Origin of the sequence: Lactobacillus equicursoris DSM 19284 = JCM 14600 = CIP 110162, assembly GCF_001434815.1 — a bacterium.
GTDB classification, from domain to species: Bacteria; Bacillota; Bacilli; order Lactobacillales; family Lactobacillaceae; genus Lactobacillus; species Lactobacillus equicursoris.
Map to the genome: position 1 here is coordinate 1 of NZ_AZDU01000012.1, position 43,436 is coordinate 43,436.

General features: G+C 47.5%; 40 protein-coding genes, 2 pseudogenes and 1 other annotated feature. Of the genes and pseudogenes, 35 read left to right on the forward strand and 7 right to left on the reverse strand.

The genetic code is table 11. The annotated features are described in order from the left end of the window. Positions 1 to 674: 674 nt before the first annotated feature. The 3 genes from FC20_RS03580 to pyrF all read right to left on the reverse strand — a co-directional run bounded on the left by FC20_RS03580 (position 675) and on the right by pyrF (position 3,084). The gene (locus FC20_RS03580; RefSeq protein ID WP_008459548.1) at positions 675 to 1,613 is read right to left on the reverse strand and encodes a peptidylprolyl isomerase; all 939 of its coding nucleotides are present in this window, start codon (positions 1,611 to 1,613) and stop codon (positions 675 to 677) included. A gap of 137 nt (positions 1,614 to 1,750) precedes the next feature. Continuing rightward, the gene (gene pyrE, locus FC20_RS03585) at positions 1,751 to 2,374 is read right to left on the reverse strand and encodes an orotate phosphoribosyltransferase (protein ID WP_008459547.1); all 624 of its coding nucleotides are present in this window, start codon (positions 2,372 to 2,374) and stop codon (positions 1,751 to 1,753) included. Continuing rightward, positions 2,374 to 3,084 (reverse strand): orotidine-5'-phosphate decarboxylase, encoded by a 711-nt coding sequence (gene pyrF, locus FC20_RS03590; RefSeq protein WP_008459546.1) that lies wholly within the window; start codon positions 3,082 to 3,084, stop codon positions 2,374 to 2,376. The genes pyrE and pyrF overlap by 1 nt, the downstream gene beginning before the upstream one ends. Before the next feature lie 245 nt (positions 3,085 to 3,329). Between pyrF and FC20_RS03595 the strand changes: the two genes are divergently transcribed. After that, positions 3,330 to 4,259 carry a dihydroorotate dehydrogenase gene (locus tag FC20_RS03595; RefSeq protein ID WP_008459545.1) on the forward strand — a complete coding sequence of 310 codons (930 nt, stop codon included), beginning with the start codon at positions 3,330 to 3,332 and terminating at the stop codon, positions 4,257 to 4,259. A gap of 48 nt (positions 4,260 to 4,307) precedes the next feature. Here FC20_RS03595 and FC20_RS03600 read toward each other — a convergent pair whose 3' ends face one another. Together FC20_RS03600 and FC20_RS03605 are read right to left on the reverse strand one after the other, a co-directional pair. Continuing rightward, positions 4,308 to 4,655 carry a YtxH domain-containing protein gene (locus FC20_RS03600; protein ID WP_008459544.1) on the reverse strand — a complete coding sequence of 116 codons (348 nt, stop codon included), beginning with the start codon at positions 4,653 to 4,655 and terminating at the stop codon, positions 4,308 to 4,310. Positions 4,656 to 4,666: 11 nt separating this feature from the next. After that, positions 4,667 to 5,104 carry an HIT family protein gene (locus FC20_RS03605; RefSeq protein ID WP_008459543.1) on the reverse strand — a complete coding sequence of 146 codons (438 nt, stop codon included), beginning with the start codon at positions 5,102 to 5,104 and terminating at the stop codon, positions 4,667 to 4,669. Positions 5,105 to 5,214: 110 nt separating this feature from the next. Here FC20_RS03605 and FC20_RS03610 point away from each other — a divergent pair, with 110 nt between their 5' ends. From FC20_RS03610 to FC20_RS03635, 6 genes are all read left to right on the forward strand, one after another. Next, the gene (locus tag FC20_RS03610) at positions 5,215 to 5,961 is read left to right on the forward strand and encodes an ABC transporter ATP-binding protein (protein ID WP_008459542.1); all 747 of its coding nucleotides are present in this window, start codon (positions 5,215 to 5,217) and stop codon (positions 5,959 to 5,961) included. Continuing rightward, positions 5,954 to 7,195 (forward strand): ABC transporter permease, encoded by a 1,242-nt coding sequence (locus tag FC20_RS03615; RefSeq protein WP_008459541.1) that lies wholly within the window; start codon positions 5,954 to 5,956, stop codon positions 7,193 to 7,195. Before FC20_RS03610 ends, FC20_RS03615 begins: the two co-directional genes overlap by 8 nt. Positions 7,196 to 7,243: 48 nt before the next feature. Next, complete coding sequence (gene trmB / locus FC20_RS03620) at positions 7,244 to 7,903, forward strand: tRNA (guanosine(46)-N7)-methyltransferase TrmB (RefSeq protein WP_008459539.1); 660 nt, start codon at positions 7,244 to 7,246, stop codon at positions 7,901 to 7,903. A gap of 87 nt (positions 7,904 to 7,990) precedes the next feature. Further along, positions 7,991 to 8,311, forward strand: coding sequence for a thioredoxin family protein (locus tag FC20_RS03625; protein ID WP_008459538.1), 321 nt, complete (start codon positions 7,991 to 7,993; stop codon positions 8,309 to 8,311). Between the two features lie 22 nt (positions 8,312 to 8,333). Continuing rightward, positions 8,334 to 8,981, forward strand: a complete 648-nt coding sequence (gene ytpR / locus FC20_RS03630; protein ID WP_008459536.1) for a YtpR family tRNA-binding protein — start codon at positions 8,334 to 8,336, stop codon at positions 8,979 to 8,981. Between the two features lie 286 nt (positions 8,982 to 9,267). Then, positions 9,268 to 9,522 carry a hypothetical protein gene (locus FC20_RS03635; protein WP_008459531.1) on the forward strand — a complete coding sequence of 85 codons (255 nt, stop codon included), beginning with the start codon at positions 9,268 to 9,270 and terminating at the stop codon, positions 9,520 to 9,522. Between the two features lie 101 nt (positions 9,523 to 9,623). Here the strand turns inward: FC20_RS03635 and FC20_RS03640 are convergent. Continuing rightward, positions 9,624 to 10,125 (reverse strand): annotated as a pseudogene (locus FC20_RS03640) (IS4 family transposase); the annotation flags it as partial. A gap of 587 nt (positions 10,126 to 10,712) precedes the next feature. Here FC20_RS03640 and FC20_RS03645 point away from each other — a divergent pair. The 12 genes and pseudogenes from FC20_RS03645 (at position 10,713) to thrS (ending at position 30,989) form a co-directional block, all read left to right on the forward strand. Next, positions 10,713 to 16,502, forward strand: coding sequence for a S8 family serine peptidase (locus tag FC20_RS03645; protein WP_008459526.1), 5,790 nt, complete (start codon positions 10,713 to 10,715; stop codon positions 16,500 to 16,502). 94 nt (positions 16,503 to 16,596) lie between these two features. Continuing rightward, positions 16,597 to 17,765 (forward strand): annotated as a pseudogene (locus FC20_RS03650) (MalY/PatB family protein). Positions 17,766 to 18,248: 483 nt separating this feature from the next. Further along, positions 18,249 to 19,568 (forward strand): UDP-N-acetylmuramate--L-alanine ligase, encoded by a 1,320-nt coding sequence (gene murC, locus FC20_RS03655; RefSeq protein WP_008459520.1) that lies wholly within the window; start codon positions 18,249 to 18,251, stop codon positions 19,566 to 19,568. A 476-nt stretch (positions 19,569 to 20,044) separates the two neighbouring features. Next, positions 20,045 to 20,464, forward strand: a complete 420-nt coding sequence (locus tag FC20_RS03660; RefSeq protein ID WP_008459518.1) for a MarR family transcriptional regulator — start codon at positions 20,045 to 20,047, stop codon at positions 20,462 to 20,464. 1 nt (position 20,465) lies between these two features. Then, on the forward strand, positions 20,466 to 21,851 hold the full coding sequence (locus FC20_RS03665; RefSeq protein WP_008459516.1) for an MDR family MFS transporter: 1,386 nt from the start codon (positions 20,466 to 20,468) through the stop codon (positions 21,849 to 21,851). 79 nt (positions 21,852 to 21,930) lie between these two features. Next, positions 21,931 to 24,594 carry a DNA polymerase I gene (gene polA, locus FC20_RS03670; protein WP_008459514.1) on the forward strand — a complete coding sequence of 888 codons (2,664 nt, stop codon included), beginning with the start codon at positions 21,931 to 21,933 and terminating at the stop codon, positions 24,592 to 24,594. A gap of 31 nt (positions 24,595 to 24,625) precedes the next feature. After that, positions 24,626 to 25,453 carry a DNA-formamidopyrimidine glycosylase gene (gene mutM, locus FC20_RS03675; protein WP_008459513.1) on the forward strand — a complete coding sequence of 276 codons (828 nt, stop codon included), beginning with the start codon at positions 24,626 to 24,628 and terminating at the stop codon, positions 25,451 to 25,453. Then, positions 25,450 to 26,034, forward strand: coding sequence for a dephospho-CoA kinase (coaE, locus tag FC20_RS03680; RefSeq protein WP_039942964.1), 585 nt, complete (start codon positions 25,450 to 25,452; stop codon positions 26,032 to 26,034). The genes mutM and coaE overlap by 4 nt, the downstream gene beginning before the upstream one ends. Before the next feature lie 13 nt (positions 26,035 to 26,047). Next, positions 26,048 to 26,512 (forward strand): transcriptional regulator NrdR, encoded by a 465-nt coding sequence (gene nrdR, locus FC20_RS03685; RefSeq protein ID WP_008459508.1) that lies wholly within the window; start codon positions 26,048 to 26,050, stop codon positions 26,510 to 26,512. Positions 26,513 to 26,516: 4 nt separating this feature from the next. Further along, complete coding sequence (locus tag FC20_RS03690) at positions 26,517 to 27,842, forward strand: DnaD domain protein (RefSeq protein WP_008459506.1); 1,326 nt, start codon at positions 26,517 to 26,519, stop codon at positions 27,840 to 27,842. 4 nt (positions 27,843 to 27,846) lie between these two features. Then, positions 27,847 to 28,773, forward strand: coding sequence for a primosomal protein DnaI (dnaI, locus tag FC20_RS03695; protein ID WP_008459504.1), 927 nt, complete (start codon positions 27,847 to 27,849; stop codon positions 28,771 to 28,773). Positions 28,774 to 29,057: 284 nt separating this feature from the next. After that, the gene (thrS, locus tag FC20_RS03700; protein WP_008459501.1) at positions 29,058 to 30,989 is read left to right on the forward strand and encodes a threonine--tRNA ligase; all 1,932 of its coding nucleotides are present in this window, start codon (positions 29,058 to 29,060) and stop codon (positions 30,987 to 30,989) included. Between the two features lie 100 nt (positions 30,990 to 31,089). On the opposite strand, the gene FC20_RS03705 is transcribed toward thrS, so the two are convergent. Continuing rightward, on the reverse strand, positions 31,090 to 32,490 hold the full coding sequence (locus FC20_RS03705) for an ATP-binding protein (RefSeq protein ID WP_008459498.1): 1,401 nt from the start codon (positions 32,488 to 32,490) through the stop codon (positions 31,090 to 31,092). A 252-nt stretch (positions 32,491 to 32,742) separates the two neighbouring features. Here FC20_RS03705 and FC20_RS03710 point away from each other — a divergent pair, with 252 nt between their 5' ends. From FC20_RS03710 to FC20_RS03785, 16 genes are all read left to right on the forward strand, one after another. Then, complete coding sequence (locus tag FC20_RS03710) at positions 32,743 to 32,997, forward strand: hypothetical protein (RefSeq protein WP_008459496.1); 255 nt, start codon at positions 32,743 to 32,745, stop codon at positions 32,995 to 32,997. A gap of 174 nt (positions 32,998 to 33,171) precedes the next feature. Beyond that, positions 33,172 to 33,465, forward strand: a complete 294-nt coding sequence (locus tag FC20_RS03715) for a lactococcin 972 family bacteriocin (protein WP_008459495.1) — start codon at positions 33,172 to 33,174, stop codon at positions 33,463 to 33,465. A 58-nt stretch (positions 33,466 to 33,523) separates the two neighbouring features. Continuing rightward, positions 33,524 to 35,500, forward strand: a complete 1,977-nt coding sequence (locus tag FC20_RS03720; RefSeq protein ID WP_008459493.1) for a bacteriocin-associated integral membrane protein — start codon at positions 33,524 to 33,526, stop codon at positions 35,498 to 35,500. 9 nt (positions 35,501 to 35,509) lie between these two features. Continuing rightward, a complete protein-coding gene (locus tag FC20_RS03725) occupies positions 35,510 to 36,160 on the forward strand; it encodes an ATP-binding cassette domain-containing protein (protein ID WP_008459491.1) in 651 nt (216 codons plus the stop codon). Positions 36,161 to 36,174: 14 nt separating this feature from the next. Further along, on the forward strand, positions 36,175 to 36,465 hold the full coding sequence (locus FC20_RS03730) for a YxeA family protein (protein ID WP_008459489.1): 291 nt from the start codon (positions 36,175 to 36,177) through the stop codon (positions 36,463 to 36,465). Between the two features lie 113 nt (positions 36,466 to 36,578). Beyond that, entirely contained in the window at positions 36,579 to 37,064 is a 486-nt protein-coding gene (locus tag FC20_RS03735; protein ID WP_008459487.1) for a hypothetical protein, read from the forward strand. Between the two features lie 19 nt (positions 37,065 to 37,083). Next, complete coding sequence (locus FC20_RS03740; protein WP_054667823.1) at positions 37,084 to 37,380, forward strand: hypothetical protein; 297 nt, start codon at positions 37,084 to 37,086, stop codon at positions 37,378 to 37,380. Positions 37,381 to 37,447: 67 nt separating this feature from the next. Continuing rightward, positions 37,448 to 37,559, forward strand: a sequence feature (ribosomal protein L20 leader region). A gap of 47 nt (positions 37,560 to 37,606) precedes the next feature. Next, positions 37,607 to 38,128, forward strand: a complete 522-nt coding sequence (gene infC, locus FC20_RS03745) for a translation initiation factor IF-3 (RefSeq protein ID WP_008459484.1) — start codon at positions 37,607 to 37,609, stop codon at positions 38,126 to 38,128. 20 nt (positions 38,129 to 38,148) lie between these two features. Then, positions 38,149 to 38,349 carry a 50S ribosomal protein L35 gene (gene rpmI, locus FC20_RS03750; RefSeq protein ID WP_002879235.1) on the forward strand — a complete coding sequence of 67 codons (201 nt, stop codon included), beginning with the start codon at positions 38,149 to 38,151 and terminating at the stop codon, positions 38,347 to 38,349. 44 nt (positions 38,350 to 38,393) lie between these two features. Further along, positions 38,394 to 38,750: a 50S ribosomal protein L20 gene (gene rplT, locus FC20_RS03755; protein ID WP_002879237.1), complete on the forward strand. Its 357-nt coding sequence runs from the start codon at positions 38,394 to 38,396 to the stop codon at positions 38,748 to 38,750. 107 nt (positions 38,751 to 38,857) lie between these two features. Then, a complete protein-coding gene (yqeH, locus tag FC20_RS03760; RefSeq protein WP_008459459.1) occupies positions 38,858 to 39,967 on the forward strand; it encodes a ribosome biogenesis GTPase YqeH in 1,110 nt (369 codons plus the stop codon). Between the two features lie 10 nt (positions 39,968 to 39,977). Continuing rightward, positions 39,978 to 40,616, forward strand: a complete 639-nt coding sequence (locus FC20_RS03765; RefSeq protein WP_008459458.1) for a nicotinate-nucleotide adenylyltransferase — start codon at positions 39,978 to 39,980, stop codon at positions 40,614 to 40,616. After that, positions 40,609 to 41,202 carry a bis(5'-nucleosyl)-tetraphosphatase (symmetrical) YqeK gene (gene yqeK / locus FC20_RS03770; RefSeq protein ID WP_008459457.1) on the forward strand — a complete coding sequence of 198 codons (594 nt, stop codon included), beginning with the start codon at positions 40,609 to 40,611 and terminating at the stop codon, positions 41,200 to 41,202. Before FC20_RS03765 ends, yqeK begins: the two co-directional genes overlap by 8 nt. A gap of 51 nt (positions 41,203 to 41,253) precedes the next feature. Continuing rightward, a complete protein-coding gene (rsfS, locus tag FC20_RS03775) occupies positions 41,254 to 41,601 on the forward strand; it encodes a ribosome silencing factor (RefSeq protein ID WP_008459456.1) in 348 nt (115 codons plus the stop codon). Next, on the forward strand, positions 41,601 to 42,755 hold the full coding sequence (locus FC20_RS03780) for a nucleotidyltransferase (RefSeq protein WP_008459455.1): 1,155 nt from the start codon (positions 41,601 to 41,603) through the stop codon (positions 42,753 to 42,755). The genes rsfS and FC20_RS03780 overlap by 1 nt, the downstream gene beginning before the upstream one ends. Further along, the gene (locus FC20_RS03785; RefSeq protein WP_008459454.1) at positions 42,755 to 43,330 is read left to right on the forward strand and encodes a DUF177 domain-containing protein; all 576 of its coding nucleotides are present in this window, start codon (positions 42,755 to 42,757) and stop codon (positions 43,328 to 43,330) included. The genes FC20_RS03780 and FC20_RS03785 overlap by 1 nt, the downstream gene beginning before the upstream one ends. Positions 43,331 to 43,436: the final 106 nt, after the last annotated feature.

The window sequence follows — 43,436 nt, forward strand, 5'->3', positions numbered from 1 at the left end:
ATATTTAGAAAAAGTGGTCCGGTTGAGTCAAGTTGGGGGCGAAAAATAGGAAAAAGGAGGTCGGTTGAGTCAACTTGGGGGCAAAAAATGGGAAAAATTAGCTCGGTTGAGTCAACTTGGGGGCAAAAAATGGGGAAATTTAGTCTGGTTGAGTCAACTCGGGGGCAAATATTTAGAAAAAGTGGTCCGGTTGAGTCAAATCGGGGGCGAAAAAGCGGGAAAAAGGAGTCGGTTGAGTCAAGTCGGGGGCAAAAAAACGTGAAAATTTAACCCGATTGAGTAGGATGCCCAAAACAATGCCAACAAAAATGACTAGTAGCCCAAAATGATCTCAGATTGCACAATAATTTACTCAACTGGGGCCTATTTGTTAAAAAAGCTTCACAGAAACATACTCAAGTAAGAGAAGTGGCGGCCCAAAAATTACTTAACTGCCGGTGCATTTTGCCCAGTTGAGTAAGTTAATGAGCAGTATTTCCCGTACTTGAGTAAGATCGTGTGCAGCATTTCCCGTACTTGAGTAAGATCGTGTGCAGCGTTTTGCCTAGTTGAGTAAGTTAATGAGCAGCATTTCCCGGATCGTGTGCAACACCCATCCCAGCCAAAACGCCCCAAAAACAAACAAAAACAGCTTTCCGCCCAGATGGCGAAAAGCTGTTTTAATACCTAACCTATTAGTTTGAGCTTGAAGTTGCAGTTGAGCTTGCAGTTGAGCTTGATGGGTTCAGGTAGCTTGAAAGCAGGTTCTTGCTCTTCAAGTCCTTGTCCTTGATGTTCACGTCAGCCTTCTTCAAGACCTTACCGATGATCTTAGTCATCACAGTTGAGTTTGAAGCCCACTTAGTGTAAAGCTGGTTGTCGATGAACTTCTTGTTAGCCTTAGTGTTGTAGGCACCCTTCTCAGTAGTCTTCAAGACCTTGATGACTTCGTAGCCAGATGAAGTCTTAACAGGAGTGGTGGTGTATTCACCTTCCTTAAGCTTCCAAACGGCGCTCTTGAAGGTGCTGCTCAAGCTGGTGTCAGTTGAGTCAAAAGCTGCAAGCTTACCAGCCTTCTTCTTAGTGGCCGTGTCAGTTGAGTACTTCTTAGCCAAAGTGGCGAAGCTAGTGCCGCTCTTCAGCTTGCTGATGACGGTTTGAGCAGTAGACTTCTTAGCTACAACGATGTGTTGTACAGTCGTCTTCGTGTGGTAGCTTGCCCACCAGTTCTTTTCTTGCTTGGCAGTTGGCTTCTTCAAGTCCTTCAAGGCAGCGATTGAGTAAAGGTTAGTTGCCAAGTTTTGCTTGAAGCTCTTAGTAGTCAAGCCGCTGTAGCTCAACACAGTTGAGAAGCTTGAACCGTATTGCTTCTTGTACTTGTTGTATTGGGCATCGATCTTCTTTGAAGATACCTTGTCGCCGTATTGTTGCTTCAAAGTGCGGTAGATGATCAAGCTGACCAAGGTTTGTTGACCAGATGAAGTGTCCTTCATGGCTTCGTAGTAGTCATCTTGGGTGATTTTGCCGCCCTTATAGTTAACAACAGTTGCTGAGCTGCTTGAGCAGGCTGCGGTTGACAGACCAATAGCAGCTGCACCAGCTAAAATAGCGATTTTCTTCAAACTTTTTTTCATAAAAAAATTCTCCACATCCTTCATACGTACTGGTATCTAATATAACATATTTTTGCGGAATTAGATTGCAATAGTTCGAAAGTTCATGAAAAATATCTATTTTCTTAGGAAATTCTTTAGATCGTAAATGCGAAAAATTACCGCTTCCAGTTCCATGGATCTTGGTGCCATGCCAAAAGTTCTTCGTATTGTTCCTTAGTAACCGTCTTAGAAATTTCTTGTTCGATCAGTTCCCGGTAGTTCAAAAGCGGTGCAAACTTAGTATCAGCTTTCTTAAAGTTTGCGTCTGCATCTGGCAAAAGGTAGGTGAAGATGGAGCTGACGCCGTCAACGTGGGCGCCGGTGTCCTTAACCGCTTGAACCGCAGCCAAAACGCTGCCGCCAGTTGAAATCAAGTCATCGATCAAGACGATGTGGTCGTCCATGGAAAGGCGGCCTTCGATTTGCCGGCCTTGGCCGTGGTCCTTTGGCTTGGAGCGAACATAAACCATTGGTAGGTTCATCACTTGGGCTACCCAAGCAGCGTGCGGGATACCAGCAGTTGCGACCCCGCCGATTACCGTTACTTCTGGGAATTCCTTTTTAATCAAGGCAGCCAGATTTTCGGCAATGGCTTGGCGGAGTGCTGGGAAAGAAATGGTCTGACGGAGGTCAGTGTAGATTGGGGAGTGCATCCCGCTAGCGTAGACAAAGTCCTTGTCAGGTGAAATAGTTACGATCTTCTTGTCAATCAGTTCGCGGATAATTTCGTTGTTGTTCATTATTTAGTCCAGTCCTTTAAAATTTCTTCGTATGCAACTTGTGGGTTTTCAGCTTGGGTGATTGGTCGGCCAACGACGATGGCGGTTGACCCGTTTTCCCGTGCTTGGCTTGGGGTTGCCACTCTGGCTTGGTCGTCTTTCTTGTAGGAAGCTGGCCGGATGCCAGGAGTGACGAACATGAAGTCGTCGCTGAATTCGTTCTTCATGGCCTTGACTTCAAGAGGTGAGCAGATGATACCGTCAGCACCCGCCGTTTGGGCCTGGTGGGCCAGGCTCTTGACTTCGTCGGCTAAGCTGAGTGAGCAGTGCTGCTCATCTCTTAAAACATCTTCTGAGATGGAAGTCAGTTCCGTTACTGCCAGCAGCTTTGGCACTTCCTTGCCTTCTGGCGTGCCTTCGATGAGGCCTTCTTTAGCCGCCTTGATCATTTCCTTACCGCCTAAGGCATGAACAGTCGTGCAGTAAACGCCCAGGGCTGCCAGCTGTCTGGCCGTCCGCTTGACGGTGTTGGGAATGTCATGCAATTTTAAGTCTAAAAAGATTTGGTAGCCCTTAGCAGACAGGTCGCGGACAATCTCTGGTCCGTATTGGTAGAACATTTCCATCCCCAGCTTGACGTGCAGCTTGCTTTGTGGCTGCAGCTGGTTGAGAAAAAGCCACATCTTTTCTTGATCATCAAAATCTAAGGCAATAAATAATGGTTTGCTCATGTCGGCTCCTTATTTTGTGTAAGCAAAAACCCGCCAAAGTCTAGAAAGAGACCAGGCGGGCAGAAAATGTGCTTAGTTATAACATTTGCGTTGCGTTTGCTTGTGGTCTCTCTGTACCATTTAAAGCTCAATCAACAAAAGATTATCACGATGCCCGCTAAAAATCAAGCTTGCCTTTTATTATTTTTTGTTGCATAATTTTGTCGAATTGAAATGTTAAAAAGTTAACAAGTAACGGAGGCAAAATGACTAACGATGTAAAGATGGCCGTTTCCTTGCCCGGCCTCAAGCTGAAGAATCCAGTAATGCCAGCAAGTGGCACCTTTGCCTTTGGCGATCTGCCAGAAAATTTTGATTGGGACCAAATGGGGGCGATCGTGATCAAGACCGCTACGCGGCACGCTAGAACCGGGAACCCGAAGCCGCAAATCGCCCTCTTAGAAGACGGTGTCATGAACGCGGTTGGCTTGACCAATCCAGGTTGCGAAGTGGTGGCCAGTGAAAAAATTCCTGCTTTAAGAAAAAAGCACCCAGACTTGCCAATCATGGCCAGCGTGGGCGGGGAGAGCGTCCAAGACTATCTGGAAGTAGCGGAAATTTTGGCTAGCGCTAAGCCCGATGCCTTAGAGCTGAACCTGTCTTGCCCAAACGTGTCTGAAGGCGGGATGACTTTTGGCATCGTGCCTGAAATGGTGGAAGAGATCACCAAGAAGGTCAAAGAGCGCGTTGACATCCCGGTTTACGTCAAGCTGACGCCCAATGTGACCGATATTACCGAGATCGCTAAAGCTGCTGAACGAGGCGGCGCTGACGGTTTAACCTTGATCAACACCCTTTTGGGCCTGCACCTGGACCTGAAGACCCGCCGTCCAGTTTTAGGCAATGACTTTGGCGGGCTGTCTGGCCAAGCCGTCAAGCCGGTTGCCGTCCGCATGGTGGCTCAGGTGAAAAAGGCGGTTAACTTGCCAATCATTGGGGTTGGCGGAATCAACTCGGCAGAAGATGCCGCAGAATTCATTTTAGCCGGGGCCAGCGCCGTTCAAATCGGCTCCATGGCCTTCCACGACAAGTTAGCCATCAAGCACGTGGTAGACGCCCTGCCGGGCGTTTTGGCAGGCATGGGTGTCAGTGACGTCAATGACCTGGTTGGCCAGTGGCAGTCTAACAAGGCTTAATCGCAAACAGAAAAAAGGAGTTACCCCACGTAACTCCTTTTCTTTTGCTTAGTTTTCAGTTTGGTTGAGGTCGCCATTTAGGTCCTTGGTTAGTTGGTCAATCTTGGCTTGGAGGGCGTTGATTTCCCGGTCAGCCTCTTCTTTGAAGTGGTCGACATTGGTGTTGAGGTCTGCTAATAATTGGCTGGCTTCTGGCACGGAGCTGGCCAAGCGCTCGCCGGCTTCATGAGCCCGGCTTAGGCTGTCTTCCAGGTCCTGCTGGGCTTCTTTAAAGCCATCTGCGTCTTCTTTCAGGTATTCCCGGGTCGTCTTGCCTTTTTCATCTGGCAAAAAGGCAAAAACCGCACCGGCAATAGCCCCGGTCAAAAAGCCCAGGCTAAAATGCTTCAAACTCATCTGGCTCCTCCTTAAAATTGTTCCTTAATCTTGTCACAAACGGCTTGGTACTTGACTTCGTCGTATTGGTCAGCGTTGTTTCTGGTGAAGAACTTGATGCCGTCGCCTTCCCAGCGCGGGATGAAGTGGATGTGAGAGTGCATCACCACTTGGCCAGCAACTTCGCCGTTGTTAGAAGTGATGTTCATACCGGTAATCTTGTCGTTAGACTTTTTAATGGCACGGGCAATTTCTGGGATATACTTCAAAAAGCGTTCAGCATCGGCTTTTTCGTAGTCAAAGAAGTTGACCAGGTGCTTTTTAGGCACCATTAAGACGTGGCCTTCGTTGACTTGGGAAATGTCCAAAAAGGCCTTAACGTCATCATTTTCAAAAACGGTGTAACTAGGAATTTCGCCTCTAATGATCTTGCAGAAAAGGCAGTCGTCTATTAAGTTTGATTCAGTCATTTTTCGTACCTCTTTTTTCATATTTATCGGGTTATCTATCTTTATCTTTTAGATTATCCTTGTCTTCATGCTATCATATTAAAGAGACAAAAACATGAAAGACGAGAAAAATGACACTAGAAATTACAAACTTAACGGGGGGCTATTCTGGCATCCCGGTCATCAAGAACGTTAATTTAACGGTGGAAAAAGGACAGGCCCTGGGCCTGATCGGCTTAAATGGGGCAGGTAAGTCCACCACCATCAAGCACCTATTGGGGCTTTTGCGCCCGCAAAAGGGCACGATCACTTTGGACGGGGTGGACCTCGCCAAGCAGCCGGCCCAATTTAAGAAAAAAGTGGCATACATTCCGGAAACGCCGGTGATTTACCCGGAATTAACCTTGAAAGAACACATAGAGCTGACCATGCTGGCCTATGATCTGGGCGAAGATTCTTGGGACAAGGCGAATGAGCTTTTAACCATGTTCCGCCTGCAAGAAAAGCTGGACTGGCTGCCGGTCCACTTTTCAAAAGGGATGCAGCAAAAGGTGATGATCGTCTGCGCCTTTTTGACCAAGGCTGAACTCTTAGTGATCGATGAGCCTTTTACCGGGCTTGATCCGCTGGCGGTAGCCAACTTTATCGATTTGATCAAGCAGGCTTGCGCTGAAGGCAGAGAGGTCTTGATGACCACCCACGTTTTGGCCGATGCCCAGCAGGCCATCAAGACCTACGCCATCTTGAACCAGGGCACGATCGAATTCGTTGGCAGCCTACCGGAGATCCGGGCGCACTACGGCTTAAAGGAGACCGATTCCTTTGACAAGCTCTACCAGGTCTTATACCAAGAAGAGAGCAGGGATCAGCATGCGTGAGTTAGCGAAAAAAAGGCTGAGCGCCAACTTCAAGCAGTCGACCAAGTACCTGGCCCTGGTCTTTAACGACTTCTTCGTCTTGGCCTTGATTTTCATCTTTGGGGCAGTCATGTTCTGGTATGCCAAGATCATGAAGGTCTTGCCGGCGGGTAAGTGGTACTATCCCTTGATCTTGGCCGGCATCCTCTGGATTGCCAGCCTGCCGGGAAAGCTGGTTACGCTGTTTCAAGAAGCGGACCGGCAGTTTCTTTTTACCCAAGACGACGCGGTTAAAGACTATTTGGACGAGATGCGGGGCTACAGCCGCCTGCTTCCCGCCATCTTGATCGGGATCACGGCAGCCATCCTCTATCCTTTTGCCAGCTTGAAGGTTGGCTTAAACGGTAGCAACTATCTTTTTTTGGTCTTGGCCCTTTATTGGGGTAAAATGGCTGAGCAGCAAGTGGTCAGTCAAGAATTTACCTTTGACCACCGGGTAAAAAGGGCGTCCTGGCTGGCTCGGGGCTTGACCCTGGCCATGCTTTTAGCCGCCCTTTACCTCATCCCGCAAATCGCCGGAATCGTCATCTTGATCCCGGTTGCAGCTTCCTTTTTCCTGAAAAAAAGAGGGGAAAAGCGGCAGGGACAGGTCTTTGATTGGCAATACGCCATCGACTATGAAACTGAGCGCAAAGACCTAGTCTACACAGCCTTCTCGCTGTTTACTGACGTGCGGGAGAAGCGGGTCAACATCAGACGGCGGAAGTACCTGGACTTCCTTTTGCCAAGCTTAAAAAAGGAAACTGCCAACAGCTTCTTGTTCCGCCGGTCGCTGCTGCGGAACCCCGAATACTTGAACCTGCTGGCCCGGATGACGGCCTTCATTGTCTTGATTAGCCTGATGATTGCCGACTGGACCTGGACGGTGCCGATTGCCTTCTTGATCCTCTACCTGACGGTCTGGCAGCTCTTACCACTGGCGGAAAACTATGACCGGAACATCATGTACCGGGTCTACCCGATTGACCAGGCAAAGAAGGGGCAAGACCTTAGCCGGGTCCTTTCTTGGGCGCTCTTTTTGCAGGCGATCGTGGTTGCCGCCGTGTGGCTGATCGCTTTACCTAAAGAAAAAATCCTCTCAGTTGGCCTGCTGCTCCTTTGGACCTTGCTTTTAGCCAAGGTCTACCTGCCTTACAAGACTAAGGAGGTAGAGAAGCGAGCGAGATACGGGAAGAAGAGCGGCAGAAGAAAATAACTTTTTAGCAAAATAGAAGATAAGACAAAATAGAAAGAGAAGAAATTTATGCGTTTAAAGAACAAGCCATGGGCAAATGACCTCGTTGACCAGCACCCAGAAAGTGCCTTAGACCGGCCAGACCCAAGCGAAAAGATTGACTGGGCAGCCCGCTTTGGCAATGACCACCCGATTGAAATTGAAATCGGCTCAGGCAAGGGCCAATTTATCACCACCCTGGCTAAGCACCACCCGGAAACCAACTTTGTGGCCATGGAAATCCAAAAGACCGCAGCCGGCATTATCTTGAAAAAGAAGCTGGATGAGGGCTTAGACAACCTGCAAATCCTCTGCGCTGATGCGGCTAACCTGGTAGCCTACTTTGGTGAAAATTCCACCAGCAAGATCTACCTGAACTTCTCTGATCCCTGGCCAAAGACCCGCCACGAAAAGCGGCGTTTGACTTACAAGAGTTTTTTGGCAGAATACCAAAAGGTCTTGACCGCAGATGGCATGATTGAGTTCAAGACTGACAACTCTGGACTTTATGCTTATTCCGTCCAAAGCATGAACAACTACGGGATGCATTTTGACTTTGTCTCCGTTGACCTCCACCATGAAAAAGAAGAAATCGTGGAAGCTAACGTGGAAACCGAATATGAGCACAAGTTTGCATCTAAGGGGCAGCCAATCTACTGTCTGCACGCTCAATTTTTGCCCAAAAATTAGTCGAAGACAAAAGACTTGCTTTTCTAGGAGAATCAGTTAGAATACTAGTAAGCAGTTTTCTTATTAAAAGTAAGTAGGAGGAAACCTATGGAAGATTACAAGGTAGTAGACCAGGCCAAGCTGGCCGACTTAGTTAAAGCAGGCCGCACGGTCGTAGAATTTTCAGCAGACTGGTGCCCAGACTGCCGCTTCCTCGATCCAGCCATGCCAAGCATTGAAGCTGACTTTGCAGACAGCAAGTTCATCAAGGTTGACCGCGATGGCTCTATTGACCTCTGCAAAGAAATGAATATTATGGGAATTCCTTCATTTGTTGTCTACCAAGATGGCCAAGAAATTGGTAGACTAGTTAATGGAGACCGCAAAACGAAGCAGGAAGTCGAAGCTTTTTTACGGTTAGTTGACTAGATAAAGAAGGGACCCTGATCTAATGATCACTAGCATTAATAAAGTAAGTTATCCTAACACCTTGATCGTCATCCTGGCTCAAGGCGAAGGCGAAAGCAAGTTTGAAGAAAAGGCTGATGTTACCCGCGTTACTGACGAAAAGGGCAAGCTGACCGGCTTCAACTTCTTTAACGTAAACGAAGTTTTGGACTACGACAAGCTGCCAAACGGCCAAGTTAAGCTTGACGCCGAACAAGTAGCTGCCTTGAACAAGAAGCTGGCAGAAGCCGGCTTTAGCGACAAGCTGGAAGTTGCCAAGCCAACCTTGGTTTATGGCTACGTTAAGAGCTGTGAAGTGCACCCAGACAGCGACCACTTGCACATCACCCAAATTGACGTGGGTGACGGCCAAGACCACCAAATTGTCTGCGGCGCGCCTAACATCGCTGAAGGGCAAAAGGTGGTTGTCGCTTTGCCTGGCACCTTGATGCCAAACGGCGCACAGATTTGGCCAGGCGCCTTGCGCGGCGTTGAATCAGACGGCATGATCTGCTCAGCCCGGGAACTGGGCTTGGCCCACGCTCCGCAAAAGCGCGGCATCATGGTTGTGCCTGACACCTTTAAGGTTGGGGACGAATTCGAACCAACCAAGTGCGACGAATTGCTCGCTAGCGGCGTAATTACGCTCTAATTAGGATATCGAGAACCCAGCATCGGCATGGTGCTGGGTTTTTCTTTTGGCAAAAATGCTAGGGAAGGATCGACAATCAAGGAAAAAATGAAAAATGTCAAATACTGCCCTAACTGTAGTCAAGCAGGTCGATTGGATCATGGCGGCCTTGGTTAACCCAGATGAAGATGCCACCCGCTACATTAGCGGTCAACCATGAGAATCTGGCGCCACTGTAGAAGTTCCACAAGGAGCGGCAGACCGCTTTGTCGGCGGCAGATCAAACAGTGGCTACCAGCAGATTAAGTTGGAAAACAACCGGTGGGATGAGTCCGATAAGATCTTGTGCTACTCGCAAACGGTGACTATGTCAGCTGTTTATCTGCTGAGCGACACGGAGAGTCAGGTGATCTACCGAATTGACTATACCTTCATTCATGAAAGTGATGTCCACGAGAAAATTTTTGAATATAGTGGCGTGGTTGAAAAGTCTGACAGTGAGTACCTAATCCAGTCTTTGGGCGGTGCTAAGAAGATTTCTGATACCACGACGGATGATTAAATGTAGTGGATTTTTGATTCATTAGTATATACTTAAACTTCCCACACCAAAAAGAACTATAAAGCCTTGAAAACTCAATAGTTTGGCCAGTAAATATTCAATTAAACTGCTAGTGATGGCGACAATGCCTCCTGCATGTACTTCGGGAGGCGGGAAATGAAAGCATTGGTAAATCTTTCTGTCTGCTCTTCGGTCGGTTGGAAGATTTCTTTCACGCTCTCGAACATGGCTTCCACCAGGATCTGGAGAGAGTGATGAAAAGTGATGTCCGCAAGCTCGTCTATCATGCAGTAAAAAAGCTCGCCTATTGTCCTGTCATCTTCGTCATCTCGTTTGGAAACTGACATGAACATATAGCGCAGAAAGACAAAAGCCGTATGAGCTGTCAGTGCATCATATGAGAGGCCATGGTATTCAGTGCCTAACTTCAAGAAGCTCTTACAGGTCTTGAAGAAGACCTCGATATTCCATCTTTTGCCTTAAATTCTGATGATCTTATTTTCATCGATGTCCATGTTTGTGCAGATAAGAGTAATCCTTACGGTTGGCACGATTTCTTACGCAGACTATTCTGGCATTAACCTGAGCGCCATCGCAATTTGGTGTTCGTTTTCAGTATTGAATGATGGTAAACTAGACATAGCACAAGCCGTTCGTTTGATATTGATTATGTTGTTGTCAAATTATATCAAGCAAACAAAGGCCTTGTGCTTTTTTATAGGCTAAACTATTGAGTTATCAAGGCTTCATAGTTCTTTTTGGTGTGGGAAGTTTAAGTTTATAAATGAAAAATTTTAATGTAAATCTAACTTTAAAAGCTATAACAAAAAATTGGTAATATTCTTTTTTAAAATGAAAGAACAGAAAGAACTATATTCAAATAGGGATCGTGTTATTATAATTAAAAAGATAACGCTATGTCACGACTTGAACAATTCAACTTTAAGTTAGTATTTTGTAGATTTTTAACTTTTTAACACGTTATTTTCTCGCATATTGCTGAAATAATGTGCTTTTTATTTTTTAGCATTCGGAAATTGCTTCTTAGCAGTTTTGCTTAAAATTCCACCAAAAAGTCTTAACTTTAATTTAGATTATGGTATAATTATGAAATATTGGTGAGCCAGAGCTGTGTGATGATAGGCTTGCTAATAAAAATATTTATTTGTCTATAGGAGTTAAGGAAATAGATGGAAAAGAAGAAATCCGCACGCCATTTGAACAAAGTGGCTGAATTAGCGGCAGCACTGCTCCTGTCAGCGAGTCCACTGGCGGGAACTTTCCAGTCAGCCGCTTTTGTCCAAGCTGCCAGTCAAGAAACAGTTAGTCCACGGTCGGCTAGCCGGGAAGCACTGACCAAGTACTTGCAGCAAGAGCAGCGTTATAACGCTAAGAAGAGCTACAGCAAGTTCCAAGAGGCGGCTAAAGAGCAAAGACAGGCTTCTGGCCAAGCAGTTAGCAAGAAGAATGAGTCCTCGGTTCGGGTGATCGTCAGTCTGAATAAGTCAGCCGCATTTGATCACACCAGTAAGCCGACTGGATCAGCGGCCTCAGTTAAAAAGATTGAGCAGGCAAGCGATCAAATCAAGGATGGTCAAGAAAAGGTGATCAAGCAGGTGGAAGAAATCACCGGTAACAAGGTCCGCCGGCAGTTCGGTTACTTGGTCAATGCCTTTTCCATCGATATGGACTTAGACGATATCGACAAGGTTAAGGATCTGCCACAGGTTAAGAACGTTACGCCTGTCAAGGTTTACCATCCAACCGATGAGAGTGCTGATCAAATGGCCCAAGTGCAAGACGTTTGGCAAGAACAAAAGCTCAAGGGCGAAGGTATGGTTATCTCGATCATTGATACCGGGATTGACTCCAGCCACCAGGACTTGAAATTGGACAGTGGCGTCAGCACCGCGTTGAGTAAGAGTGAGGTTGAAAGCGACAAGAGTAAGCTAGGTCACGGGAAGTATTACACGGAGAAGGTTCCATACGGCTACAACTACGCTGATAAGAACGACCAAATCGTGGACAATGGTTCTGGCGAAATGCATGGCCAGCACGTGGCCGGGATTGCTGGTGCCAATGGCCAAGTTAAAGGTGTTGCGCCGGATGCCCAGCTTTTGGCAATGAAGGTCTTCTCCAACAATGCCAAGAATTCTGGTGCCTATGATGATGACATCATTTCAGCAATTGAAGACTCAGTTAAGCTGGGGGCCGACGTTATCAACATGAGTTTGGGCTCAGTTTCATCAGATGTCGATCCAAGTGATCCACAGCAACAAGCTGTGGCCAAGGCATCAGAGGCTGGCGTCATTAATGTTATCTCTGCTGGGAACTCAGGTGTTGCCGGGTCGACTGCAGATGGTAATCCGGTCAATAATACCGGGACAAGTGAACTCAGTACTGTTGGCGCTCCAGGGGTTACACCAGATGCTCTGACGGTGGCCTCTGCTGAAAACAGCAAGGTGACCACCGACACAGTTAAAGACGAACTCGGTGGGGTCAGCTTTAACTCAAATTCAGAATTAAAGGGTGCTGCGCAAGTAACAACCCAACTGGAAAGCAACTACTCAGTTTTAACGAAGAAGCTTAAGCTTGTTGACATGGGCTTGGGCGGTGCAGATGACTATACTGCTGAAAAGAAAGCTGAGGTTAAGGGACAACTTGCAGTTGTTGAACGGGGATCTTACACCTTCTCAGAGAAAGTTGCCAATGCCAAGGCAGCTGGCGCGGCAGGGATTGTTATCTACAACAACCGGGATGACGGTATGGTATCAATGGCCTTAGATGACAAGACCTTCCCAACCTTGGGGATGTCTAAGGCAGATGGGGAAGTTCTGGCTAAAGCAGCAAAAGGAGGTAAGAGCATCAAGCTGAAGTTTGGTACTGCTTTGATCGATAACTCCAGCGCGGGAAAGATGAGTGACTTTACTAGCTGGGGACCAACGCCGGAACTCGACTTCAAGCCAGAAATCACTGCTCCAGGCGGGAAGATCTACTCGCTGGCCAACGACAACAAGTACCAGCAAATGAGTGGGACTTCAATGGCTTCACCATTTGTCGCAGGTTCAGAAGCATTAATTTTACAAGGTATCAAGAAACAAGGTTTGAACCTGTCCGGGGAAGAATTAGTACAATTTGCTAAGAATTCAGCCATGAACACTTCCCACCCCGTCTATGATACTGAACACACCAAGGAAATCATTTCACCTCGCCGGCAGGGAAGTGGGGAAATTAACGTTAAGGACGCCATCAACAATACGGTTGAGGTTAAGGCAGCCAACGGCAACGGGGCAGCAGCCTTGAAAGAAATTGGCCGGCAGACGACTTTTAAGATTACCTTGACCAATCATGGCAAGAAGGCTCAAACTTATGCGGTTGACAATTATGGTGGCCCATACACCCAGGCAACCGATGCCAAGAATGGTGAAATCTATGACACCAAGATTGTTAAGGGGCAGCTGACTACTGAAACGCCTAAGGTGACGGTTCAGCCAGGCGAAAGCGTGGATGTAAGCTTTACCTTGACCTTGCCATACAGTTTCCAGCGGCAAAATTTTGTTGAAGGCTATGTTGGTTTTGAAGCAGAAGACCAGTCAACGCCAAACCTGGTTCTTCCATACATGGGCTTTTTCGGTAGCTACAGTCAAGCTAGTGTTAGCGCGCCAATGCTTTATGAAGGTGGCAATTCGAATCTAATCAACACGATTCAGTCCCTGGTTGGCGTCATGGCTTCTAACAACGATGACATTCTCGGCTATACTGGCTATGAAGGTGATGATTACAGCAAGTATACTGATCCTGATCTGATCGCGATTTCACCAAATGGCGATGGCAGCCGGGACTACGCATATCCTGTTCTCTTCTTTGACCGAAACTACAAGGAATACACGGAAACGATTACTGATGCTCAAGGAAACAAAGTTAAGAGTTTGGGTGTTGGTAAGGAGGGCACTAAAGATTACTACAGTTCTTCAAGCGGTAAGTGGACCAAGCACTCCCTGGACAAGTGGGATGGCACTGACGCTGACGGCCAAGTTGTTAAAGATGGGCAATACATCTACAAGGTTGAATTTACCCCAGCAACTGGCGGCAGCAAGCAGGAATTGAACATCCCTGTCAAGGTTGATACTAAGGCCCCAGAAGTGAGCGACTTGCAAGTCACTAAAGATGGCAAGCTGCGTTTGAAGGCTAAGGATTCCGGCAGTGGCCTTGACATGACAATGTTTGTTGCGGCAGTAAACGGTGAAAAGCAGAAGCTGGCACTGGCTCCGGTTAAGGGAGAAAGTGATGTTTACGAGTCAACGACTGCCTTGACTGGCCTTAAAGATGGCAAGAACCAAGTAAAAACTGTTTTGGCTGACTATGCCGGCAATGTTGGTTATGCTTCAACTTTCTCCAGTCAAAATGACCAAGATGACAGCAAGCTTCTTATCTTCAACCTCACTGATGGTCAAAAGGTCACCAGCCAAAGCCCGGCTTACGACCAAGAAAAAGAAACTTACACTGTAACTGGTACATACAAGAAGAAAACCAAGCTTAAGTTTAATGATGTCGAAGCAGAGACTGATGAAGATGGCTACTTTGAAGTTAAGCTGCCAGTCAAAGATGGACAAAACCAGCTTTTGATCAAGGATGGGGACGAAACCCTTGAAGCAGTCAACTTTACGGTTAAGGCTGAGGGACCGAAGATCAGCGTTGACGAGGAAAATTCAGGCCGGATTTTGGCTAAGGATGATTCCTATACTTTATCCGGGACGGTATCTGGCCTTGGCGAAAGCGGCAAACTGGAACTGACAAACTTGTCTGACAAGAGCAAGACTAAGTTAACGGTTGACCAGGGCGGCAAGTTCTCACAAAAGGTTGACTTGAACTACAGTGATAATCCTTTTGAACTGACGGCAACTGATGCGGATGGCAATGTTACAAAGAAGGACGTAACGATTTTCACCGCTAGAAGTTACACTTACAATAAGGATATGCTGACTTTTGACAATGTCGCCAGTGATCTGACGGTTGTCGGCAAGAATACGCCAGGCTATGACGAGAAAGACAACAGTTTCACGGTTACTGGCAAGTTGGCATACCCAGTTGCCCGCTTCCAGTTAAACGGTGACGATGTCAAGTACGATCCAGATACGCTGAAGTTCAGCTACACGATCAAAGACTTAAAGAACGGCAACCATTCATTGACTGCCTTGGTGCAAGATCCGCGGCTTAACGACGGCAAACCAGTCGTTAAATGGAGCTACAAGCTTTGGGTTGACTTAACAGCGCCAAGCCTGCAATTAGAAGGGATGACCTTAGGCGAGGATGGCCAGTTGGCTGTCTACACCAACAAGGATGTTTACGATCTTAAGGCAACGATCAATGACAACTTGAGCGGTTACAGCCTGCAAGTTGGCAGCGATACTGCTTACCAAGACAAGACTTACCAGGTGTTTAACGAAGACTTCTTTAAGAATAGGGATGCAGTCAAGGTCAGCTACCCGATCAAGGCTGAAAAAGACGGGTCCCGGAAGGTCAAGGTAACTTTGACTGATGGCAGTGACAACAAGACTGAACAAGACTTTACCCTGTATAACCACCAGGCAGAGCTTGAGGCACCGGATGTTTCAGCATCAGAAAGCAAGAAGACCAATCAAGCTGTACAGCTGAAGGTCGAAAATCTGTCCGATGTACAAAAGTCTGCTGGCAAGTTTAAGGCAGCTCACCTCTACTACTCAGTTGACGGCAAGACTTGGACCAAGCTGGACAAGGATACTGTACAGGTAGCTGAAAATGGCAAGGTTGAGTTCAAGTACCAAGACGTTTACGGCAATGAGTCAAAGCTTACGACTTATGAAGTTAAGAACATTGTCAAGGAAGTCGCTGCTCAGCCAGAATTGAAGCTGACTCCTGATGGGGAAGGCAAGGTTAAGGCCGAGCTGACTTTTAACAAGAAGGATGTTGACAAGGGCTTCAACCACATCAAGTACAGCCTTGATGGTGGCAAGACCTGGACTGACTACAAGGATGCCTTTACGCTGACTCACAACGGAACTGTTGAATTCAAGAGCTATGACGACGCTGGCAATGAGAGTCAAGTATACACCAGCGTGGTCAAGGTAGAACGGAAGCTGCCCGCTCCAGAGTTGACTGGTACGGTTGAAGCAGACAAGAGTGTTGAGGTTAAGGCTGGCAACGTTGAACAGGCTGAAAAGGATGCTGACGGAAAAGTAACTTTGCTTTACTCAACTGATGGTAATGATTGGTCAAAGGTTGACGGCGAAGTTAAGCTGACTGACAGCGGCCGGGCTATGTTCAAGTACCGCGACGGGGATGACAACGAATCTGCTGTTGTAGTTTACGAAGTCAAGAAGGTTGTCGAAGAACAGGCTGCAGAGTCTAAGCCGGAAAACAAGACCGACAGCAAGGCTGACACCAAGAGCGACTCCAAGTCCGACAGCAAGACTGAGACTAATAGTGAAGCCAAGTCAGACAACAAGTCTTCTGTAAAGGATGATAAAAAGACTGAAAGCAAACCAACTTCAAAGAATGGCGCGAAGAAGACTAGTGCTAAGAAGAACAAGAAGGCTTCTAAGAAGGCAAGCAAAAAAGCAGTTAAGAAGACTAAGACTTATAAGAAGGTCAAGTTGACTAAGCTGACTAAAGTCTACAATAAGAAGTGTAAGGTAATTGGCAAGCTTAAGAAGAAGACTACTGTTAAGCTCTTAAGTAAGAAACAAAAGCTTCATGGCAAGTACTACTACCGGGTTGGCAAGAAAAGATATGTTTTGGCAAGCAGCCTGTCAAAGAAGACTAAGAAGGTTAAGCAAGTCCGCTTGCATAAGAACACCGAGGTCTACAATAAGAAGGGCAAGGTAGTTAGTCATCTGAAAAAGAAGCAGAAGGTTAAGCTTTTAAGCAAGAAGCAGAAGCTTCATGGTAAGTACTACTACCGAATTGGCAAAAACAGATACGTTAAGGCAAGCGTGCTGTGATTAGAGGGAGACAGGTTCCGAAAGGAACCTGTTTTTCTGTGCTAAACTGAAGCTAGTAAAAGCGGTTAGAAATTTTTTCTGTGAGGTGACAAAAATGCCAGAGAAGCAATATGAATTTACTCATGTGCCAAAAAGACGGAGTAATTCTATCAAGTGGGGCAATTTAAAAGTAAATGAATTGCCAATGTGGATTGCGGAGATGGATTTCGAAATCGCCCCGGAAATTTTGGCCAGCATGGAAGATAAATTAGGGGTCAAGGCCTTTGGCTATGAGAGCGTGCCAGCAGAACATTACCAAGCTGTGGCTGACTGAGAGGAAAAAGAGCATGGCGCCAAGATGGATCTCTCTTGGGGCTTGTTTGCTTCCGGGGTGGTCCCTGCAATTTCCGCCTTGCTCCGGCTGGCCACTAGCCCAGGCGATGAGGTTCTGCTACAAGAACTGGTCTACAACATGTTCTACTCAGTCATTGAGGGCAATGGCCGCAGAGTTGTCCCCAGTGATTTAGTCTATGAAGGTGGTAAGTATCCGTTGACTGGCCGGACCTTGAAGACAAGCTGGCCTGTCCTTCTGTCTGGGCGATGATTTTCTGTAACCCCCACAACCCGATTGGCTACGCTTGGAGCAAAGAAGAAGTTGCCCTAGTTGCTGAACTTTGCGCTAAACACTAGGTTTTACTGCTTTCAGATGAAATCCATGGAGACCTGGTCTTAGACGGTGACTTCACTCCAGCCTTTACGGTCGAAGGAGAAGCTAAAAACTGGGTAGTTTCCTTGATCTCGCCAAGCAAGACCTTCAACTTGGCCGGTCTGCACGCTGCTTGCGCGATCATCCCTAACCCGGACTTGCGTGCCCGCGCTGAGGAGCTTTTTTTCTGGCCGGCATCGGAGAACCGAACTTGTTGGCCATCCCGGCAGCAATTGTCGCTTACGAAGAAGGACATGACTGGCTTCGTGAACTTAAAAAGGTATTGCGGGACAACTTTGCCTTTGCACGGGAATTTTTGGAAAAGGAAGTGTCAGAATTGAAGGTCTTAGACTCAAACGCCAGCTACCTGGCTTGGGTTGATATCAGCGCTCTTGGGATTAACGAGGCTAACTTCTGCAAGTACCTAAGAGAAAAGACTGGTTTGATCATCTCTGCCGGGAACAGCTACCGGGGGTAACGGAGATGAATTCGTCCGGATAAACCTGGCCTGCTCAAAAGAATTGGTAATTGATGGGATGCAACGGTTGAAGCAGGGCATAGAAGCTCTGGGTAAGTAAACAGATTAGTGGTGAGGAAAGATAACCTACAGTGTTCCTAAGTTTGTGAATTGGCTACGAGTAAAAAATAATGCTGAGCTTCGTCTTGATCCAAATGCGGAAGAAAAGTATTACCAAGGCAAGCACAGGATTGTCGGCAAGATTACTTATATGGACACTGGTCTGCCTGTGACTTGCAGGAAAACATTTAAGGGGAATATTGGTCTTGGTTAAGGTGATTTCTGATGAGGATATGAGGTCTTATTACAGCAAGATCTTTGTTTTGGTGTGGGAAGTTTAAGTATATATATATTAAGCTAATTGTGTGAAAGAAAAGTCGAAAATCGATCCATATCTAAGTAGCCAGCAGAATAAGCAGTAGTTCACTTAATCCAAATCTGATATTTCCTCAATTTTTTACAAAGAGCTCGGCTAGGGCTCTTTTTTCTTTTCCTATTAATGCTAAAATTAGAAGCGAACGATTGAAGATAATGGAGCAAAAAAATGTTAGATAAGACAAAACAAATTTGGTTTATTGGTATCAAGGGGACCGGGATGGCTTCCCTGGCCCTGATCTTGCACGACTTAGGCTATAACGTTGCCGGCAGTGACATCGACAAGTATACTTTTACTCAAGACCCGCTGAAGGCCGCTGGGATTGAAGTTGCTTCTTTTTCAAAGGACAACATCAAAGGCGAAGGGCAAGTCATCGTCAAGGGTAACGCCTTTAAGAGCGACAACATTGAAGTGGCTGCTTGCGAAGAAAAGGGCGTTGCTTGGCAAAGCTACCCAGACACGGTTGAAGAAATTGTCCAACAATACACTAGTATTGGCGTTGCTGGCTCACACGGTAAGACCTCAACTACGGGCCTCTTGGCAACGGTTTTGAGTGAAGCCGCACCAACCTCTTTCTTGATTGGTGACGGGATGGGTAAAGGCGTTAAAAATTCTCGCTTCTTCGTCTACGAAGCTGACGAATATCGCCGCCACTTTTTGGCATATCACCCAGACTACCAAATCATGACCAACGTCGACTTTGACCACCCAGACTACTTCAAAGACCGCGACGACTACGCCAGCGCCTTCCAAACTGCTGCTGACCAAACCAAGAAGGCACTGTTCGTTTGGGGCGATGACGAGCGCTTGAAGCAGATCACGCCAAAGACCGCCAAGAAGTACACTTACGGCTTGAAGGACAGCGATGACTTCCAAGCCTTTGACGTGGTGAAGACCACCAAGGGTGCTAAGTTACACGTGAGAGCCCACGGCAAGGATCTCGGCGAATTCACCATCCACCTGTTTGGTGACCACAACGTGATGAATGCTACTGCTGTCATCGCTATTGCTGTCACTGAAGGTATCGACTTAGACTTGGTTAAGGACGGTCTGGTTAAGTACACCGGGGCCAAGCGCCGCTTTAGTGAAAAAGACTTCGGCGACACGGTGGTAATTGATGACTACGCTCACCACCCAACTGAACTGCGCGCCACCATCCAAGCTGCCCGGCAAAAGTACCCAGACAAGAAGCTGGTTACCATCTTCCAGCCGCACACTTACTCTCGGACCAAGGAATTCGAAAACGACTACGTTGAAATCCTGAAGGGCGTAGACAAGGCCTTTTTGACCCCTATCTACGGCTCAGCCCGTGAACAAGCCGGCGACATCAAGAGTGAAGACATCACTAGCCAAATCCCAGGTGCTGAAGTCATCGACTTTGACAATCTGAAGGACCTGCTGGCCTACAAGGGCGACTGCATCGTCTTCATGGGTGCCGGGGACATTCCTAAGTACGAAGTAGCTTTTGAAGAAATGCTGCAAAAATAATTTTTAGACGACCGAGACTTATGTCTCGGCCGTTTTTTATTGATTCGATGTTGGTGCGGGCGCAATTTTTGGCAAACTGAAGAATAGCAGGGGACGATTGCACAAAATTTTACTCAACTAAATTGATTTTTGAAAAAATCTGCACACGATCTTACTCAAGTAAGCAGACTTGTAGCCCGAAACTTACTCAACTACTTGTCAGGCATAGCCAGTTGAGTAAGATCATGAGCAACCTTTCGGCTACTTGAGTAAGATCGTGAGCAGCATTTTGGCCAGTTGAGTAAGATCGTGAGCAGTATTTTGTCTACTTGAGTAAGATCGTGAGCCGTCATTCCGTCAGTTGAGTAACTTCCTGTGCAATTTTTATAAAAAAACTCCCCAGCCTAGCCGCCAGCAGTACCCCCTCAAAAAAGTTAGGCATCTAACAAATCTTGCCCTATAATATTCGTTAGACTACTAACGAAAGGAGCACCAACTTGGAAAAAATCGAACCCATCCGCAAGCTCATCAAAGAAGCGGCCAAGAGCATCGACCAGCCTAAGCAAGTCGCCGCCAGCCTCCCCTTGACCCGGGTGCAGGTCCACGCCATCGACTTCCTGTCCAATCAGCCTGATTGCCAAGTCAACCAACACCAGTTTGACCAGGAAATGGGTGTCCAGCGCTCGACCATCACCGTTATGCTGCAGCGCCTGGAGAAAAAGGGCCTGGTGACCCGCCTGCCTGATCCCGCTGACAAAAGGCAGAAGCTGGTTGCTTTGACGCCAGCTGGCAAGGACCTGGTGCCCAAGCTGAAAGAAGTCATCATCGACGATGATCTGCAGCTTAAGCACCAGTTCACCGATGACGAATTAGCAGCCACTCGTAAAGTTTTAATGTATATCAAACAAGAAGGGTAAAATGTCACACAAAACATCGAAAATACCAGGAAAAGTCTACGCGGCCATCACCGCCACCGGCCTCATGTCCTTTAGCGGGGTCTTGGTCGAAACCGCGATGAACGTCGCCTTTCCAACCTTAATGAAAGAATTTGGCGTTGCCACCAACGTCGTCCAGTGGATGACCTCCATTTACCTGCTGGTCATCTCCGTCATCGTGCCGCTGTCCGCCGTTTTAAAGTCCACTTTTAAGACTAAAAAGCTGTTCATCACGGCCAACTTGCTCTTTTTAGCCGGTCTTCTCATCGACGGCTTTGCGCCGAACTTTAGCCTGCTGCTGCTCGGCCGGGCTATCCAGGGTGCCGGGACCGGGATTGCGCTGCCTCTGATGTTCAACATCATCTTAGAGCAGGTGCCGGTGGACCGTATCGGGACGATGATGGGCTTTGGCAACCTGATCACCGGGATTGCCCCGGCCCTTGGGCCCACTTTTGGCGGGATCATCATCAACAGTCTGGGCTGGCGCTGCGTCTTTTACTTCCTGATTCCCTTGATCCTGATCTCCCTTTTCCTTGGCATCTACGGCATCCAGCAAAAGTCCAAGATCGTCAAGATCACGCCCGATGCCCTCAGCATCGTCCTCATTGCCATCTTCTTTATCGGCATGATCTACGGCTTCAGCAAGCTGAGCGAATTTGGCGCCGAAACCATCATTTCGATCCTGCTCGCTATCATCGCAATTATTCTCTTGCTCAAGCGGTCCAGCCACTTAAAGCAGCCAATCTTGAATTTTGCCTTGCTAAAAAATCAGGCCTTCTCGGCCCACCTGTTAGGCTTCTTGCTGGTCCAGCTTTGCTCCTTAGGCAACGCCTTCTTGCTGCCTAACTACGTCCAGCTGGTTAACGGCAACACCGCTTTAGCTGCTGGCCTCTTGGTCATGCCAGCCGGGGTGGCCGGCGCCTTGATGAGCCTAGTCGGCGGCCACATGTACGACAAGTACGGGGCGAGAAAGCCAATCTTGACCGGGGTGGCCTTGATGGCAGCCGAAATCCTGGCTTTTGCGGCGATTTCCCTTTACATGAACAACCTGGAAATCTGTCTCATCTACATCCTTTACATGACCGGGATGGGGATGCTGATGGGCAACGTCATGACTGACGCCTTGGCCCAACTGGACCAAAAAGAGCAGTCCCAAGGCAATGCCTTCATGAACACCGTTCAGCAATTTGCCGGCGCCATCGGGACGTCGCTTACTTCCGCGATCGTCGCTCTCAGCCAAGGCGGCCATGCCACTAGCGCCAACACCGCTGCTGGTACCCAGCACGCCTTTATCTTCTTAGGCGTTTTGGTCGTTTGCCTCTTTGTGCTTTTTTACAAGGAAATTAAGCCCAGCGATCAGGCGAAATAGCTTAAGAATAGTCAAAAAACTGTTAGAATATTTAGTAGATATTTTGACAGTTTTTTTATTTTGAAGGATGAGCAAAAACATGACTAAAGACAAACTTCTCTTAATCGATGGCAATTCCGTCGCCTTCCGGGCCTTTTTTGCCATGTACCAGCAGCTGGACAAGTTTAAAAACGCTGAAGGCTTGCACACCAATGCCATTTACGCTTTTAAAAACATGCTGGATGTCGTTTTAAAGCAAGAAGCCCCAACCAAGGTACTAGTAGCTTTTGACGCGGGCAAGGTCACCTTTAGAACCGGCATGTACAAGGAGTATAAGGGCGGACGTGACAAGACTCCGGTCGAACTGTCTGAGCAGCTGCCTTACATCCGGGAAATGCTGAAGGATCTGGGCATCAAGAGCTACGAACTGGTCAACTATGAAGCTGACGACATCATCGGGACCCTGGCTAAAAGGGGTGCAGAAGCCGGGATGGAAGTCGCCGTCGTGTCCGGTGACAAGGACTTGACTCAGCTGGCTAGCGACCACGTCACGGTTTACGTGACTAAGTCCGGCGTCACTAAGCTGGAGGCTTTTACCCCAGAGCACATGAAGGAGGTTAACGGCGTTACACCGACTGAATTCATCGACATGAAGGCCCTGATGGGCGACCCATCCGACAACTACCCAGGCGTGGCCAAGGTAGGGCCAAAGATCGCTTCTAAGCTCATCCAGCAGTACCACAGTGTGGAAAATCTTTATGAGCACGTTGGCGAAATGAAGAAGTCCAAGTTAAAGGAGAACCTGATTGCTGGCAAGGACAATGCCCTTTTGGGTAAAAAGCTGGCCACGATCAACTGCGATTCGCCGGTCGAAGTGACTTTAGATGATTTGACTTACTCTGGTCCTAACGTCGACGACCTCCGCCGCTTTTATGAAAAAATGAACTTCCGCCGCTTCTTGGCGGACTTGGCTAAGGCGGGCGAACTAACAGAAGAAACCACAGAAGTTAAAAAGCAAGAATACACGGTCTTAACGGCCAACAACTTAGGCGAAATTCCAGATTCTGACCACGCTGTCTTTTACCTGGCCATGCTGGGCGACAACTACCACCAAGCGCCATTTGCCGGCTTTGCTTTGGCAATGGGCGATAAGACTTTTGTCAGCCGGGACGTGGCTTTGCTCAAAGAAGAAAAGCTGAAGACTCTACTTGAAGACAAAAAGGTCGAAAAAGATGTCTTTGACTTAAAGCGGGTAACCTACGGTCTTTCCCGTCTTGATATCCAGGCTGCCGGCATGACTTTTGACCTGCTCCTAGCTTCTTACCTAGTCGACAATGAGAAAAATTCTAACGACTTGGGCGAACTGGTCAAGGGCTATGACTATTTCGATTTAAAGTCTGACCTGGAAGTTTATGGCAAGGGCAAGAGCGCCAAGATTCCAGAAGCAGACGAGGTCTTTTTCAACCACCTGGCCGGCAAGATTGCGGCCATCAAGGCCTTGAAGGCGCCGCTTTTGGCAAAATTAAAGGACCACGAGCAAGACGACCTCTTTGACACCATCGAAATGCCAACCGCCAAGGTCTTGGCCAAGATGGAATTAAACGGGATCAAGGCCGAACCAGCTAAGCTCAAGGAACTGGAAGATGACTTTGGAGAACGCTTGAAGGCTCTTGAAGAGAAAATCTACCAAGAAGCTGGTGAAAAGTTCAACATCAACTCTCCAAAGCAATTAGGCGTGATCCTCTTTGAAAAATTGGGCTTGCCAGTCATTAAAAAGACCAAGACCGGTTATTCCACTTCTGTCGAAGTTTTGGACCAGCTCAAGGAAAAGAGTCCAGTCGTTAGCGACATCCTTGAATACCGGCAGATTGCCAAGATCCAGTCCACTTACGTTAAGGGCCTGTTAGACGTGATCGACCCGGAAGACGGCAAGATCCATACGCGCTACTTGCAAACCTTGACGGCGACGGGCCGCCTGTCTTCAGTTGACCCTAATCTACAAAACATCCCAACCCGGACCGAAGAAGGCAAGCAGATTAGAAAGGCCTTTGTTCCGTCAACGCCAGACGGCTATATCTACTCTTGCGACTACTCCCAAGTTGAGCTCCGTGTTTTGGCCCACGTGTCAGGCGACGCCAATATGCAAGAGGCCTTTAAGACCGGCTACGACATCCACGCCCACACGGCCATGCGGATCTTTCACTTGAACTCAATTGATGAAGTAACGCCGCTTGAAAGACGGCGGGCCAAGGCGGTCAACTTCGGGATCGTCTACGGGATTTCCGATTACGGCTTGTCTAAAAATCTGGGTATCTCCAGAAAGCAGGCTAAGGAATTCATCGCTGAATACTTTGACCAATACCCAGGCATCAAGGCCTACATGGACCAGGCTGTTAAGGATGCTAGAGAAAAAGGCTATGCCGAAACCATCATGCACCGCCGCCGCTACCTGCCAGACATCCACGCCAAGAACTTTAACGTCCGCTCCTTTGCTGAGCGGACTGCCATCAACTCCCCAATCCAAGGCTCTGCCGCCGACATCATGAAGATCGCCATGATCAACATGCAAAAGAAGCTGGATGAACTGGGCTTGAAGACCAAGATGGTCGTGCAAGTGCATGACGAACTCATTTTTGACGTGCCAAAAGACGAACTGGAAACTGTTAAGAAGATCGTGCCAGAGGTCATGCAGTCAGCCGTTCAGCTGGATGTACCGCTAATCGCGGACAGCGGCTACGGCCATGACTGGTATGACGCTAAGTAGTAAATAACTGACAAAAAGGAAGGTGAAGCAAATGCCAGAAATGCCGGAAGTAGAAACGGTCAGGCGGACCCTGACGCCCTTAGCGGCTGGTAAAACGATCAAGCGCGTTGACGTTTGGTATGACAAGGTTATCGTCGGAGATGTGAAGTCTTTTCAACAGCAGCTGAAGGGGAAGACCATTGAAAAAATCGACCGCTATGGCAAGTACCTCCTCTTTCGCCTGGGCGACTTGACCATCGTGTCCCACCTGCGCATGGAGGGCAAGTACCGGCTGACTACGGCGGATGCGCCAAGAGAAAAGCACGAGCACCTGCAGTTCGTCTTTACCGATGGCAGTGCCTTGCGCTATGACGATGTCCGCAAGTTCGGCCGCCTGCAGCTGGTGGAAACGGGAACTGAGCGGATTGTCACCGGGATCAAGCACCTGGGCCCAGAAGCCTTAAGTCCGGAATTTACCGAGGACTATTTTGCCAAAGCCTTGAAAAATAAGACCAAAAAGATCAAGAACCTGCTTTTAGACCAGACGGTGGTGGCTGGTCTTGGCAACATCTACGTTGACGAGGTTTTGTGGCAGGCCAAGATCAACCCGGTAGCTGAGCCCAAGGATTTGACTAAACAGCAGGTTCAGGACCTGTATGAGGCAATTAATTCGACCATCAAAGAAGCCACCAAATTAGGCGGGACAACCGTCCACTCCTTTTTAAACGCTGAAGGGCAGGCGGGCGGTTACCAAGACCGGCTGGAAGTCTACGGCCGGGCCGGAGAAGACTGCTTAAGATGCGGGGAAAAATTGGTCAAGATCAAGGTCAATGGGCGGGGGACCACTTATTGTCCAAACTGCCAGAGGCTCAAGTCATGACGCTTTTTTTAGGCCTAACCGGCGGAATCGCCACCGGCAAGTCGACCGCGTCGAAGATTTTGCAGGATATGGGCTGCCAGATTATCGATACCGACCTAATCGCCCACCAGCAGGCCGAAGTGGGGCAAGCTGGGTGGCTAGCGATTAAGAAAGAGTTCGGGGATGTATTTTTTAAAGAAGACCAGACCCTGGACCGGAAAAAGTTAGGCCAGTACGTGTTTAGCAATCCCGATGCTTTAAAGAGATTATCCACCGTCACCCAAAGGGAGATCTTGAAAGAAGTCAAAAGGCAGATGGCGCAAAGCACGGCTAAAGTCTGCGTATTAGACGTGCCGCTGTTGTTTGAGGCAGGCTGGGACCAGTACTGCGATTTGACGGTCTTGATCGACCTGCCAGAAGCTGAGGAATTAAGGCGGCTGATGGCCCGAGATGGTCTAACAGCAGCTGAAGCTGAAAAAAGGATTAAAGCCCAGCTGCCTTTGGCGGAAAAACGCCGCCGGGCTAGCTATATCATTGAAAATACTGGTACAATAGAAGCACTAAGAAAGAAATTGGATCAACTACTGGCAGAGCTTGCCTGAAAGGAGACCTACTATGCTTTGTCCAAATTGTCATGAAAATGCCTCCCGCGTCATCGACTCCCGTCCAACCGACGAAGGCCGCACGATCAGAAGAAGAAGAGAATGCGAAAGCTGTGGCTACCGCTTCACCACCTTTGAAAGGGTTGAACAAACGCCTTTATTGGTCATTAAAAATGACGGTACCCGCGAAGCCTTTAACCGGGAAAAGATCTTGAACGGGGTGGCTGCTGCCTGCCAAAAGCGGCCAGTGACCAGCGAGCAGTTAAACAAGCTGGTAGACAGCGTGGAAAATGCCATTCGGTCAAAGGGCGTCAGCGAAATCTCTTCTAAGGAAATTGGGGAGCTGGTCATGGACCAATTAGCTGACATCGACGACGTGGCCTACATCCGCTTTGCCAGCATCTACCGCCAGTTCACCGACATGTCCAGCTTCATGAAGACCATGGAGGACATGATGGACCGGCACAGTAAGAAGTGATTTGATGTACCAAAATTCTAATCCCAAGCAGCGCTACCTGGTCATGAATGAGCTGACGCTAGAACCCAAGCAGGAAAAAGTCCTGATCCGGCTCTATCAGCCCTTAGTTGGCGCTTTGGGGGTGGCCTTGTACCAGACCCTGCTAGAAGAATTTGACGCTTACCAGCCCCTGTCAAAAACGCCGGCTTTATACAATTTACAAGAGTTGCTGGACTGCAGCTTAAGGCAGCTGTTTGTTGCCATTCACAAGCTGGAAGCCACAGGCCTGCTCACCACCTACGTCAGCCACAACCAGGTGATGGGGGATTTATTGGCCTTTAAATTAAACAAGGTGCCAGATGCTGGCTACTTTTTTAATACGGACTTATTGGCCAGTTTATTAAGAGAAAAAGTCGGCAGTCCCCGCTTCAGCCAATTGAGCCGGACCTTTGCCAGAAATGCCAAAAGGCAAGAGCGGCAGCTGGAAAACCTGGAAGACGTGTCCGCATCCTTTTTCGAAGTCTTCAGACTGCCAGATGAAGAAGTGATGGACCCATCAAGTGAGGTTAAGGTGGCAGCTCGGGAAAACGTCCAAGTGAAAGACGAGCCGGTCCAGCTCAAGGTCAAGCAGGTGGACTGGCAATTTTTAAAAGACTGCTTTGCCAGATACCAGATCCCAGCCAGTGAGGTGGACCGCTGCCAAGGCGAGATCCAGTCGATCATGGAGCTGTACGGCTTAAGCGAGCAGGAATTCGTGGATGAGACTTTGCCAACGCTGCACGGCTCTTACCAGCTCAATCCCGCTGCCATCAGAAAGAGCCTGGCTTACAACTTTAAGGCTGACCACCGCCGGCAAGAGGTCTTAAAGCAGCAAGAGCAAGGGCAGCAGGTGGCCGGCGACCAGCGTGATCAGGCGCTGTTAACTGAAATGCATGAAAAGGCGCCTGCGGAATTTTTGAGCGATTTAAAAAAGAAAAAGGGCGGCTTCTCTACGGCAAGAGAGCGCTTTGTGATCAACAACCTGCAAAGCCAAGTGGGGCTAGCGCCCAGCTTGATCAATGCCCTGGTTTACACCTGTCTGAACTACCAGTCAGTGGTTACCCAGGATTTGGCGGGGCGGATCGCCAACGACTGGCTGCAAAAGAAGATCACGACGCCAGAAGCAGCGCTGAAATATGTGAGAGAGCGGGCACTTAATAACCAGCAAAAGAAGCGGAGCTACACGCCGCAAAGAACGACTGAGAAGGTTACGGATTGGTCCAAGAAAGAGTTTAATGATAAGATTGATCTTTCCGATGATGAATTGCGGAAAATGTTAAACAATATCAATCCTGACAAGGACAAGAGGTGAGTAGATGAAGGCAATTGGTGATGTGCTAAAAGATCAGGTGGCTGAAGCCGCTAAGAAGAATCAACGAGACTTTTCAAAAAAGTCTTACAAAGATTTGCAGAGCCGCGTTTTTTCTGATCCAGACGTTCACGCCTTTTTTGAAAAGCACAAGGATGAATTGACTCGGGATGGCGTTTATGCCACTTTTGCCAATATCTACGAGTATTGGCAGCAAAAAGATGGCCATGACAAGGTCCTAGCGGGCTATGTGCCAAAGCTTTTTGTCGAAGGTCACGGTGTTGGTATAAAGTATGAAGCAACTGCTGAAAAGGTAGAGGAAGACAAACAGCGGGCTACTCAAAAGCGCATTGAGCTGATCGACTTACCAGAAAAATTGCGCCGCGTAAAGTTAGGCGATATTGACTTTAACGGACGAAGAGAAGCACTTGAAGGCATCGCAAGATTCTTTAACAATCTAAAAGCAGGATCACCAGCAAGGGGATTATATTTAAGTGGTGACTTCGGTGTAGGTAAAACCTACATTATGGCTGGAGTAGCTAACGAATCTGCTGGTTTAGGCAAAAAAGTCATCTTTTTGCATATGCCAACCTTTATTTCAAGTTTGTCTAGTCACTTCGATGACAACAGCCTGCAAGATGAAATTCACCGCGTGGCCTACTGCGATGTCTTGATCTTGGATGATATTGGTGCTGAAAGCCTCAGTCCTTGGTCAAGAGATGATGTTTTAGGAGTGATTTTACAAGCGCGGATGGATAACGATCTGCCAACCTTTTTCACTTCGAACTTGGACATGGACGCATTAGAAGACCATTTTGCCAAAACTAGAAATTCTGATGAACCTGCCAAGGCGAAGCGTTTAATGCAAAGAGTGCGGTATTTAGCTCAAGAAGTTCAGATCAGCGGCGCCAACCGCCGTTTTGGAAATAATTGATAAAAAAGGCTTGCCTTATTTTGATCAGGGGGTATAATCAAGAAGTAACTAGAAGACATGATCCTTTCGCTTCAGAGAGAGGGGCCTAGTTCTGGAAGCCCCCATTTGTAAAGGACCCCACCTTCTATATTCCCAAAAGTTAATTTGAGGCTGGACCCCATTACCGGTCCTGAAGAGAGACTATGCCCAAAAGCGGGCAGGTCTGAATTTTGGGTGGAACCACGATTATTATTCGTCCCGAGTATGTTACATACTCGGGACTTTTTTGTTCTTGGAGGATTTTTATGAGTTTTGCTTTGACTCTGCCAGATGGCTCAAAGAAAGAATTCGAATCAGCTGTAACTGTTAGTGAATTGGCCAGCAGCATTTCTACTTCATTGGCTAAGAATGCCGTAGCTGGCAAGGTTGACGGTGAAGTTAAGCCACTTGACTTCTCACTTGCCGAAGATCACGAAGTTGCTATCTTGACTAACAAGGATGCTGAAGGCTTGAGCGTTTTAAGAGCTACTGTAGCCTTTGTTTTGGAAGCCATCGTTAAGGAAAAGTACCCAGAAATCAAGCTGGGCCAAGCCGAAATTTCTGAAAATGGCTTCTTCATCGAAACTGACAAGGAAGACCAAATCAAGGTTACCGAATTGCCAGAATTAGAAAAGGCTTTGCAAAAGGCTGTCAAGAACGGCCAAGCTATTGAACACGTGCAAGTAGCTAAGAGCGAATTGGCAGACGCCTTCAAGGATGATCCATACAAGCAAGAATTGTTGGCTAACTACGGCGAAACTGTTGACGCCTACAAGCTTGGCGACTTCGTTGACTTTGGCTTTGACGCACTTTTGCCAAACACTGGCAAGATCAAGAAGTTCAAGCTTTTGTCAGTAGCTGGGGCTTACTGGAAGGGTAAGAGCTCAAACCCAATGCTGCAAAGAATCTTCGGTACTGCCTTCTTTAAGGAAGCTGACCTTGAAGCAGACCTGAAGCGCCGGGCTGAAATCAAGGAACGCGACCACCGGACCATTGGCCGTGACCTGGACCTCTTCTTCGTTGACCCTAAGGTTGGCGCTGGTCTTCCTTACTGGATGCCAAAGGGTGCGACGATCCGCCGGATCATCGAACGCTACATTGTGGACAAGGAAGTTGCAGCTGGCTACCAACACGTTTACACGCCAGTTTTGATGAACCTGGATGCTTACAAGACTTCCGGCCACTGGGCACACTACCGTGAAGACATGTTCCCACCAATGGACATGGGTGAAGGCGAATGGCTGGAATTGCGGCCAATGAACTGCCCATCCCACATCCAAATCTACAAGCACCACATCCGGTCCTACCGTGAACTGCCAATCCGGATCGCTGAACTGGGGATGATGCACCGCTACGAAAAGTCAGGTGCCCTGTCAGGTCTGCAACGCGTTCGGGAAATGACTTTGAACGACGGCCACACCTTCGTTGCCTTAGACCAAGTGCAAGAAGAATTTGCTCGTACTTTGAAGATCATCATGGACGTTTACCACGACTTCAACATTAACGACTACTACTTCCGTCTTTCATACCGTGACCCAAAGAACACTGACAAGTACTTTGCCAACGATGAAATGTGGGAAAGAAGCCAAAGCATGCTGAAGGCTGCCATGGACGACATGGGTCTGGACTACGTTGAAGCAGAAGGTGAAGCTGCCTTCTACGGTCCAAAGCTGGACATCCAAACTAAGACGGCTTTGGGCAACGACGAAACCATGTCAACCATCCAACTGGACTTCATGCTGCCAGAACGCTTTGAATTGACTTACGTTGGTGCTGATGGTGAAGAACACCGTCCAGTCATGATCCACCGCGGGATCGTTGGTACTATGGAACGCTTCATCGCTTACCTGACTGAAATCTACAAGGGTGCCTTCCCAACTTGGCTGGCACCTGTTCAAGCTGAAATCATCCCAGTTAACTTGGATGCTCACTCAGACTACGCTAAGAAGGTTCGCGACGAATTGATTGCTAAGGGCTTCAGAGCTGAAATCGACTTCAGAAATGAAAAGCTGGGCTACAAGATTCGTGAGTCTCAAACCCAAAAGGTACCTTACACTTTGGTACTGGGCGATGATGAAATGAACGCTGGCACGGTCAACGTTCGCCCTTACGGGACTGAAGAACAAAACAGCGAAAGCCTGGACGAATTTATGGACAAGTTGAGCAAGGACGTAGCCAGCTACTCCCGTGAAGACTAAGTCCATGTTTCATTAGAATTGAACCCTTTCTGACATAACAAAACATCCTGCCTCAACTCTGAGGCGGGATGTTTTTGTGTATGTGCTTCTTTATTTGGATTTACATCATGTCGAAGGTAATTAAATGGCAGTCGACTTGCTGGGCTAGGTGGCGGCATTTGTCAGTAAAGCCGGTCTTGGAGAAAAGATAGTAATTTTTCTTAGCAGCAGGGAAAAGGCTGCTCCGGTAGATAAGGGTTTTGAGAATATCGGCGGAGATTGGCTCATTTTTCCACTTGCATTCGCCAAAGTAGCCGTTCAGCTTCTGGTCATCGAAACCGACAATGTCCATTTCGATTTGCTTTTTTTCCTTAGGATCTGGTCCCCACCAATTGCCTAAGTTTACAAAAGGCTCTGGCACCAGGTCAGGGTCAAACAGCTTTGACCAGAGGTATTCTTGAGAGAGCTTTTCAAATTCTGGTCCCATAAAGTGGGGAAGCTGCTTCATGATGTAGTCCAAAATCGGCTCAGTAATCCCCCGTTCGATAAAACTGACTCGTTTGCCGACGAAGGTATACCAGAAGCGGAACATGCCGTCCTTGATTGTATAGATAGTTTTCCGGCTTCTGGCTTTATCAATTTCCGTAACCGGCACCCTTTTTTCGACAATGCCCAGGTCGATCAAATTGTCCAGGTAAGGGCTTAGGGCGCCGCTGGCAATACCGGTTTTAGTCGAGATTTCTGACTGCCGGCTGGCCCCGGCCGCGATGGCACTGATGATGGAGCTATAGCTTGCCGGCTCGCGGAGTTCTTGATTGAGCAGACTCATCGGTTCGGCATAGAGCATGGCGCTGGTTGTTAAAAAATTGTTCCTAATGTTGTCCCTAAGGGATTTTTCTGGAGACATCAAGGACAGGTAGAGGGGAATTCCGCCGGTGATGGCATTGAGTTCAAAAACTTCTTCCTTATTTAATTGCGGGAAAAAATCTTCGGCATCATGCAGGCTGAAAGGTTTCAGCTTAAACTGGGCAGTTCTGCGGCCATAAAGAGGGCTCTTGTAGCCAAGGACCTGCTTTTCCATGAAGGACATGGAGCTGCCGCAGAGGATGAGAAAGAGTTTGTTCTGTTTAAAATAATGGTCGATGTAGGACTGCAGCATGGAACTGATTGGTGGATAGGCTTTCGCCAGGTAAGGGAACTCATCGATGGCCAAAATTAAGCGGTCATTTTTCTCAGAGAGATGGACGAGATATTTGAAGGCCTGCTCAAAGGAGGCAAAAATAGGTCCATCCAGATAGCTAGGATCTTCGTAGGCGTGGATCGCGTCAGAAAAACGAGCCAGGTTTTCCAAGGCTTTTTCTTCAAGGCCGGTAAAGTAGATTGCCCGCTTGTCTTTTAGAAATTGGTTGATCAAGCTGGTTTTCCCGATACGACGGCGGCCATAGATGACCGCAAATTGGAAGCTGTCTTCTTGGTAGAGCTTATTCAAAGCTGTAAGCTCTTGATTTCTGCCGATAAACATTAAAACACCTCGTTAGCAATAATACAGTTTACAATATTATACTTTACAAGTTTACGATATACAAGTTTACGATATTGTTAATTGGAAAGATGAAACATCCTGTCTCAATTCTGAGGCGGGATGTTTTTGTGTATACAAGGATATATTTTAGATGAATGATTGATAAAAGCGAATGGGAAGTTTACTTGATTAGTATGACTGCATATGTTAATTTCAAAAGAAAGCGAATTAAAAGAGGAGAAAGAAGGAAATATGAAGCAGATTATTGTGAAAATTCTTGCGAATACGTTGATTATGTTCATTTTGGCTTATGTTGTTGATCATTTGACCCACCACAATGGCAACTACTGGAACATTATTCCGATATCACTGGCAGGCTTAGGCAGTTATGAACTTTTGCGGAGTGATTCAGTTTCTGACAGAGTCAAAAAGATTATCAATTGGATCACATTTGCAGCTGGAGTTATATTGGCGGCTGTTCTTGTATACATCAGCTTGATGGAATAGATTAATATTGAACTTAATCGAATTTATTTCTTAAGTATAAGACGTATTCATTTCAATATACAAGTATATTTTTGCAGAAAATATTACTTAAAAGGAATAATATGGTTATTGATGAGAAAATGTAGGGATGGTAAACTTAGAACAAATCAAAAATTATAAAAAAAGGAAGCTATTATGAATAAGATTAAAAGTTTTGCAGTGGCAGTTTTTGCCACTACAGCCATTGCGTTTTCAGCTGTTCCAGTCCTGGCTTCATCATATGTGATTGATGCACAAGGTGGTACTTGGAATTATGGTGTTGGTTCAAAGTATGTTTGGTCATATTACTCTCATAATTCAAAGACCCACAAGGCATCAGTAGAGGGTAAGTATTATGTGACTAGTGGCTGGATCAAGGAAAAAACTCAAGCACGTGCATCAGCAGCAAAAGCAGCGGCTGGCAACCAAAGTTACTACGACGTAAAATAATTGTCGTGATTATAACTCACAGTAGTGAATGCTGTGAGTTATATTTTTAAGGATAGATATGATTTCAAAAATTAAAAACACCTTGTTCGCGGCAATTGTCGTCGTTTTATCCTGGCTCTTGCTTAGCCTGGTGCAGGACTATGATTTGCAGAGCGTTCCAAATCTGCACCAAGTCGTGTCGATTACGTCGTGGGACAAGAAAAAGTCGAAGAAAGAGATCTATCAGCTCTTGGTCAAAGATGCCGAATCAGCTGGGATCGACCTGGTCAAGCTGCGCTTGCTTGACCAGGATGGTAAAAACACCAAGCTGGTCTACAATTTTAATTCCAGCAGCAACACACAATATTCCTGGCGGAAGAACAGCCAGGTCAAACGCCTAAGCAAGAGTGAATTGATGCTTGAGGACGTTTTAGGCAACTACTATACCAATGCTACAACTGCCCAGTTTGCTTCCTTAGCCTCTGACTTAAGCGAAGCTGGTTTGCAGGTGACTGTCTACAAATCTTCCTTTAAAGATGAGCTCTTGAACAATACGGTTTATCAAGATGGACTCCTGGTCTTCTCCAGTTTGTTGGGGATGCTCTTGATTATCATGATTCTGGACAAGTCCTTCCGCTACAAAGAGTACGCTATTTTGCAGGTCAATGGCTTAAGTTCGGAAAAAATCTTCCGCCGCGACTTCGCTAAAGAAATCCTTCCTTTTACATTGATGGTTCTCCTGCCCCTGATATTCTTCAGCCTCCTGGCGGCTAGATCATTAAACGGCCAGGGCAGCCTCTTTTACATTAAGGCGATCTTCCTGCTTCTCTTGGCATTATCCGTAACTTACTGGATCTTTGACTTCATTTCCTATGTCAGCCTGGCCTTGATCAAGCCTTACGCGGCCATCAAGGGGCAGTTTTCCGGCAAGGGCTTCTTATACTTAGGCTACATTTTAAAAATAGCCATCGTACTCTTGCTTGGTGTAAACCTGGCCAGCTTAGGGCAAAAATACTCTGCCTACCAGCAAGATAAACAGATCATGCAGCTTTGGCAAAAGAAGCCGGCCAGCTATATTGCTAACCTTGGCCAAGTCGACCAGGGCAACGATAAGCGGGTAAAGGAAATCGACCGGAAGGTGCACCGCTTGGTGGCCAGTGACAAGCAGGCCGTCCTTGCCAAAAATGCCCAGCAGTTTCAGCCGGCTCAGTCCAGTACCGACATCCAAAACGGCAACGTCTTGGTTGTTAATCCAGCCTTCTTAAAAGCCAGTTCAGTCAAAGATAAACAGGGGAAACAGGTGACAGTAAATGACGCGAAGACCGTTTACATCCTAATCCCGAAAGACCGGGCTTACCAAAAAGCGGCCTTTAAAAAGCAGGCAAAATCCTGGATCAAGTTCCAGCAGACCTTGCCCAATGTCTATGGGAAAACTAAGCAAATCAAATATAAGCTAGTCTACATCCAAAGCCAGCAGGTCTTTAATTATACGGCTGGTCAAGATATTGCTAATTCGGTTTCTACTGATCCGATCATCCTGGCAATTGACGCAAAACTATTGTCTGACGACTTCTTTACGGCCAGTTTGACTCAAGGACAAGTAGTCTTTCCAAGTCTGACCAAGCTGCAGAAGGGGATCAAAGAGACTGGTTTGACCAGCTTCGTCAATGGCATCACCAATGTCAAGAGTACGGCTGCCAGCCTTTATGCCCAGCTCCTAACAGAACTGTCGATTATTGGCGTTATCGCGGTTTTGTCATTGACGCAGATGTTCTTCATGGTCAGCTATGTCAGTGCCAGCTTCTTTGAGAGCAAAAAGCGGCGGCTGACTGTCTACCAGGTCTTTGGCTTAAGCAACCGCAAGCTGGTCAGTCAGTTTGCCCTAGCCAATGCCTTGACCGATTTGGCTTTGCTGACCATTATGCTGGTCCGGCAGGGGCAGGCAGGTATTTTCTGGCTTGGCCTACTTCTAGCGGCTCTGGAAGTTGCTGCTATCGCTTTGAGCGCTAAGCAGGCGGAGAGCAATATGCTGCGGGGCTTAAACCGCGGAAACTGAGGATAGATTATGATAAAAGCAGAAAAACTAAGCAAATCTTTTGATGAAAAAGTCATCTTAAAAGAAAGCAGCTTTCAGCTGGAAAGCGGCAAGAGCTATGCCATTGTTGGCCGCAGCGGGGCGGGGAAGAGTACCTTACTGAATATGCTGAGCGGCTTGGAAAAAGCTACTAGCGGCCGTGTTTTGATCGATGACCTTGAGGTCAATAAGCAGAACATCAAACGGCTGCGTCGGGAAAAATTCGGCTATGTCTTTCAAAATTTTGCTTTGATTGACAATGAAAGCATTGAAAGCAACCTGGCTATTGGCTTAGCCGATGCCAAGGGCAGCCGGAAGGAAAAGCAGAAGCTGATGCGGCAAGTACTTGACCATTTGGACGTTAGGGCTGACCTGGCTCAGACGGCCTACAGCTTAAGCGGTGGGGAGCAGCAGCGGGTGGCTTTGGCCCGGATCCTGCTCAAAAAGCTGCAGATCATCTTTGCCGATGAGCCAACCGGGTCATTGGACGTAGGAAACGGCCAGCTGGTCCTGTATTCACTTTTAAGTGACTTTGGCTCAGACGCTACTTTATTGATCGCCACGCACTCACCAGCTGTCTGGCAGCAGTGTGATTACATTATTGAACTTGCCAAGCAAGAAATTCAGATTTACAAGAATTAAATGGAGATATAGATATGAACAAACTGACTAAAATTTTAACTGCCATCGCTATCCTTGCTGCCGGCGTCGCAGCCTTCTTCATGCTGGTCCACAACTCAGTGACCGATCGGATCAATCCTTTTATCAAGGCTGAAACCAGCTACGCTAAAGTTGCCACCGGCACTCAAAACTACACGAACGTGACCATCTATGATGAAAGGGGACAAAAAGAAAACTACCAGCTGGCCAGCGTAGGCGGCTATGACCCAGCTAAGGGCTACCTTACCATCAAACATAAGGGCCAGTACGTTTCCTACGTCGAATAGTACGTTTCCTACGTCGAATACATCAGCGCTGCTAAGTACAAGCAGATTACTGGTTGAAAGTAGATAAAAATGTTAGTGTGTTTTATATACTTTATATTTCGGAGGATATTGTAATGAAGTTTAAGAAAATTGTGGCTTGCATATTAGCTTTTTTGGCTTTTGGAACTGTTTTTACGGATACTACTGTTAGTGTTGCTCAAGCAGCTGAAGATACTAGTTTGAACCAACAATCTAATAATGATACCCAGGTGTTCCAAATTCCAACAAATGGAATTAATGTTGTGAGTGATGGTTCACTGAATGAATCAAAACTTGCAGTAGGCAAAAGTGCCAAATTTGTCATAAAAAAAGTTTTAAAGAACAAAAATCTATTAATTAAAGCCGTTGATAAAATAGCTGGGAGAAGTGCTGCAGTTAAGGTTGGACACTTTTTAAACATAATAACTCCAACATTTAGAAAACTCCTAAAGTGGGAATCGCTGCCATTTGCAACAGTAGAAAGTCAAGTGGCTAGGGCCTTAATTTCATCGGGAGTAAAATCAAGTACTGCTAGAACATTAGCCTTTTGGATTAGACAAGCATTGGAGTTCGTGGTATAAAATGTCAGAAGGAAATGAATTGGACTATCAACTGTATTTGATCAAATCGGTCTTAGCAGACTGCATCGACAAGCTTGGTATGCCTAAAAATCGAGCAGCATTTTTGCTCTATTACGAGATCAGCGCTGAGGATGCGCATGAGATCGACAAACTGTTTGCGGAGATTTCTCTCAAGGATGAAGTGATTAGCTTTGCCGACTTCCAAGAGAAGCTGAATGAAAGATTGAGCCTGCCTTTGGCAGAGAAAGTCGTTAAAGAAATGCTCCAAGCATATAAGGAATACGTTCCTGTTGCAATTGGCAAAATTAAGCTTTAAGTAATCAGGCTGAAAGTGAAATTAGTCCTTGACGGGCAATCTTAGACCTAGTACAATAGTAGAAGTTGAGAACAAGAAGAAGCCCCCGCTTCTCGCCTAAGTTATTTAACCTCTAGGCAAATCGATATTTTCTGTTGATTTTTAAGGCGGGTGTTATTTACCCGCTTTTTTCTTGTCCTCGAGATTAACATGGAGGTGAACAGTTATACCACAGAAACAAAATAGCATGATCCTCAACGAAAGCATTCGTGCTCGTGAAGTTCGCTTAATCAATGCTGACGGCGAACAAGTTGGGGTTGTGTCAAGAAACGAAGCTTTGCGCCAAGCAAGCGATGCCGGCTTAGATTTGGCTTTGATTTCACCAAATGCCAAGCCACCAGTTGCCAAGATTCTTGATTACGGGAAGTACCGCTTCGAACAACAAAAGAAGCTGAAGGAATCCCGCAAGAACTCTAAGCAAGTGAGCGTTAAGGAAATTCGTTTAAGTCCAACGATTGAAGGCAATGACTTCGAAACCAAGTTGAAGCATGCACGTAAGTTCTTAGAAAAAGAAGGCGCTAAGGTTCGTGTTTCGATTCGTTTCAGAGGCCGCGCAATCACGCACAAGGAATTAGGACAACAAGTGCTTGAAAAGATGGCCGATGAGACTTCGGATATTGCTGTTGTAACCAGCCGGCCGAAGATGGAAGGCCGTCAGATGTTTTTAATGCTCAGTCCTAAGAGCGATAAAGACAAAAGTAAAAAATAGTTAATTGGAGGAATTTTACCATGCCAAAGATGAAAACCCACCGCGCTTCAGCTAAGCGTTTTAAGAGAACTGGTAACGGCGGTTTGAAGCGTCACCACGCCTTCACTGGCCACCGTTTCCACGGCAAGACTAAGAAGCAACGTCGTCATTTGAGAAAAGCCGCTATGGTTTCACGCAGCGACTTGAAGCGCATCAAGCAAATGCTTTCCCAAATGCGTTAATTTACTATTTTTTAATACACTAACGATATTAGGAGGATTTTCAGATGCCAAGAGTTAAAGGTGGTACCGTTACACGCGCACGTCGTAAGAAGGTTTTGAAGCTTGCCAAGGGTTACCGTGGTTCAAAGCACGTTCAATTTAAGGCCGCAAGTACGCAATTATTTGTTTCATACAAGTACGCATTCCGTGACCGTAAGAAGCGTAAGAGCGAATTCAGAAGATTGTGGATCGCTCGTATCAACGCTGCTGCTCGTCAAAACGGCTTGTCATACTCAAAGATGATGCACGGCTTGAAGCTTGCTGGCGTTGACATGAACCGCAAGATGTTGGCTGACATTGCTTACAACGACGAAAAGACTTTTGCTGCTTTAGCAGAAACTGCTAAGAAGGCTTTGGCTTAAGTCACTAAGAGACGCATCTAGCATCTGCTAGGTGCGTTTTTTCTTTGTGCTCATGAAGTATTTTTTATATAATTGAAGGTAGAAAAAATTAAAAGGAGGATTTTTCCATGGGTGAAGAAATTCGCTGCATCGGCTGCGGAGCCAGCCTGCAAAGCGAAGACAAGAGCCTGCCTGGCTACTTGCCCCAAAGTGCCTTGCAGAAGGTTTTAGATGGGGAAAACGAAGAAGTCTACTGCCAGCGCTGCTTCCGCTTGCGCCATTATAACGAGATCATGCCAGTCGCCTTAGACAACGACGACTTTTTAGCCTTGCTCAACAGCCTGTCCAGCAAGAAGGCCTTGATTGTCAACGTTGTTGACCTGTTTGACTTCTCTAATTCCTTGATCGCCTCCCTCAAGCGCTTTGTCGGCCAAAATGACTTTATCCTGGTCGGCAACAAGTTTGACCTCTTCCCAAAGAACTCTAAGGAAAGCAAGATCAAGGACTGGATGCGGCAAGAAGCCAACCGGATGGGCCTTTACCCAAAGGAAATCTTTTTGATCAGTGCCGCTAAGAAGAAGAACCTGGACGATTTGATCAAGTACTTGAACGCCAATAGCCAAGACCAGGATGTTTACTTTGTTGGGACTACCAATGTCGGCAAGTCGACCCTGATCAATGCCATCATTGATAAGATGGGGGACGTGCAAGACCTGATCACGACTTCCCGCTTCCCGGGGACCACTTTAGACAAGATCGAAATTCCGCTGGATAACGGCCACTTTTTAGTCGACACGCCCGGGATCTTGACCAAAAAGCAGCTGGCTAGCCGGCTGAGCGTTAAGGAACTGGACCTGGTATCTCCGAAAAAGCCGCTGAAGCCAGCGACTTACCAGCTTTTGCCTGGCAACACCATCTTCTTGGCGGGTCTTGGCCGGATTGACTACCTGCAAGGGCCATCCACCAGCTTTACGGTTTATGCTTCTCGCAGCATGTACGTGCACCGGACCAAGACGGAGAAGGCCGACGAATTTTACGCTAAGCACGTCGGTGAACTGTTGACTCCGCCATCAGCAGAAGACGACTTGCCGCCGCTCAAGGGGCAAGAATACCACATCAAGTATCGGTCTGATGTCTTGTTTGCCGGGGTTGGTTTTATTACTGTTCCAGAAGGCTGCGTCATCAAGGCTTACACGCCTGGCGGCATTGGCCTGGGAACCAGAAGAGCTTTAATTTAAGAGGTTAAAGATGGACTCATTGGTAGATTGCAGTAAAGAAACGCAAGTAAAGGTTAAAAGCGAAGAATATCAAAGAAAGGGCAAGCAGATTGGGATCATGGGCGGCACCTTCAACCCCGTCCACATGGCCCACTTGGTAGCGGCTGAGCAGGCCTTGACCAAGCTGCACCTAGATGAAGTCTGGTTTATCCCAGACAACATCCCGCCTCATAAAGATGCTCCGCTCAAGGTGACTGCTAGAGACCGGGCCACCATGCTGGATCTGGCAACGCGGGACAACCCCCACTTCCGGGTCAAGCTCTTGGAGCTGTTTAGAGGGGGCGTGTCTTACACCATCGATACCTTGCGCTACTTGACCAAAAAGGCGCCTGAAAACACCTACTATTTGATCATGGGCAGCGACCAGGTTAACTCCTTCCACACCTGGAAGAATGCGGATGAACTGGCTAAATTAGCCACCTTGGTCGGCATCCGCCGGCCGGGCTATCCGCAAGACCCCAAATACTCCATGATCTGGGTGGACGCGCCAGACATGCGCCTAAGTTCAACTGCAATCCGCCGGGCCGTTTCTGTCGGGACCTCGATCCGCTACTTGGTTCCTGAACCAGTCCGTCAATATATCATTGAAAAGGGGCTTTACCTTGACTGAGTTAGTTTTTAAGAAGACTTTTTCAGACCTTACAAGTGATCAGATCATCGCGCAGGAAAAGAGCGTGATGGATGAAAAAAGGTTCAAGCACTGCATCGGCGTCAGCCAAACGGCCAGAAAATTGGCCAAGCTGAACGGCTATGACGAAGACAAGGCAGCTTTGGCCGGCTTTGTCCACGACTATGCCAAGCAGATCCCAGTTGAAGACTACGTGAAGACCATTAAAGAGCAGGGCTTTGACCCAGACCTGCTCAATTGGAACCGGGCCATCTGGCACGGGATCGTGGGGGCCTACTATATCGAAAGAGACCTGGGCATCCACGACCAGGAAATTTTAACAGCAGTCAACCGCCACACTACGGCCGACACGGAGATGACGACGCTAGACAAGATAGTCTTTGTCGCTGATTTTATCGAGCCAGGCCGGGACTTTCCAGGCGTCGACGAAGCGCGGGAAGTCAGCTATAGCAACCTGGACGCCGGGGTTGGCTATGAACTTGCCCATACCATTGCCTTTTTGGCAGAAAAGCGGGCCAAGATCTACCCAAGAAGCTTTGCGGCATACAATGTTTGGGCCGTTAAGTAGATTTTTTAAAAAGCAAAACATTACTATCCAAAACAGAAATAGGAGCAAAATTTGAAGAGCGAAGAATTATTAGACTTAGTATTAAACGCCATCAGTGAACGCCACGGTGAAGACACCGAAGCCTACGACATGCGCGGCATCAGCATCCTGGCTGACTACTTTGTAGCAACGAGCGCAACCTCCAGCCGGCAGCTCCATGCCATCGCCAACTCCATCATTGAAGCCTGCCACGAAAAGGGCTACTACGACTACCGCGTTGAAGGCAACCGGGACTCAGAATGGCTCTTGGTTGACTTGGGCGACGTCGTTGTCAACATCTTCTCAGAGGATGCCCGTGCCTTTTACAACCTGGAAAAATTGTGGGCTGATGGCAAGAAGCTGGAACTTGAGGCTGAATAATGAGCGTAGCCGGGATTATTGCCGAATATAATCCATTTCATAGCGGGCATGAGTTTTTGATGAACCAGGCCCGCTTAATTGCCGGGGATGACCCCATCATCTGCGTGATGAGCGGCAACTATGTCCAAAGAGGCGAAATGGCCATTTTGGACAAGTGGTCAAGGGCCAAGGCGGCGGTTGAAGCTGGCGCTGACTTAGTCGTTGAGCTGCCATTTTCTTACGCCGTCGAAGCCGCCGACTTGTTTGCGACGGGCGGGGTGGAAGTTTTGAGCAAGCTGGGTGCAGAGCACCTGGTTTTTGGCGTGGAAGATGCCAACTTAAACTTTGAGTATTTTGGTCAAAAAATCGCCCAGACCCCGCGGCAAAGAGAGGAATTCGCTGACTACAGCCAGACTTATTCCACCCAGTACAACCAAATGGTGGCTCGGGAAGTTGGCCATGAGGTCAGCGAACCTAATGCCATTTTGGGTCTGGCCTACGCCGTGGCCAATGTCAACCTGGGCTCGCCCTTGACTCTGTCACCCGTCACCCGGGTAGGGGCGGGCCACGACGACATCTTGCAAAGAGAAGAAGTCGTCCAAAGCGCCAGCGCTATTCGCAACCTGCTCTTAAAGGGAGACGCCAAGGAAGACCTGACCCAGTGGCTGCCTAAGGGGGAAATCTCCGCTTTGGCAGCCCAAAAGGTCTTCCCTAACTGGGATCTGCTTTTTCCGCTGTTAAAATACCGGCTAGAATCAGCTTCTCTGAAAGAGCTGCAGCAGATCTACCAGATGAGCGAGGGGCTGGAGTACAAGCTGAAGGCCGAAATCCACCTGGCTCAGAACTTCTCTGAATTCCTGCGCCATGTCAAGTCCAAGCGCTACACGTATTCGCGCCTGCGCCGCTTGTGCCTGTATACCTTGCTAAACGTAACTGAAGACGATGTCTATGGCAGCTTCGACCATGCCTCAACCCTGCTTTTAGCTTACAGCAAGCGGGGCCGCAAGTATTTGAAAAAGCATAGGAAGGATTTTGCAATCGAAATCGTCTCTAAAGTCGACCGCAAGAAGGCACAAGAGGGGACTTTGGGCCTGCAAGTCCGGACCGACCGCCTCTTTGAGCAGGTGATCGGCGTTGATCAGAACTTTGGCCGCCGGCCAATCGAGGTAAATTAATGTTAGAACTTTCTTTTTATCAAGTAAAAAACAGCCGTGAGCCAATGACCACGGTTTCGGCTGACTTGACCTTTGACCAAGACTTTTACGACCGGGCTAAGGAACTGGTCTACGAAGTCAAGAGTGCTCACGTGGAAGGGCAAGTCTTTTATGATGAGCCTTTTGTCACTGGCAACTTCCAGGTGGAAACGGAATTGTCCGTGCCATCCTCTCGAAGCCTGCACCCAGTCGATCTGAAGCAAAAGTTTTCTTTTGTTGAAAACTACTCAGACCATGAGCCAACCCAAGAAGAAAAAGAGCTGGGCCTCTTGATCATCCCTTTGACTGACGACAAGATCGACATCCAGCGGGCAGTTGAAGACAACATTCTTTTGAACATCCCAACGACGGTCTTGACCGAAGAAGAAAAAGACGAAGGCGTCTACCCTGAAGGCAAGGACTGGGAAGTGGTGTCAGAGCAAAGCTTTGCCAGCCGGAAGAAGGACCAGGTCAACCCTGCCTTTGCCCAGCTGCAAGGCCTGCTTGACAAGCTGAATGCTGAAGATCCTGAAAATCAGGATCAAAAGAATAAGTAAAAGTTAAATCTTTGATAAAAAATAACTTTTTACCTAGTAAAAAAGGACTAGAAAGAAGTTATTTTTTTAATGGAGACTGTCAATAACTTGGGATAATGTCCCGAAA

Bases quoted from the DNA above. Each gene is read 5' to 3' on its own strand.
- FC20_RS03735 (WP_008459487.1), top strand. From the start codon at position 36,579: ATGAAGTTTAAGAAAATTGTGGCTTGCATATTAGCTTTTTTGGCTTTT.
- FC20_RS03625 (WP_008459538.1), top strand. From the start codon at position 7,991: ATGGAAGATTACAAGGTAGTAGACCAGGCCAAGCTGGCCGACTTAGTT.
- coaE (WP_039942964.1), top strand. From the start codon at position 25,450: ATGACGCTTTTTTTAGGCCTAACCGGCGGAATCGCCACCGGCAAGTCG.
- rplT (WP_002879237.1), top strand. From the start codon at position 38,394: ATGCCAAGAGTTAAAGGTGGTACCGTTACACGCGCACGTCGTAAGAAG.
- FC20_RS03690 (WP_008459506.1), top strand. From the start codon at position 26,517: ATGTACCAAAATTCTAATCCCAAGCAGCGCTACCTGGTCATGAATGAG.
- FC20_RS03615 (WP_008459541.1), top strand. From the start codon at position 5,954: ATGCGTGAGTTAGCGAAAAAAAGGCTGAGCGCCAACTTCAAGCAGTCG.
- polA (WP_008459514.1), top strand. From the start codon at position 21,931: ATGACTAAAGACAAACTTCTCTTAATCGATGGCAATTCCGTCGCCTTC.
- pyrE (WP_008459547.1), bottom strand. From the start codon at position 2,374: ATGAACAACAACGAAATTATCCGCGAACTGATTGACAAGAAGATCGTA.
- FC20_RS03665 (WP_008459516.1), top strand. From the start codon at position 20,466: ATGTCACACAAAACATCGAAAATACCAGGAAAAGTCTACGCGGCCATC.
- FC20_RS03785 (WP_008459454.1), top strand. From the start codon at position 42,755: ATGTTAGAACTTTCTTTTTATCAAGTAAAAAACAGCCGTGAGCCAATG.
- FC20_RS03710 (WP_008459496.1), top strand. From the start codon at position 32,743: ATGAAGCAGATTATTGTGAAAATTCTTGCGAATACGTTGATTATGTTC.
- FC20_RS03715 (WP_008459495.1), top strand. From the start codon at position 33,172: ATGAATAAGATTAAAAGTTTTGCAGTGGCAGTTTTTGCCACTACAGCC.
- FC20_RS03705 (WP_008459498.1), bottom strand. From the start codon at position 32,490: ATGTTTATCGGCAGAAATCAAGAGCTTACAGCTTTGAATAAGCTCTAC.
- FC20_RS03765 (WP_008459458.1), top strand. From the start codon at position 39,978: ATGGACTCATTGGTAGATTGCAGTAAAGAAACGCAAGTAAAGGTTAAA.
- FC20_RS03610 (WP_008459542.1), top strand. From the start codon at position 5,215: ATGACACTAGAAATTACAAACTTAACGGGGGGCTATTCTGGCATCCCG.
- ytpR (WP_008459536.1), top strand. From the start codon at position 8,334: ATGATCACTAGCATTAATAAAGTAAGTTATCCTAACACCTTGATCGTC.
- FC20_RS03605 (WP_008459543.1), bottom strand. From the start codon at position 5,104: ATGACTGAATCAAACTTAATAGACGACTGCCTTTTCTGCAAGATCATT.
- FC20_RS03725 (WP_008459491.1), top strand. From the start codon at position 35,510: ATGATAAAAGCAGAAAAACTAAGCAAATCTTTTGATGAAAAAGTCATC.
- dnaI (WP_008459504.1), top strand. From the start codon at position 27,847: ATGAAGGCAATTGGTGATGTGCTAAAAGATCAGGTGGCTGAAGCCGCT.
- rpmI (WP_002879235.1), top strand. From the start codon at position 38,149: ATGCCAAAGATGAAAACCCACCGCGCTTCAGCTAAGCGTTTTAAGAGA.
- FC20_RS03645 (WP_008459526.1), top strand. From the start codon at position 10,713: ATGGAAAAGAAGAAATCCGCACGCCATTTGAACAAAGTGGCTGAATTA.
- pyrF (WP_008459546.1), bottom strand. From the start codon at position 3,084: ATGAGCAAACCATTATTTATTGCCTTAGATTTTGATGATCAAGAAAAG.
- yqeH (WP_008459459.1), top strand. From the start codon at position 38,858: ATGGGTGAAGAAATTCGCTGCATCGGCTGCGGAGCCAGCCTGCAAAGC.
- murC (WP_008459520.1), top strand. From the start codon at position 18,249: ATGTTAGATAAGACAAAACAAATTTGGTTTATTGGTATCAAGGGGACC.
- nrdR (WP_008459508.1), top strand. From the start codon at position 26,048: ATGCTTTGTCCAAATTGTCATGAAAATGCCTCCCGCGTCATCGACTCC.
- infC (WP_008459484.1), top strand. From the start codon at position 37,607: ATGATCCTCAACGAAAGCATTCGTGCTCGTGAAGTTCGCTTAATCAAT.
- thrS (WP_008459501.1), top strand. From the start codon at position 29,058: ATGAGTTTTGCTTTGACTCTGCCAGATGGCTCAAAGAAAGAATTCGAA.
- FC20_RS03780 (WP_008459455.1), top strand. From the start codon at position 41,601: ATGAGCGTAGCCGGGATTATTGCCGAATATAATCCATTTCATAGCGGG.
- FC20_RS03600 (WP_008459544.1), bottom strand. From the start codon at position 4,655: ATGAGTTTGAAGCATTTTAGCCTGGGCTTTTTGACCGGGGCTATTGCC.
- trmB (WP_008459539.1), top strand. From the start codon at position 7,244: ATGCGTTTAAAGAACAAGCCATGGGCAAATGACCTCGTTGACCAGCAC.
- FC20_RS03580 (WP_008459548.1), bottom strand. From the start codon at position 1,613: ATGAAAAAAAGTTTGAAGAAAATCGCTATTTTAGCTGGTGCAGCTGCT.
- FC20_RS03595 (WP_008459545.1), top strand. From the start codon at position 3,330: ATGACTAACGATGTAAAGATGGCCGTTTCCTTGCCCGGCCTCAAGCTG.
- mutM (WP_008459513.1), top strand. From the start codon at position 24,626: ATGCCAGAAATGCCGGAAGTAGAAACGGTCAGGCGGACCCTGACGCCC.
- FC20_RS03730 (WP_008459489.1), top strand. From the start codon at position 36,175: ATGAACAAACTGACTAAAATTTTAACTGCCATCGCTATCCTTGCTGCC.
- FC20_RS03720 (WP_008459493.1), top strand. From the start codon at position 33,524: ATGATTTCAAAAATTAAAAACACCTTGTTCGCGGCAATTGTCGTCGTT.